The organism is Propionivibrio sp. (genome assembly GCF_049316945.1).
Classification (GTDB): domain Bacteria; phylum Pseudomonadota; class Gammaproteobacteria; order Burkholderiales; family Rhodocyclaceae; genus Propionivibrio.
The window spans coordinates 1-44,286 of record NZ_JBMOJE010000030.1 but is presented as its reverse complement, the minus strand read 5'-3'; the positions used below and the strand labels follow the sequence as shown (position 1 = coordinate 44,286).

38 protein-coding genes and 2 pseudogenes are annotated in these 44,286 nt (G+C 55.3%); 32 read left to right on the top strand and 8 right to left on the bottom strand.

Features of this window, described 5'->3' with window-relative positions:
• Positions 1-152 precede the first annotated feature (152 nt).
• Genes ACOYNV_RS09180 through ACOYNV_RS09125 form a run of 12 tightly spaced genes read left to right on the top strand, consistent with a single transcriptional unit; the run spans position 153 to position 10,662 of the window.
• Positions 153-533 carry a lytic transglycosylase domain-containing protein gene (locus tag ACOYNV_RS09180; RefSeq protein WP_422899463.1) on the top strand — a complete coding sequence of 127 codons (381 nt, stop codon included), beginning with the start codon at positions 153-155 and terminating at the stop codon, positions 531-533.
• Between the two features lie 54 nt (positions 534-587).
• On the top strand, positions 588-1,079 hold the full coding sequence (gene gspG, locus ACOYNV_RS09175; protein ID WP_422899462.1) for a type II secretion system major pseudopilin GspG: 492 nt from the start codon (positions 588-590) through the stop codon (positions 1,077-1,079).
• 19 nt (positions 1,080-1,098) lie between these two features.
• Entirely contained in the window at positions 1,099-2,295 is a 1,197-nt protein-coding gene (locus ACOYNV_RS09170) for a type II secretion system F family protein (protein WP_422899461.1), read from the top strand.
• On the top strand, positions 2,292-3,995 hold the full coding sequence (locus ACOYNV_RS09165; protein WP_422899460.1) for a GspE/PulE family protein: 1,704 nt from the start codon (positions 2,292-2,294) through the stop codon (positions 3,993-3,995). Before ACOYNV_RS09170 ends, ACOYNV_RS09165 begins: the two co-directional genes overlap by 4 nt.
• Complete coding sequence (locus tag ACOYNV_RS09160; protein ID WP_422899459.1) at positions 3,946-4,821, top strand: hypothetical protein; 876 nt, start codon at positions 3,946-3,948, stop codon at positions 4,819-4,821. Before ACOYNV_RS09165 ends, ACOYNV_RS09160 begins: the two co-directional genes overlap by 50 nt.
• A complete protein-coding gene (locus tag ACOYNV_RS09155) occupies positions 4,818-5,411 on the top strand; it encodes a hypothetical protein (protein WP_422899458.1) in 594 nt (197 codons plus the stop codon). Before ACOYNV_RS09160 ends, ACOYNV_RS09155 begins: the two co-directional genes overlap by 4 nt.
• Positions 5,408-6,034, top strand: coding sequence for a hypothetical protein (locus ACOYNV_RS09150; protein ID WP_422899457.1), 627 nt, complete (start codon positions 5,408-5,410; stop codon positions 6,032-6,034). Before ACOYNV_RS09155 ends, ACOYNV_RS09150 begins: the two co-directional genes overlap by 4 nt.
• Positions 6,031-6,603, top strand: a complete 573-nt coding sequence (locus ACOYNV_RS09145; RefSeq protein WP_422899456.1) for a hypothetical protein — start codon at positions 6,031-6,033, stop codon at positions 6,601-6,603. The genes ACOYNV_RS09150 and ACOYNV_RS09145 overlap by 4 nt, the downstream gene beginning before the upstream one ends.
• Positions 6,603-9,062: a secretin N-terminal domain-containing protein gene (locus ACOYNV_RS09140; RefSeq protein WP_422899455.1), complete on the top strand. Its 2,460-nt coding sequence runs from the start codon at positions 6,603-6,605 to the stop codon at positions 9,060-9,062. The genes ACOYNV_RS09145 and ACOYNV_RS09140 overlap by 1 nt, the downstream gene beginning before the upstream one ends.
• Before the next feature lie 3 nt (positions 9,063-9,065).
• On the top strand, positions 9,066-9,599 hold the full coding sequence (locus ACOYNV_RS09135; protein WP_422899454.1) for a type IV pilin protein: 534 nt from the start codon (positions 9,066-9,068) through the stop codon (positions 9,597-9,599).
• On the top strand, positions 9,599-10,048 hold the full coding sequence (locus tag ACOYNV_RS09130) for a type II secretion system protein (RefSeq protein WP_422899453.1): 450 nt from the start codon (positions 9,599-9,601) through the stop codon (positions 10,046-10,048). The genes ACOYNV_RS09135 and ACOYNV_RS09130 overlap by 1 nt, the downstream gene beginning before the upstream one ends.
• Before the next feature lie 2 nt (positions 10,049-10,050).
• Positions 10,051-10,662, top strand: coding sequence for a type II secretion system protein (locus ACOYNV_RS09125; RefSeq protein ID WP_422899452.1), 612 nt, complete (start codon positions 10,051-10,053; stop codon positions 10,660-10,662).
• Between the two features lie 223 nt (positions 10,663-10,885).
• Here the strand turns inward: ACOYNV_RS09125 and ACOYNV_RS09120 are convergent, their stop codons facing one another.
• Entirely contained in the window at positions 10,886-11,188 is a 303-nt protein-coding gene (locus ACOYNV_RS09120) for a hypothetical protein (protein WP_422899451.1), read from the bottom strand.
• 651 nt (positions 11,189-11,839) lie between these two features.
• Between ACOYNV_RS09120 and ACOYNV_RS09115 the strand changes: the two genes are divergently transcribed.
• The 5 genes from ACOYNV_RS09115 (at position 11,840) to ACOYNV_RS09095 (ending at position 17,320) form a co-directional block, all read left to right on the top strand.
• Positions 11,840-12,934 (top strand): Gfo/Idh/MocA family protein, encoded by a 1,095-nt coding sequence (locus ACOYNV_RS09115; protein ID WP_422899450.1) that lies wholly within the window; start codon positions 11,840-11,842, stop codon positions 12,932-12,934.
• Positions 12,935-12,967: 33 nt separating this feature from the next.
• The gene (locus ACOYNV_RS09110) at positions 12,968-14,080 is read left to right on the top strand and encodes a DegT/DnrJ/EryC1/StrS family aminotransferase (RefSeq protein WP_422899449.1); all 1,113 of its coding nucleotides are present in this window, start codon (positions 12,968-12,970) and stop codon (positions 14,078-14,080) included.
• 35 nt (positions 14,081-14,115) lie between these two features.
• Positions 14,116-14,748 carry a hypothetical protein gene (locus ACOYNV_RS09105; protein ID WP_422899448.1) on the top strand — a complete coding sequence of 211 codons (633 nt, stop codon included), beginning with the start codon at positions 14,116-14,118 and terminating at the stop codon, positions 14,746-14,748.
• 452 nt (positions 14,749-15,200) lie between these two features.
• A complete protein-coding gene (locus tag ACOYNV_RS09100) occupies positions 15,201-16,178 on the top strand; it encodes an NAD-dependent epimerase/dehydratase family protein (RefSeq protein ID WP_422899447.1) in 978 nt (325 codons plus the stop codon).
• Positions 16,175-17,320, top strand: coding sequence for a DegT/DnrJ/EryC1/StrS family aminotransferase (locus ACOYNV_RS09095; protein ID WP_422899446.1), 1,146 nt, complete (start codon positions 16,175-16,177; stop codon positions 17,318-17,320). Before ACOYNV_RS09100 ends, ACOYNV_RS09095 begins: the two co-directional genes overlap by 4 nt.
• 173 nt (positions 17,321-17,493) lie before the next feature.
• Here the strand turns inward: ACOYNV_RS09095 and ACOYNV_RS09090 are convergent.
• Positions 17,494-18,335 (bottom strand): annotated as a pseudogene (locus tag ACOYNV_RS09090) (IS1595 family transposase); the annotation flags it as partial.
• 210 nt (positions 18,336-18,545) lie between these two features.
• Between ACOYNV_RS09090 and ACOYNV_RS09085 the strand changes: the two are divergent.
• The 14 genes from ACOYNV_RS09085 (at position 18,546) to ACOYNV_RS09020 (ending at position 32,601) form a co-directional block, all read left to right on the top strand.
• On the top strand, positions 18,546-19,997 hold the full coding sequence (locus ACOYNV_RS09085; protein ID WP_422899445.1) for an undecaprenyl-phosphate glucose phosphotransferase: 1,452 nt from the start codon (positions 18,546-18,548) through the stop codon (positions 19,995-19,997).
• Positions 19,998-20,047: 50 nt separating this feature from the next.
• Complete coding sequence (locus tag ACOYNV_RS09080; RefSeq protein WP_422899464.1) at positions 20,048-20,281, top strand: ISAzo13-like element transposase-related protein; 234 nt, start codon at positions 20,048-20,050, stop codon at positions 20,279-20,281.
• A gap of 123 nt (positions 20,282-20,404) precedes the next feature.
• Complete coding sequence (locus ACOYNV_RS09075; protein ID WP_422899444.1) at positions 20,405-20,890, top strand: hypothetical protein; 486 nt, start codon at positions 20,405-20,407, stop codon at positions 20,888-20,890.
• Positions 20,887-21,378 carry a glycosyltransferase gene (locus ACOYNV_RS09070; RefSeq protein ID WP_422899443.1) on the top strand — a complete coding sequence of 164 codons (492 nt, stop codon included), beginning with the start codon at positions 20,887-20,889 and terminating at the stop codon, positions 21,376-21,378. The genes ACOYNV_RS09075 and ACOYNV_RS09070 overlap by 4 nt, the downstream gene beginning before the upstream one ends.
• A gap of 8 nt (positions 21,379-21,386) precedes the next feature.
• A complete protein-coding gene (locus ACOYNV_RS09065; protein ID WP_422899442.1) occupies positions 21,387-22,298 on the top strand; it encodes a glycosyltransferase in 912 nt (303 codons plus the stop codon).
• Positions 22,295-22,465, top strand: a complete 171-nt coding sequence (locus ACOYNV_RS09060; RefSeq protein WP_422899441.1) for a hypothetical protein — start codon at positions 22,295-22,297, stop codon at positions 22,463-22,465. Before ACOYNV_RS09065 ends, ACOYNV_RS09060 begins: the two co-directional genes overlap by 4 nt.
• Complete coding sequence (locus tag ACOYNV_RS09055) at positions 22,462-24,243, top strand: glycosyltransferase family protein (protein WP_422899440.1); 1,782 nt, start codon at positions 22,462-22,464, stop codon at positions 24,241-24,243. Before ACOYNV_RS09060 ends, ACOYNV_RS09055 begins: the two co-directional genes overlap by 4 nt.
• Entirely contained in the window at positions 24,240-24,695 is a 456-nt protein-coding gene (locus ACOYNV_RS09050; RefSeq protein WP_422899439.1) for a hypothetical protein, read from the top strand. The genes ACOYNV_RS09055 and ACOYNV_RS09050 overlap by 4 nt, the downstream gene beginning before the upstream one ends.
• Before the next feature lie 10 nt (positions 24,696-24,705).
• Entirely contained in the window at positions 24,706-26,541 is a 1,836-nt protein-coding gene (locus ACOYNV_RS09045; protein ID WP_422899438.1) for a glycosyltransferase, read from the top strand.
• A 224-nt stretch (positions 26,542-26,765) separates the two neighbouring features.
• The gene (locus ACOYNV_RS09040; RefSeq protein ID WP_422899437.1) at positions 26,766-27,863 is read left to right on the top strand and encodes a glycosyltransferase family 2 protein; all 1,098 of its coding nucleotides are present in this window, start codon (positions 26,766-26,768) and stop codon (positions 27,861-27,863) included.
• A 104-nt stretch (positions 27,864-27,967) separates the two neighbouring features.
• Positions 27,968-28,693 carry a class I SAM-dependent methyltransferase gene (locus tag ACOYNV_RS09035; protein ID WP_422899436.1) on the top strand — a complete coding sequence of 242 codons (726 nt, stop codon included), beginning with the start codon at positions 27,968-27,970 and terminating at the stop codon, positions 28,691-28,693.
• A gap of 411 nt (positions 28,694-29,104) precedes the next feature.
• A complete protein-coding gene (locus ACOYNV_RS09030) occupies positions 29,105-30,265 on the top strand; it encodes a glycosyltransferase family 4 protein (RefSeq protein ID WP_422899435.1) in 1,161 nt (386 codons plus the stop codon).
• Positions 30,262-31,020 carry a polysaccharide deacetylase family protein gene (locus ACOYNV_RS09025; RefSeq protein WP_422899434.1) on the top strand — a complete coding sequence of 253 codons (759 nt, stop codon included), beginning with the start codon at positions 30,262-30,264 and terminating at the stop codon, positions 31,018-31,020. The genes ACOYNV_RS09030 and ACOYNV_RS09025 overlap by 4 nt, the downstream gene beginning before the upstream one ends.
• 186 nt (positions 31,021-31,206) lie before the next feature.
• Positions 31,207-32,601: a hypothetical protein gene (locus ACOYNV_RS09020; RefSeq protein WP_422899433.1), complete on the top strand. Its 1,395-nt coding sequence runs from the start codon at positions 31,207-31,209 to the stop codon at positions 32,599-32,601.
• A gap of 992 nt (positions 32,602-33,593) precedes the next feature.
• Here ACOYNV_RS09020 and ACOYNV_RS09015 read toward each other — a convergent pair.
• From ACOYNV_RS09015 to ACOYNV_RS09000, 4 genes are all read right to left on the bottom strand, one after another.
• Positions 33,594-36,569, bottom strand: coding sequence for a PKD domain-containing protein (locus tag ACOYNV_RS09015; RefSeq protein WP_422899432.1), 2,976 nt, complete (start codon positions 36,567-36,569; stop codon positions 33,594-33,596).
• A gap of 1,274 nt (positions 36,570-37,843) precedes the next feature.
• Entirely contained in the window at positions 37,844-38,872 is a 1,029-nt protein-coding gene (locus ACOYNV_RS09010; RefSeq protein WP_422899431.1) for an ExeA family protein, read from the bottom strand.
• 75 nt (positions 38,873-38,947) lie between these two features.
• On the bottom strand, positions 38,948-39,775 hold the full coding sequence (locus ACOYNV_RS09005; RefSeq protein WP_422899430.1) for a CpsD/CapB family tyrosine-protein kinase: 828 nt from the start codon (positions 39,773-39,775) through the stop codon (positions 38,948-38,950).
• 13 nt (positions 39,776-39,788) lie between these two features.
• Complete coding sequence (locus tag ACOYNV_RS09000) at positions 39,789-41,414, bottom strand: GumC family protein (RefSeq protein ID WP_422899429.1); 1,626 nt, start codon at positions 41,412-41,414, stop codon at positions 39,789-39,791.
• A gap of 596 nt (positions 41,415-42,010) precedes the next feature.
• Here ACOYNV_RS09000 and ACOYNV_RS08995 point away from each other — a divergent pair.
• A complete protein-coding gene (locus ACOYNV_RS08995) occupies positions 42,011-43,678 on the top strand; it encodes an O-antigen translocase (RefSeq protein ID WP_422899428.1) in 1,668 nt (555 codons plus the stop codon).
• On the opposite strand, the pseudogene ACOYNV_RS08990 reads toward ACOYNV_RS08995, so the two are convergent.
• Both ACOYNV_RS08990 and ACOYNV_RS08985 read right to left on the bottom strand, forming a co-directional pair.
• Positions 43,658-43,828: pseudogene (locus ACOYNV_RS08990) on the bottom strand (Tn3 family transposase); the annotation flags it as partial. The gene ACOYNV_RS08995 and the pseudogene ACOYNV_RS08990 sit on opposite strands and share 21 nt — an antisense overlap.
• 60 nt (positions 43,829-43,888) lie before the next feature.
• Positions 43,889-44,245, bottom strand: coding sequence for a DUF6788 family protein (locus ACOYNV_RS08985; RefSeq protein ID WP_422899427.1), 357 nt, complete (start codon positions 44,243-44,245; stop codon positions 43,889-43,891).
• Between the last annotated feature and the right edge of the window lie 41 nt (positions 44,246-44,286).

The following is a 44,286-nucleotide window of genomic DNA, read 5'->3' as shown; positions in this document are numbered from 1 at the left end:
TCCCATCCTCATCCAGCTCGGGTTTGTTTGTCTGGATTTGAGCGGGCCATAACAGCGTGCCAATCTACGCCAGTCAGCGCTTTGATGCAAACTACAGGATATTCATCCGCGTCGAGACTTTTCCCGAGGTTCGTAGCAAGGTTTCACGGAAAATGGCAATCGAGAGATACCAGCAAGGCAAGCTACAACTGACTCCGCTGATCGAACACTACGCGCGCATCAATGACGTGTCACCTGCCCTCGTCGCGGTGGCGATAGGCGTGGAGTACGGTTTCAACGCAAGAGCAGTTTCGCCAAAGGGCGCATCGGGCGCCATGCAATTGATGCCGGCCACTTCAGCTCGTTACGTAGTCACCAATCCCGACGATCCGGCGCAGAACATCGATGCCGGTGTGCGTCACCTCAAGAAACTGCTCGATAAGCATCGGGGCAACGTCGCGCTGGCGCTGGCGGCTTACAACGCTGGCCAGGGAACGTTCGTCAGTTATGGCAGTCAAATGCTTCCTTATCTTGAAACGATGCACTATGCTTAAATCGATGCACTATGTACCGGCGGTACTTGCCGCCGCATCACGATGAAACAGACAGTGATTAGATACCCATCGACCGTTTGCTACCACTTGCTTGGCCGCTTTACGTGCGCCGCAGCAGTCCGACGGCGCTGTAGAGTTCCTTGTGCAGCGGCAGGTTTTACGCTGCTCGAACTACTGGTGGTGGTGGCGATCATCGGCTTGCTGGCAGCCTACGTTGGCCCAAAGTATTTCTCGCAGGTGAGCAAAACAGAGCATGGGGTTGCCAAGGCGCAGATCGAGGCCTTCGCACGCGCGCTCGATACCTATCGGCTCGACGTCGGGCAGTATCCGACCACCGAAGAGGGACTCAACGCCTTATTGACCAGGCCGAACAACGTAGCTAAGTGGAACGGCCCCTATCTCCAGAAGATGGTGCCGCTCGACCCTTGGGGGCGACCCTATACTTACCGTGCTCCTGGCGTCGCCGGCGACTTCGACATCATCTCCCTTGGCAAGGATGGCCAGCCAGGCGGAACCGGTGACGCAGCCGACGTCACTAACCAATAAGGATTGTAGCGAAGCTAGCATGCGTTTTACTGTTCGTTCCTTATCTCCGGACAATCTGATCGAGACGCACACCGTAGACGCCGCGGATACCGGGGAGGTCAGCAGACTACTCCAGCAGAGGCGACTGCAACCCCTGTCGATCGAAGCTGCCAGTGGGTCAGGCGTGGGCTATTCCTCATTGCCGGGTCGCACCCCGTTCTCGCTTCTGCTGTTCAGCGCCGAACTGCTGGCTTTGCTTGAGGCCGGGCTGAGTCTGGTCGAGTCATTCGAAGCCCTGCTCGAAAAGGAAGCTTCGCCGATAGCGCGTGCAGTGCTCGAGCGGCTGATGGAAGACCTGCGCGAAGGGTTGCGTTTTTCCGCTGCCTTGGCTCGCCAGTCGGATGTTTTTCCCCCGCTGTATGTTGGTATCGTCACGGCTGCCGAGGGAACCAGTGACCTGCCGCAGGCGCTATCACGCTACATCGACTATCAAACGCGGCTGGACACGGTTCGCAACCGGATGGTCAGTGCGGCCATCTACCCTGCCATCCTGCTGGTCGTCGGCGGCGGCGTGACCTTCTTCCTGATGGGCTACGTCGTGCCTCGCTTCGCGGGAGTGTACCAGGGAACTGGCCGTGCGCTGCCCTGGTTGTCGCAACTACTCCTCGACTGGGGACAATTTGTCGGACAGCACTCTGGTACCGTATTCGGTTGCCTGCTGGCCCTGATGCTCGTTGCTGGCTACTGGCTGCGCCGTTTTGTTCACAGCGGACGCTGGATCGTTTTCATGACCCGTCTGCCCGGGATCGGCGAACGCGTCCGGATCATCGAGTTGTCGCGGCTCTATCTGACCACCGGCATGCTGCTCGAAGGCGGCATTCCGATACTGTCGGCACTCGACATCGTCAGTAATGTGGTTTCGCCGATGACACGAGCGGCGCTGCTGGTCGCCCGCAGCATCATCTCCGATGGCGGAACGCTGTCGCAGGCTTTCGACAGCAGCCGGCTGACGACACCGATCGCCCTGCGCATGCTGCGTGTCGGTGAGCGGTCAGGGCAGATGGGGGCCATGCTGACGCGTTCGGCGCTGTTCTACGAAGGCGAAAGCGCACGCTGGATAGAGCGGTTCACCAAGGTCTTCGAGCCGGTGCTGATGACCGTCATTGGCCTGCTCGTCGGGCTGATCGTCATCCTGCTTTACATGCCCATTTTCGACCTGGCCGGGACGCTGAAATGAATGCCCCCGCATGGAACGCTGGTGATGACCTTGGTGATGATATCCTGCAGCAGGCACGTAGCCTCGCTCAGGCTTCAGGGCGGTCGCTAGTGACGGAAATCGAGGAGCTAACCGGCACTGAGCCGCGGCAGATTGTCGATCAACTGGCTCGTCGGTTTCACCTGGCGGTCATGGAGACTACCGAGATGCTGGTCTCTGCCCCGGCGTTCGACCTCCTGCCGCTGGCCAGAGCTCAGCGGCGCTGCTGTGTTCTGCTGCGTACGCCGCAAGAGCTTGCCGGTAGCCGGATCATCGGCGTCACCCAGGATCCATTTGATAGTGACTGCATGGTCTGGCTGAGCAGCTTGGCCGGCACACCGGTCCACTTCTGCCTTGCCCTGGCGGCCGACATCCAGGCCTATCTGTCGAAACACGAGGAGTCCGTGAATGCGGTACATTCGCTGCTCGACGATACTGGCAGGACACCGGAGCGCTACCGGTCTGCCGAGGTTCTGAGTTTCGCCTCGGTCAGCGAAGCGGCCAGCCCTGCCGTCAAGCTCGTCAACTCGACCGTTTATGACGCGGTAAAGACGGGGGCGAGCGACATTCATCTCGAGAGCACACCGACCGGCATCACCATCAAGTACCGTATCGACGGCGTCCTAGATGCGGTCGCCCAGATCAGCGGCGTGGCGCTGGCAGAGCAGGTTATCTCGCGACTGAAGGTAATGGCCGAGCTTGACATTGCTGAGCGGCGAACTCCCCAGGATGGCAGTTTTCGTGTCGAAGTCGCTGGCCGCGACATCGATCTGCGGGTGTCGATCATGCCGTGCATCCATGGTGAGGACGCCGTCGTGCGTGTTCTCGACAAGCGCGGCGTCCTCGAGGCGCATGGTTCGCTGACACTGGGTTCGCTGGGCTTTGACGAGATGTCGCTGAAGGCGCTACGTCGTCTGGTCGAGGAACCCTACGGCATGCTGCTGGTGACCGGGCCAACGGGTTCGGGCAAGACCACGACGTTGTACGGCGCGATCTCCGAGATCAACAACGGTCGCGATAAAATCATTACCATCGAAGACCCGGTCGAATACCAGTTGCCCGGCGTACTGCAGATTCCGGTCAATGACAAGAAAGGGCTGACCTTCGCTCGCGGTCTGCGTTCGATCCTTCGGCACGACCCGGACAAGATCATGGTCGGCGAAATCCGCGACCGCGAAACCGCAGAAATTGCCGTGCAGTCGGCGCTGACCGGGCATCTGGTGCTGACCACGGTACACGCCAACAATGTCTTCGATGTCTTCGGTCGCTTCACGCACATGGGCATCGACCCCTACGCTTTCGCCTCGGCGCTGAACGGCATTTGGGCACAGCGACTGCTGCGGGTGAACTGTCCACGCTGCAGCGAGTCCTATGCACCAAGCGAAGCAGAACTTGAGCGCTTTGCGATCGCGACCGATGATCTGGCGCGTTTTGACTTCCGGCGTGGCAATGGCTGCGGAGATTGTCGGGGTACGGGTTATCGTGGGCGCAAAGCGGTTGCTGAGATACTCAATCTGAACGACGAGTTGCGCGAACTGATCATCGAGAAGCGGCCGATTCGGCAACTCAAGGAGGCGGCGTACCGAAACGGCACGCGCAGCCTGACGGAAGCCGCACTTCGCCTGGTGGCCAATGGTGAAACAACGCTCGAAGACCTACGCCGTGTCACGCTTTCAGCATAAGCACCTGCTACTCGGCTGCACCGCCGACAGCGCCACGCTGCTTGCAGTACAGGCATCGACCGCCGTTGAAGTGCTAGCATGGGTCGCTGTTGATGCACTGCAGCACGGCTCCGTTACAGCATTGTGTGGCGCACTGCCGGATCTGAAGCCGGAGAACCCCGTCGCCACGCCAGCGTCGTTACGCGTTACCGTGGATGACAGTCTGGCGCGCAGCTTTGTTGTCACCCCACCGCGTGGCGCGCAAAGTCTGCGCGAACTGCGGGCCAGCGCGGCAGCACGCTTTGCGGCGCTGTACGGCGATCCGACCGAGCAGTGGCTGCTGGCTGCTGACTGGCAGGTAACTGTTCCCTTCATCGTCTGCGCGCTGCCGCGGCAACTCTTTCAGGCGCTTGAGAGCCTGGACCGGACGAATGACTGGCGCCTGGACTCGGTAAAGCCGGCCTTGGTTCGCGCCTGGAACTGCCTGCATGCCTCGATCCCGGCTAACGGCTGGCTGGTCGTCGGTTTCGGACAGACCCTGACCCTCGTCCATACCCGCAACGAGCAGGCCGCCGGCCTACGCACATTGCGCCTGCCCGGCGCTCCGGATTTGTCCGAACTGGCAACGCTGATCGAGCAGGAGCGTCTGCGGATGCCGGTTCCGGCCGAGGCAGGCGATCGGCAATCGCTGTTGTGGACGGGTGCCGCCGACTGGTTGCCGGCAGCGCCGACAATCGCTGGGCTGGCTTCGCGCGTAGAGCATCTGCGCGCCCCCGCGGTGCCGACGGCCGAGTTGACGGAACCCTGCCAGATCGCTTGTCACTTGGCGTTCGCTGGACGTCGATGATGAAACAGCTGAACATCAATTTTGTCGACCGTCCACTATGGCGTATGCCGGTCGCCGTGCGCCAGCGTCAGGCCTTGATCGGCCTCGGAGTGGCGACAGCCCTCGCCGGTATGGCCATCGTCTGGCAGTGGCAGCAACTCGATCAGCAGCTAGATGAAATGACGCAGTCGATCACACTGGCCCGCCAGAAGCTGGTCGAACGCACCCCCCCGGCGACAGCCCCTCTGCTCCTCTTCGAGCAACAGATCGTCTCTATTAACAGCGCCATCGATCAGCTCAATACGCCCTGGCCAGCACTGCTGGACGGTTTCGAGCGCGTCGCCAGCGCCGATATCGCCCTGCTGCAGATCGAACCGGACCATCGTCGACGCTTGGTTAAAGGCGTTGCCGAAGCAAAGAATCATCAGCAGATGCTTGACTACCTGAAGTTGCTCGGCTCGGTCGCGCCCTTTTCAGGCGCGATGGTGATCAGACAGGAGGTGAATGAAAAGGATCCTAACCGACCGCTTCGTTTCATGTTCGAGGCGCTGCTCGACGATTCGCTAGCGGTCGTCGAAACGTCGGGCGAGCAGGCACGGGACGCCGAATGAACCAGCTCAAACTAGTCGCTGACCGCCTGCGGCTGGCCGCTGACCTTTGGCTTCACCGGCACGGCCCGTGGTGTCTGCTGTTCGTCGGCATGCTCGGCGTGTTGCTGGGCTTCGCCTTGATCGTCATGCCGCAGCTAAACGCCGAACTGGCAACGAAACAAGCGACGCTGAAAAACTTGCAGGTGCTTGTGGCGTCTAGCCAGGAGCGGTCCGTCCCAGCCGTGGATTCCGCTGCCAAGTCCGCCCTCCACTACCAGGCATTCCGGGAAAATCTGGCCGACGATGAGCAGGTTTTGCCAAGCATTAAGGCCATACTCGACTCGGCAGAGAGGCATCATCTGGTCAGCAGTCGCGCCGAGTATCTGCGTGCTGGCGATGACCACGCGCAGACGGAGATGCTGCAGATGACGGTGCCGGTTAAGGGGCGTTACAGCGACATCCGGCGCTGGATTGAAGATATTTTGGGCACGCAGGCCTTTGTGGCAGTGAATGAGCTCGCCTTCAAGCGTGAAGAAATTAGCGAGAACCAGGTCGAAGCCAAGATTCGTTTTACTATCTGGCACCACCCGGCCAGTCCAGCCAAGCGCGCCGGACGAATCCGTGCGAGCGAAGTGGCCCCATGAACGGACGTCGCCTTCTATTGATATCGCTGTTGATCGTAGCCGCGTACCTCGCCTTATTTGGCGACAAGACGCCGACCGACAGGCCTGCTGCCGATGTCGTCCAGGCCTCGCCGACAAGGGTGCAGGCCATTTCCAGCACTGCCGAAGCGGCGCGGGTACCGGCCGATAGCCGGCCGGCTGTGTCGCGACTTTCTGCCCGCAAGGCCACGTCGACCCTTGAAGTTGCGGCCTTGATCCCGCGTGACAAACTGATTCCGATAGCTGGCGACTACCAGGCAGATCGTGATCTTTTCCCCTCGCTGAGCTGGACGCCACCACCTCCACAACCCCCCCCGGCAAAGCCAACCGCGCCGATGGCTCCGCCAGTCCCATTCGAGTATCTTGGCAAGAAATTCGAAGGCGGGCACTGGGAAGCATACCTTGGAAGCGGGGAAGAAGTGCGCATCGTGCGCGAGGGCATGTCGCTGGACGGTATCTACCAGGTCATGAGCATTAAACCGCCGACGCTGACGCTGATGTATGTACCGCTGAAGCAATCGCAAACCATCTCGATCGGAGGGTCGCAATAGTGAGCAAGGCCAACACCGGCCAGACCGGATCTGCAGGCGGCTGGCGACGCTGCTGCCTGAGCCTGCTGGCAGCGTTGTTGCTGGCGGGATGTGCTGCCCAGAACGCTTATCGCGATGCGCAAACGCTTCTGGCTGAAGAAAAGGTCGACGTCGGGCTGGCGAAAATGCAGGAAGCGATGGCCCTCGACCCAACTTCCGCCGAGTATCGCATTGCCTATTTTCGCGCCCTTGACCGCTATCTCAATGCCAGCCTCACCAAGGCTGAACGCGCTTTAACCGAGGCGCGTTACGAAGAAGCCGAAGGGGCTTACCGCCGTGCACTAGTGCTTAAGCCAGGCAATGAGCGTGCTGTCGCCGGGTTGCGCCTGATAGAAAGCGCACGCCGGAATGAAATCCTGTTCCAGGAAGCAGAGCTTGCCTGGAACAGGAAAGATGCGGAGCTGGCTCTGGACCGCTTGCGGACGATCCTCGCCGTATCCCCGAAACATGAGCGCGCGCGTGCCTTGCTACGAGCGATCGAAGAGAAGACTACCAAGATAACCAGGGAGTCGGTGTTGACGGCAGCGTTCAGAAACCCGATCACCATCGAATTCAAGGACATGCCGCTGAAGTTGATTTTTGAAGTGTTGTCGAGGGCTTCAGGTCTCAATTTCGTCTTCGACAAGGATCTCCACGCCGACCAGAAAACAACCATTTTTCTGCGCAACAGCACCATCGAGGCGGCGTTAAACGTCCTGCTGCTCACCAACCAGCTTGAGCAGCGTGTCCTCGATGGCAACTCGATCCTGATCTACCCGAATACTCCAGCTAAGCAGAAGGAATACCAGACCTTGGTAGTCAAGACCTATTATCTGGCGAATTCAGATGCCAAGACCGTCGCTAACACCTTGAAGACGATCCTCAAGACCCGGGATATCGTCGTCGACGAGAAGCTGAACTTGCTGGTAATCCGTGACAGCCCGGAAGCGATTCGCCTGGCGGATAGACTAGTGAACTTGCAGGATATTCCAGAGCCCGAGGTTCTCCTGGAGGTGGAAATTCTCGAGGTCAAGCGCTCGCGGCTGCTCGACCTGGGGGTGAAATGGCCGGAAACGATGGCTCTGAGACCTTTGCCCTCAACCACGAATGGCACGCTGACGTTGAATGACCTGAGGAATATTAACTCGACGACGACGGGCGTGACTGTCGGTCCGGTGGTGATCAGCGCCAACCAGCTTGATGGCGACGTCAATCTGCTGGCCAACCCGCGGATCCGCGCGCGTAACCGTGAGAAGGCCAAGATCCTGATCGGCGACCGTTTGCCGAATATCACTTCGACGATCACGGCGACCGGCTTCTCATCCGAGTCGATCACCTACATTGATGTCGGTCTGAAGCTTGATGTCGAACCGACAATCTATCTCGACAACGAGGTGGCGATGAAAATTACCCTCGAAGTCAGCAATGTTGTCAACAAGGTCGAGACCAAATCCGGCACGGTGGCCTACCAGATCGGCACGCGCACGGCGACCAGCGTCCTGCGCCTCAAGGACGGCGAGAACCAGCTGCTGGCTGGCCTGATCAGCGACGAGGACCGGCGTACCGCCAGCAAGTTGCCGTTCATCGGCGACATTCCCATTCTCGGCCGGCTGTTCGGGAGTCACTCCGACGAGGGGATCAAAACCGAGATCGTGCTGTCTATCACGCCACGTATTTTGCGCAACATTCAGCGTCCGGAAGCCAACTTGGCCGAGTTTGACGGCGGTACCGAAACCAGTTTCCGCTCACGGCCGGAGAGCGGGGGCGGTGGCCAGTCGTTCGGCATCGGGGCGCCTGGTGAACGACCTGCCCGCGAGGGCACAGCGGCGGCAAGCTCAGCCGCTGCGGGTGTGGCCGCGCCCGGCGTGCAGAGCGGTTCCCCTTACTCTTTGGCTGACGGTTCGCTGCAGCCGGGAACAGGGGGGGGTACGCAGGCAAATCCTCTGCTGTCCTCGGCGGATGGTACCGTCGCTCAGCCAGGATCGATGTTTTCGAGTGGCGGCGGCCTGCCTACCGTTGCGTCCTCCGGAACGGCACAACCGCTCTGGCAAGGCCCGGCACAACTCCAGGTCGGCCAGACGGCCGCGCTGCCACTGGTGCTACAGTCCGATCAGCCAGTAGTCAGCGTGCCGTTAGCCATCGCCTTTGATCCGCGCCTGCTGCAAGTTGCTGATGTTAGCGAAGGCGCCTTCCTAAAACAGGGTGGCGCAACGACTACCTTCACCTATCGGGTGGACCCCAGCGGGCAGGTGTTGCTGACTGCGACACGATCTGGCTCTGGCGGCGCCACTACTCGTGAAGTCTTGGCCACGGTGACATTTCGAGCCCTGGCGGCCGGTACCACAAAGGTTGACCTTATCACGATGGCGCCAGTCGGCTCGGGAGGCACAACGATCAACACCATCCTGCCAGCAGCACATGCCTTGACCATCACACCCTGATCCATGACAGACCAGACTACATCACTGCAGCGCCTGCTGGCGCTCCCCTGTCGTCAACCACGCACCAGCCCGATACGCGGCTTTTCGTTGATCGAACTGATGATCACCCTTGCCATAGTGGCCGTTCTGGCCAGTATCGTCGTGCCGGTTGCGCAGACGTCGATACAGCACAGCAAGGAGCAGGACCTCAGGCTCGCCCTGCGCGATCTGCGCGCTGCCATCGACCAGTACAAGAAGGCTCATGACGAGGGACGCATTCGTAAATCACTAGGTGACACCGGTTATCCAAAGAAACTGACCTCCCTTGTTGAGGGCGAGGAGGACGCGCGTGACCCGAAGCACCGTAAAATTTACTTCCTGCGGCAGATTCCACGCGACCCGATGCAGCCGGATGCCGACGTAGCCGCGGAAGACACCTGGAGCACCCGGGCCTACGCCAGCGAACCTGATAATCCACAAGCCGGCGAAGATATTTATGACGTCCATTCGAAGTCCGCCGGCATCGGTCTTAACGGCGTGCCCTACCGCCAATGGTGATGGACAACAATCCGCAGTGCTTTGAACAACCACGGCGTGGCTGCGCCGCGGCCCTGCACAATCGCCGCGAACGACTGATTGGTGGGGGTTTTACACTGATCGAGCTACTCGTCGTCCTGTCGATCATCGCCTTGCTGCTTACCTTGGCCATGCCAAGGTATTTCAACAGCATTGACACGGCGAAGGAAGCGGTACTGAGCGAGAATCTGCATCTCGTACGAGAAACGATCGACAAGTTTTACGCCGACAAGGGGCGTTATCCCGAGAGTCTCGAGGAACTTGTCAGCGAAAAGTATCTGCGCTCACTGCCTCATGACCCGGTCACCGGCAGTGCCAGCACGTGGATAATCATTGCGCCCGAGACACCCGGCGCCAAGGGAAACGTGTACGACATCAAGAGCGGTGCGTCCGGTACTACCCGGGACGGCAAGTCCCTTGGAGACCTTTAGCGATGCGGCGAGATTCCCCGCCTGGCACACGTCCGGGCTACCTTGAGGCCGGCTTCACCTATCTGGGGCTGCTGATCCTGGTCGCTATTCTCGCCTTGGCGACGAGCGCCACGCTGACGCTGGGCAGCATTGTCCAGCGGCGTGAGGCCGAGCAGAGACTGCTCGATGTCGGTGCCGCCTATCGTCAGGCGATCGCCAGCTATGTGCGTACCAGCAGCCCGGCGGGACCCCGCCGCTACCCGCAATCGCTCGCCGAGTTGCTTAAGGATCCCCGTTATCCCGGTGTGCGTCGGCACCTGCGACAACTTTATCCCGACCCGATAACCGGCAAGGCCGAGTGGGGTCTCGTTCTGGCACCCGGCGGCGGAATCATGGGAATACATAGTCTCTCCAATGCACGGCCAATCAAGATTGGCGAGTTTGAGGCAGAGAATCAGTTGTTCGAAGGGAAGTCGAGTTATTCCGAATGGGTCTTTGTGCTAATAACTGGCACGCCAGTTATTAGCACAGTTCCCTCCGCACGCACCGGACCAGACCAGGGAATGGTCCCACCGATACTCCCCTCCATCTCATCAGGACAGCACTCATTGTTTCCAATGGGCGTTGTTGAATAATTACTGGTTGCGTGGTTTTTTCCCCCTGCCATTTTGTCTGGAAGCCACGGTAGGCGGCGAATGCGGACCCGTCATGCGAAGTAGCTATCCGGTCTTTATACGCACTTTGTTCACCCAATCGCTGAAAGCCGCTCAAGGCAAGGGGTTGGTTGATTTTTTTATTTCATATGTAGTGCTTGTCAGAAAACCCCATTTTTGAAAAATTCGCCGGGGTTCGGCCTATTTATATGGCATAGTCGTTCTGCGCCCGGCCGTCTATTACAATTGTATATTCAAACCATTCATTGCACAGGATGGACGTATCGCCTGGCAGCGCAAAACGGGCTGCAACCTGCGCAGTCATGTAGAGTTGGCTATACAACGGTACAGGCTCATTTTCGGTAATTTCATGAAAGCGCGAGCGTTGCCTCAGCAAAAGACCGAGGCATGGATCAATGCGTCTGTGCTCAACAGAATGACCAATCTGGGCATGCCGATGTCCGTCAAAATCTAAAAAAATGACCAGGAACGGGGATACCTTCGCCATTTCTCGATTTATGCAACACGCCCCATCTCCATGTGCAGTTCGGATATGTCGCTCAAGGTTGCTACAGCTACAGCACCTTTCGCTGAACTTTACCGCTGAGGTTTGACGCAACTACCGTAGTTGGTTTCACACCATGAATCTGGCGCTATCTCCCTCAGAGCTTATTGTCGCAAACGTCTTGCGGGCAGCCATCCCAGCATTTTTCTTGTTTCCACAATTGGATCCCAATCTCAAGAAAATCACGGGCAAATTCGCACGCCATGATCTGGACTCAGCTACCAGCCAATTGGCCTCGTGAAGGATAACGGAAAAGTCAACACTGTTCAGATTTATTCAACAACGCCCCAAAATACATGTAACCGTGTATCCATTTCTAATAGTTATGGGTATTTGTATAGCATCAATAGCAAATTATGCTGAATCCAGATGCATATTAAGGATAAATATCTTCCGTGCGAAGAGAAGCCTGTTATGCGTTACGGTTATTTTTTCTGAGAATTTCAACGCCAACTTGCTGCAGTGGACTGATTCAAGAAGGCTTACTGACTTTTAATATTTATTCCAGATGTTGCCTCTTGACCTGGAATAACGTGCTTAACGATAACGCTAATCCGGATTGATAATTGTATCCATCATATTGGAGGATGTGAAATGGTGATAAACATAGGTGTCGTCGGCTACGGCTATTGGGGCCCGAATCTCGTTCGAAATTTTGCTGAAACGCCCGGAGCCAACCTCGTGGCTGTAGTGGACCTCGACATGGAGAAGCTCAATGTCGTCAAGAAACGGTTTCCGGCAGTGACGGTTACAACGCGTTTCCAGGATCTGCTGGATAACCCATCGATCCACGCCATTGCGATCGCCACTCCGGTCAACACACATTTTGACCTCGGCATGGCAGCACTAAGGGCTGGCAAACATCTCTGGCTCGAGAAGCCTATGACGGAAACATCCGCGGAGGCACGTGCGCTGGTCGATGAGGCGGAGAAGCGGGGTCTTGTGCTACTGGTTGACCACACCTTCATCTACACTGGCGCCGTGCGCAAGATGGCCGAGATCATTCGCTCCGGTGATCTTGGCGAGGTTTACTATTTCGACTCGACCCGTGTGAATCTGGGCTTGTTCCAGCGTGACGTCAGCGTGATCTCGGACCTGGCGGTACACGACTTTGCCATCCTCGATTACCTGCTCGGCGAGCACCCGACGGCGATTACGGCAAGCGGCACGAATCACTTCCCAGGCTCCCCGGAGAATCTCGCCTACATCACGCTGTTTTACGAGTCCGGTACGATCGCTCACACCAACGTCAGTTGGCTCGCCCCGGTCAAGGTGCGGCAAATTCTTGTCGGCGGCAGCAAGAAAATGATCACTTACGACGACCTGGAACCTAGCGAGAAGATCAAAGTGTACGACAAGGGTGTGAACTTCACCGACGACCCGGCGCAGATCAAGGAGATGCGAATTGGGTACCGAATGGGCGATATGTGGGCTCCCAAGATCTCGGGCACCGAGGCGCTCAGGCTGGAGGGTGAGCACTTCGTCGATTGCATCTTGAATAGCAAGGTTCCCGAAACCGACGGCAAGCTGGGACTCCGGGTTGTCGAACTCATCGAAGCCGCAACCAGTTCGATGCGCGGAAAGGGAGAAACCGTCTACCTCAATCGGCAACATGGGGACCGGCGGCTGCTTGGCGCTTCTCGTCGCCAGTCGAATGAAGGCCGCCTGTCCGTTGTTCGGCCAGGGTGAGATTATTTTCGTGAAATATCAGGGGAAATTAAAGTGATTCCATTCGTAGACCTGAAGGCCCAATACACGAGCATCAAGACAGAAATCAATGCCGCGATCCAGGGAGTTCTTGATTCCTGCCAGTTCACCCTCGGCAGCGAGGTTGCCAAGTTCGAGGAGGAGTTCGCCGCCTATTCCGGAGCAAAAATCGGCATAGGAGTGAACACTGGCACCAGTGCATTGCATCTGGCGCTGCTCGCTGCGGACATTGGTCCCGGTGACGAGGTCATCACCGTGCCATTCACCTTCGTCGCGACGGTGGCGGCAATTTACTACACCGGGGCCAAGCCCGTGTTCGTCGATATTGACCCGCGTACATTCACGATGGATCCGGCCGGCTTGGCAGCGGCGATCACACCGCGCACGAAGGCAATTATTCCGGTGCATCTTTACGGGCAGTCGGCGGATATGGACCCGATCCTTGCGATTGCCAGCAAGCATAATCTCATCGTCATCGAAGACGCGGCGCAGGCGCACGGTGCAGAATACAAGGGCCGCCGAGCTGGCAGCATGGGCGACATGGGGTGCTTCAGTTTCTACCCAGGCAAGAATCTCGGCGCCTACGGCGAAGGTGGCATGGTCGTCACGGATAATGCCGACTACGCACGCACGATCAGGATGTTGCGGGACTGGGGCGCCGAGAAAAAATATCAGCATGTCCTCAAAGGCTACAATTATCGCCTTGAGGGCATACAGGGCGCGGTGTTACGCGTGAAACTGAGGCACCTCGAAGCCTGGACCGAAGGGCGGCGGGCCGCTGCCGCGCGCTACGACCTGGCCTTTTCAGGCAGCGACGTGCGGACGCCCGAGGCATTGTCCCATAACCGCCATGTATATCACATCTATGCGATCCGCACCGCGCATCGTCAAGCCTGGATAGACGCGCTGTCGGCCGACGGCATCCAGACCGGCATTCACTACCCGATTCCAGTGCACCTGCTGCCTGCTTATGAGGATCTTGGCTACAAGGCCGGACAGTTCCCTCATTCGGAGCAGGCTGGCAACGAGGTGCTATCCCTGCCGATGTTTCCGGAACTGACGGTTGAGCAGACTGCAGCTGTCAGCGCGGCGGTTTGTAATCTTGTCGCCGAAGAAGTCGCCGCATAATGCCCAACCAGCAGCCCTGAAGAGGAACTGACGGCATGGCACATAAGCCACCGACACCCCTGCTCATCTTCCCGTGCAATGGGAATGCCGTTGAGGCGCTCGACTGTCTCGGCGACGAGTACCTAATGATCGGGTTCGTGGACGATACGCCAGATAAGCAGGGGACAAGTCGCTTCGGATTTCCGGTTCTTCCAAGGGCGGCCCTGCTGGAACATCCCTCGGCACAAGTGCTCGCTGTTCCGGGAAGTCCGATGTCTTACCGCGGACGGCAGAGCGTTATCGACGGTCTCGGGATTGATGCGGACCGGTTCGCCAGGGTGATCCATCCGATGGCGCGAGTCTCGGGGCTCGCCCGAATCGGACATAACGTGCTGATCATGGCAGGGGTCGTAATCACCAGCAATGCTGTCATAGGTGACCACGTTTGCCTCCTGCCGAACACAGTTATTCACCACGACGTTATGATCGGTGACTGGACGCTAGTCGGGTCCAATGTATCCATAGCCGGCAATGTGAGGGTTGCCAGCAACTGCTACGTGGGAAGTGGGGCACGCATCATTAATGGAATTGACATTGGCAAACGCGCACTTTTGGGTCTGGGCAGCAATGTGCTGCACAGTGTACTGCCCGATACCACTGTGGTGGGAAATCCCGCCTACCAGTTGTGAAGGCCTGTTGGTCAGCCTCGCACAGAAGCACAAGCAATCTGATCGCGCAATATCATGAAAACGATTCATCTGAAGTGAAAGGTGTTTTCCAAGTGGTTCGAATATTTATAACTGTACTTGGGTTCGGGCGAGGATTCCATGGCTATAAGAGCATGGCAGCGCTGCCACCCTGCAAGCCGCGCTCGATGAGTTCGAAAGTACATGAAAGTGTCAAAGTAAGTGCGTTATGAACCTGATCAACGGCAAGTACAAAGGCATCTACCCTAATGATGAGGAGCAACCCATTTTGCAGAAAAATTCTGATTCGCGAGTGCCGCGGAATGTGTGTCTTTCACGAAATACTCAAGCTTGGCCTGCGGAACGCCTCTATGGGTTCGTTGTCGCTCTGCCTCAACATCCCTCCCAGGACCGTCGCGAGCGAGGGAAAATTCAGAAGAGGAGCAAGTAAACGCATGAAAATCGACGGTGCGAATATCCTGGTTACAGGTGGCTGCGGCCTGATCGGTTCTACGACGATCGATATCCTGCTTCGTGACCATCACCCGGCGCGAATTGTGATTCTTGATAACATGGTCCGCGGCACGCTGGCCAATGTTTCTCATGTACTGAATGACCCCCGTGTCACCTTGGTACGCGGCGACATCCGGGATCCGGACACGGTTTATGGAGTGACCGAGGGAATGGATGCAGTCATTCACATGGCGGCGCTACGCATTACGGCGTGTGCTGAGCACCCACGCGAAGCCATGGAGGTCATGTGCGATGGCGCCTTCAACGTCGTTGATGCCGCACGTATGGCCGGTGTGAAAAAAGTTATCGCCGCCTCTTCTGCGTCGATCTACGGACTCGCAGACATTTTCCCGACAACTGAGGAGCATCACCCCTACAACAACCATACATTATACGGTGCCAGCAAGATCATGCTCGAGGGCCTGCTGCGTTCGTACCATGCGATGCACAAACTGCCTTACGTAGCCCTGCGTTACTTCAATGTCTACGGGCCGCGCATGGACCTGCACGGGAAATACACCGAGGTGCTGATTCGCTGGATGGACCGGATCAAAGCGGGACTGCCGCCGTTGATCCTTGGCGACGGGCATCAGACAATGGACTTCGTGTACATTGAAGACGTGGCTCGCGCCAATGTCTTGGCACTCGCCTCCGATGTCACCAACGAAGTTTTCAACGTCGCCAGCGGTAGCGAAACAAGCTTGCGCGAACTTGCAGACGCGCTACTCAAGGTCATGGGCTCGAACTTTCGCCCCGAATTTGGTCCCGAACGTAATGTGAACCCGGTATCAAGGCGCCTGGCCGCCGTCTCCAAGGCCGAGTTAATGCTGGGCTTCAAGGCTACGGTAGGTCTGGAGGAGGGGCTCGCCCGGCTCGATCGGTGGTGGCAGGAGAATCGAGCGGTGCTCGTCTTATCATGATTCCAATAGCCAAGCCATGGATGGGTGATGCCGAGGCGGACGCCGCACGTCGCGTGATCCTTAGCGGCTGGATCACGCAGGGTCCGGAGGTCGCGGCATTTGAGAACGACTTCGCCGCCCTCGTGGGCTCAAACCACGCCTGCGCGGTATCCAACTGCACGACGGCTCTTCATCTGGCGTTGTTGGCAGCCGGCGTCAGTCGTGGTGACGAAGTCATCACCGTCAGCCACTCATACATCGCAACAGCCAACAGCATATATTATTGCGGCGCGACGCCGGTTTTCATCGACATCGACCCGCGGACCTTCAACATGGACCCGGGATTGATCAGCGCGGCAATCACTAGCAAGACGCGCGCAATCCTGTGCGTGCACCAGATCGGCATGCCGTGCGACCTACAAGGAATCCTCGAAGTCGCTCGCGTGCATTCGATTCCTGTCATCGAGGATGCGGCATGTGCCATCGGCAGCGAAATTCTCTGGGACGGACAATGGGAGAAGATTGGACGTCCGCATGCCGACGTCGCGTGCTTCTCATTCCATCCGCGCAAGGTGGTCAGTACGGGCGATGGTGGCATGATCACCACCAACCATGCCGACTGGGACGCCAAATTCCGTTTGCTGCGCCAGCATGCCATGAGCGTTCCCGACACGATACGGCATAAGTCAAGCCAGGTCATTTTCGAGTCATATCCGGTGGTTGGCTACAACTATCGCATGACCGACATACAAGCGGCGGTTGGCCGGGAGCAGCTCCGAAGGCTGCCAGAGATTGTCAGGGAACGTCGCCTGCTCGCAGATGGATATAACGCGCTGCTTGCCGATACCTTGGGATTGGTGTTACCCCATGAGCCGGAATGGGCACGTTCTAACTGGCAGAGCTATTGTGTTCGTTTGCCCATTGGCTGTGACCAGCGAAGTGTGATGCAAGCCATGCTTGATGCCGGAATCAGCACCCGCCGGGGAATTATGTGCAGTCACCGGGAGCCGGCCTACCAGAGCAGCCCGTTGCGTTATCCGCTGCCGCACTCTGAGCACGCCCAGGACGAGTGCATCCTGTTGCCACTGTTTCCGTCCATGACAAGTGTGGAGCAAAGCCAAGTTGTTACTGCGCTTCAGGCGGCTTGCAATGTACGGCCGTAGCAAATTTTTCCTGAAATCGGCTACGGAGCCTTTGCCTTCTGTTTGGACTGGGTGAGAACTGAGAATCCGGAGAATTGAAGCAACAATGTATCAATATCAATAAGTATGCATCTCGACGACATTGTATTCCCTGTTAATGACAGGCGAACGACAATGACATGGCAATTGAGTAAGCAGGCAATTCCGGAGCGTCGGGACGCCAGCCTGAGATTGAATCGGCGGTTGAATCGGTAAGTGAAAGTCGCGAGGTACTGAACGTCATATTTTAGAAGGGAAGCGCGTGATAGCAACCCGAAAGGCCGGTCTTGAGATTGCCCAAGTCCGTGTTGACCCACTTGAACTCCGGCAAGTCCTTGGGCTTTCGCCCGGCGACGACGGTCGGCTGATGAACACAGCCGGTGTCGGTGACAGCGTTGAAGCAAGCAAGACCATCCAACAGCACCGTCGATCCAGGTGCAAGATGGCTCTTGGCCCACTGGGCAATTGCCTTCAGGGTAAAGCCGAGAACCCGCGTGAGTTTTGCACGCAAAAGGTGGCTCTTCTCGCTGAACGAGACCGCTGTCACGAACGGGAACATGTTCTCCGAACCCCGCCCCGCCTTGCCGCTTGTACGTTTGCCGCCCAAGTAAGCGTCGTCGACCTCAACCTGGCCGCCGAGAACATAGAACTCTTCGCGCCGTTCCATCGACCGCATCAGCGTCAGCGCCGACAGACCCATCGTGGCCTGGCTGATGAGGTAGATCGCCAGGAACCATACGGTCAGCAGCAACTTGGCGCACTGAAACACCGTCCCGGCGATCAGCGAGGTTTGCTGCCGACAGACGTTGCACTGAAACACCTCGCACTATCCCCCGCTCAGAACACAGTGAGCGTGCTCACCGCAGAACGGACAGGAAAACCTGTTCGGCCACCGCGCCGCCTCCGAGGCTGCTGCGCACTGCGACTCGCTTCCAAAGCGCTCGGTGAACTCCGGCATCGACAAACCGGGTTGAAACTGGATTCGATTCATGGTCAAGGCGGCGTACTCCCTGTGGTGACAGAGTCCAGGGAAAGCCTCGTCGGGCTCACCCGATGCGCCCTGCTGACAATCATTGCTAATCAGGAAGGAACAACTGGGGGGCCAGGCCGCAAACGACCTATCTCGGCTCTCGGCATATCAATCGCTACCGTAATAGTGCACCACCACCCCGAGAACGCGCTTTTCTAACCGACCCTAATCACCAATATGTATCCCAACGAAGACACGAGCCACACTCTGAATCGCCAGAGGTTCTCGTTCACTGATCCCACCGTAGACACGAACCACACTCTGAATCGCCAGCGGTTCTCGTTCACTGCGGCGCTCGAAGCGTTTCTGGATCCAGTGGTGGCGGGATTGTGCCTGTTTGGCGCGCTGCTATTCCATGGGCATGATATCGAGCAAGTTCACGTGATATTGGCGCTGATCGTCTTTTCGCTGATGTTTCCTGGCGATGCTTACTTCCACGAACGAACCCGGCGAGTGATACGAAAAAAGGTAACCGGTTGGGTGTTTTTTTCTGTCACTCTTTGCTCTCTGGGATATATCACTGGATACGCTAGTCATTTTGCACTAGATGTCATTTGGACTTGGGTTGTCACCACACCCGTGGCACTGATCGCCTGCCATATGGCGGGATGCCAGATTGTGGCGCGTGTCCTTGCGACCGAAAACAACCGGACCAGTGCCGTCGTCGTCGGCTGCAATGAAACGGGTCTGCGGCTCGCCCGTTCCTTTGTCGACAACTGTTACCTCGGTGTAACGTTCTGCGGATTTTTTGACGAGCGCGATCGCAGACCCCTTGGCTTGATAGGTGACATGCCTTTGCTCGGTAAAGTCTCGCATCTTGGCGACTATGTCAGACAGCGGAGCATAGACCGGATCTACCTGGCGTTGCCAATGGCATCTCAGCCCCGCATCCTCAGGGTGCTGGACGACTTGAAAGACACCACCGCGTCGATCTTCTTCGCGCCAGACATCTTTCTCACCGACCTCATCCAGGGCCGTCTGAATGATGTCGGTGGAATCCCGGTGGTAGCAGTCTGTGAGACTCCGTTCTTGGGTTTCAATGGCGCCATCAAGAGACTTTCTGACATCGTCTTGAGCGTGCTGACCCTCATTGTTTTTTCCCCGGTCTTTCTGGCGATTGCCGTTGGCGTGAAGACGAGTTCGCCCGGACCGGTCATTTTCAAGCAGCGCCGCTACGGACTCGATGGTAAGGAGATTCTCGTCTACAAGTTCCGCTCGATGACGGTATGCGAGGATAGCGGCGCCATTGCCCAAGCACGTAAGAATGATCCCCGGGTAACCCCTTTCGGCGGATTTCTCCGGCGCACTTCGCTCGATGAACTGCCACAGTTCATCAATGTCCTGCAGGGGCGTATGAGCATCGTCGGCCCGCGTCCGCACGCGGTCTCCCACAACGAGACGTATCGCAAAGTCATCAAGAGCTACATGGTGCGGCACAAGGTCAAGCCCGGGATCACCGGCTGGGCACAGGTCAATGGCTGCCGTGGCGAGACAGAGACGGTCGAGAAAATGCAGAAGCGCATTGAATGGGATCTGGAGTATCTGCGAACATGGTCGCTCGGTCTGGACATGTGGATCATTATCAAAACTGTATGGGTAGTACTGCGAGGTGACGACAATGCCTACTGAGCCTCATGCAAAACTCGCACTGCAGGGCTGTTTTTTAGCGTTGCTGGGGAATCCTGGAACAGCACTGGAACGGCGCCAAGGTGACCGATACCCAAACGATGTTGGAGTGGGCCAAGAGCATGACCTGGAAAGGCGTTCATCCCATTGTCGAACTGAGCCGCACGGTCTATGGAAAAAGAGTCACCGTTGCCAGGGATGCCATGCAAGCCGTCGAGTCAAGGCTGGAACGAAACCCGCTTCTTCCCAAACGGGACATCTTGATTCGACCGGCCTGCACGCTATGAATACTCGTAGAAATCACCTTAGCGATTTTTGCTTCTTTGAATATGGCGCAGTCTACTATGCTAGTGGATTGTGGAATCCCTGCTCTGCAGGTTACCTTTCTATATAGCGTGCAAGGATACACAATGGTCGTCAAACATTTAGCAGATGCTGATAGTATTTCGCAACGACGAATTCTTGCTGTTGCGTCTTCAGGAGGTCATTGGGTGCAACTCCAGCGGCTCCGCCCCGCCCTCAATGGACACGATATTGCATTTGTGACGACGAATGACGGATATCGGAGCGAAACGCTTCCCCAACGATTCTACGCAGTAAATGACGCGTCGAGGTGGAATAAGCTTCGGCTACTTCAGATGGCCTTGCGCATCATTGTGATCATGCTGCGTGAGCGACCGGATGTAGTGATCTCGACCGGCGCCGCCTGTGGATATTTTTCGATTCGTCTAGGAAAGTTGATGGGTGCCCGGACCATCTGGATTGATTCGATCGCCAACATCGATGGGGTTTCGATGTCCGGCCAGTTGGTGAGGCCATATGCGGATCTTTGGCTTACTCAGTGGCCCCATCTGGCACAGCCGGATGGTCCCCACTATGCCGGAGCCGTGTTGTGATATTCGTTACCGTTGGAACGCAGCTACCGTTCGATCGCCTGATTCGCACTGTCGATGCCTGGGCTGGGCGCACGGGTCGGCGCGACATCCTGGCGCAGATCGGGCCGAGTGAACTGCATCCCCAATTTATTGAATACCACCCGTTCCTCTCACCCCCGGAGTTCACTCGTCACTTCTCCAACGCTGAACTGGTGATCGCTCATGCGGGTATGGGATCGATCCTTAGTGCAATGAGCCTAGGCAAACCCATTCTAGTGATACCACGGCGCGCTGGTCTGAATGAGCATCGCAACGACCACCAGTTCGCCACCGCGCGGTGTTTCAAGGAAACGGGGAACATTTTGGTGGCGTTGGACGAACAAGAACTGGGTGCGCAGCTTAGTCGACTGGAGAGCATTCCAGCGGCGTCGCGGATTGGACTTTACGCCTCGCCTGAACTGCTAGCCGCGGTCAGGGCCTTCCTCTCGAACGATGAAAGAATTTCCTGATCCGAAACATGAATCATCAAAACGACTATGTCCTGGTAACCCCGGTACGCGACGAGGAGGCCACCATCGGTCGGACCATCGCTTCTGTGATTGTCCAAACCGTGCGTCCGCGCGAGTGGGTGATCGTCAGCGACGGTTCCACCGACCGCACCGACGAGGTCATCCGCGCCGCCGCCGCGGAGCATTCCTGGATCCGATTGTTGCCGCTCACTCCCCGGCCGGGCAGGAGTTTCGCAGCGGTGGTTCTCAACACCGAAAAAGGCATCCGCCATCTGGAGTATGGGGATTACGCGTTCCTCGGTCTGCTGGATTCGGACGTCGAGTTTCAGGCGAATTACTTCGAGGAGATGATCCGCCGCTTTCATGCGGAGCCCGCGCTCGGGCTGGCCGGCGGAGTGGTGATCGACGTGGGGTTGCCGCGAGACCGTTTACCGCGCAACCGGATCGATGTGCCGGGAGCGGTCCAGTTCTACCGCCGCGAGTGCTTTGAGGCGATCGGCGGACTGGTTCCGGTTCCCGAGGGTGGATGGGATGGCCTGACCTGCGCGATTGCCCGAATGAAGGGCTACCGCACTCGACTGTTTACGGATTTGGTGGTGGATCACCTCAAGCCGCGCAACATTTCCGAAGGGGGGGTGGTGCGGCGCAAATGGCAGATGGGTGTTCGGGACTATGTGCTGGGCTACCACCCGCTGTTCGAACTCGTGAAATGCGTGAGCCGCCTCCGTGAGCCGCCGCTGGTGATTGGCGCGGCGGCATGGTGGGTGGGTTACGTCGGCTCCGCGCTTTCGCGGCGGCCTCGCTTAATCCCGCCCGAGGTGGTGGCCCACATCCGGCACGAGCAGATGGAACGTGTCCGGTCGATGTTCGGCGGACGTGGCGATACGGTCTGGACGGAACACTCCAGGGAGATTCGATGAAACTCTCAATTGTCATCGTGACGCATGCCTGCAAAAATATTGACAGCGCACACGGCGTCACTGTGCTCCCCAAAAAACCATTGGATTCCCTATCTTTTATGAGCACTCCACGTACCGTGGTCAGCGTAGGCAAATTGCCCGCGAAAGCGGATTATCTTTATGTATGATGAGTTCTGACGTGCATCAACTCGCCAAGCCCAAGCTCCTGTTTTTTCGGCCCAAGTATGGGCGGGCAATACCTACGTTTCTGGTGACGCATCGCGACGAACATGCTCAATGCCTATCTCAATTTTTTGACCTGAAAATTATTGAGGAAGACTGCGACTGTCGAGAGGCGTGCGACAGGCACGAACCAGTCGCTTGTCTTTTCGAGATCGGACTGCAGCGCGGAGATGCGCGACAGCCGCGCATCGTCAACGTTGAGCGCATGAACGATGTGCCGAAAATCGCTTTAATTAATGCTGATGTTTGGGGTTACACGAGATCACGGATTCTGGCCGAAGTACAGGCTTTCGACTTCGATGCCGTGTTTGCGATCTGCACGACTGCAGGAGAGCACTTCGAGGAGTTGAGAGATCGGCTTTACTACTGGCCCAACTTTATAGACGAAGACACTTTTCAAATACGCCAGCAGAATAAGACGGAGATCTTGTTTCTTACTGGAAACATGGGGGACGAGTACCCATGGCGGAAACGAATCAGGAATTCGCTACTTCATGCATTTCCTGTTAAACAGTCGTATCATGCTGGTTATTATGGACGTCAGTTGACAAGCAGGATGCCTATTGGGATCAACTACGCGAGCCTGATTGGGGCGGCGTGGTTTGCTCCGACCTGCGGCACGATGGCAAACGAACTCGTTCGAAAACACCTTGAGATTCCGTCCGTGGGGTCGTGCCTGATCACGGAACGCAGCGCAACATTGGACGTGGCGGGATTCTCGGACATGCGTAACGTCGTCTTCGCCGACGAGCATGATGTCGTCGACAAGGTGAACTACCTTATGCACAACGTGGACACCTTGCGCTGCATCATAAAGAATGGGCACGACCTCGTGCACACGATGCATACGATGCGTGCCCGGTCACAAATCTATGACTGGCTGTCACTTTACAGACAGGCCCCTCCTGGCGCACGCATCGTCCAGCCCAATCCCTTCGCCCGACTAGTTCTGCAGCAGAAGGATCAACAGGATTTGCAGACCCTGCACGTGGAAGGCGGCGGTCGTTATCTGCGCTTGCTTAGCGAAGCGGGCAGTCATATTAACGCGGGTCGGCTAGAACTTGCTATCCCTCTCATTGAAGAGTGCAAGCGAATCGCGCCCTGTATGCCGGACATAGATTTTTTTGAAGCCTATTGTAACCTCCAGGGAGGCAAGCCTGCGCAGGCGCTCCAGGATCTGGTCCGTATGCTCAAAGCTTCGCTTGGCTCGAGCGAAACGACGCCCCCTGACCCTATCGAGTGGGCGTACCTGATCGTCGCACTTCTCGCGATGGGTCGGACTCGGACTGCATTTCGCTATGCGAGGCAGTTCCTGGAGGTCTCGCATCCGGAACTGGACAAAGCCCGCGCCGCAGCGTTCTTGTTACAGAAGTCGGTTCCGCTGGCGTTTCAATCCAAGAAGGTGGTGTCCATACATCGCCTCCAGGACAAACCGTTAACCGCGTGGATGAATTCGCTGGCGATCATGCTAGAGCGCTCCGGTCAGCCAAGTGCGGCCCTGCGGCTGATTAGTTTCCCGTGGAACTCCGTCCGAAGCGACGCAGATCTATACGACTTTATGCATAGGAGCGGATACGCACCGCGCCACGTGCCTCCCTTGGTGTCCGGTCGGTTGCGCCGCTGGGACAGTCCGCTAGTCGTCGCAGCAATACTGCGACGAGTTCGGCATTTGCTTCCGACGATGCCGCGTCTGGTGCCTAGGAAGGAGTTGAACTTATCTTGAGTTCCTACTGGAACAGTTTGTCGGTGATGCCCATGGTGCCGGGTGTGCTGCCGCTAGTCATGGAGACGAAAGCGTTGGCCGAGGAGGCCCGGGCCACGCATCGCGGTCCAGTGTACGTAATGGAGCCGCCGATAGATATCGAGGGCGACAACACTGCAAACGACGGTACGGGCTTTCGGGCGAAGCATGGTGTTGCTCCGAGCGAATCGCTCGTGGTCAAAGTGTCTCGCCTCTCCATCGATCTGAAGCTCTACGCCCTGGTAAACGCGGTCGAAGCTGCCAACCAACTTGCTGACTCCTGGCCGGCGCGGCTTATCATAGCGGGCGACGGTCAGGCTGCGCCCCAGTTGCGTGCTCGCGCGGCTACGGTGAACCGACGTCAAAACTGTGAGGCTGCCGGCAAACGGGTCAGGACAAGTGAGTCCGTGCCTTGGTGCTCTTCACAATACTAAGAATATACTCGTGAATTCGGAACGTTCTTCTCAATATCAGATAGTCGTAGCGGTGAACAACGACAAGATTCTTGCTGATAATCTGGCCAGATCAACGGCTTACTCAAAATTGGAAGTCCAGATCCTGCGCGGGTGTCAATCAGCATCGATCGCCTTCAACGAGGTGTTAGATAGCACAAGATGCCGATACTTCATTTTTGTTCACCAGGATGTGTATTTGCCTGAGTCTTGGCTTACCAGAATGGACGACCTAATTGACAGGATTCAATCCTCAATTGGGGAAAACTGGGCGGTCATTGGAGTAACCGGCGTCAGTCCTTCCGGCAGGGTAGTCGGCAAGCTATGGTCGGAGGGGACGAGGGAGGAAATCGACGATGGCGAGGAGATTGAAGAAGCGGTTTCACTGGACGAAGTGCTTCTGGTGGTGAATGCGCAATCGGGTGTCAGATTCGATGCGCATCTACCTGGTTTTCATCTTTATGGGACGGATATTGTTCAAAATTCTTTGAAAATGGGGAAGAAATGTTTTGTAGCCAAGAATCCTATTGTCCACAACGACAGAACCAAATACTTCCTGGATTCTGGGTACAGAAAGGCGTTTAGGTACATGTCTGCCAAGTGGCGCAATGTATTGCCTATCCCTACAACCGTGACCCTGCTGGATGAAAAATGCTGGCCGATAACATGGCGGAATTTTCGGCAGTTGAAAAGATATTTTTTGAGAGGTGAATTCAGAAAAATTGATTCCCGGCTGATTGCGGTGCAACTTGGATATGAATCGCTGGCTGACATTAATTCGGATAAATGCATTCCTAATTCCATGGACAACCTGAAAAACACTATGGAAACAAAAGAGGTTCCGCGCGTCTCGGTCGTCATTCCCACCTACAATAGGGTCAAATGGATTTCAAAAGCCATTGACAGTGCTTTACTGCAAACCTACACAAACTTAGAAATTATTGTGGTGGATGACGGCTCTACTGATCAGACAAGGCAGTTAATCGGAAATTACGGCGACCAAGTGCGTTATGTTTATCAAACAAACGCTGGTGTCAGCGCGGCCCGAAATAGGGGCATTCTGGAAGCCCGTGGGGAATGGATTGCGTTTCTCGATTCAGACGACGAATGGCTACCTGAGAAGCTCCAATCACAACTGGATCTTGCTGACCGCTATCCTCAGATTGTCATGGTGGCATCCGATGTGTACATCGATGATGGGACAAACAAATTATCCTTTTTGGATATCAGGGAACAAATATTTAAAGATGAAACCGAGCGGGTGATATACAACCCCCTACTAATTGTATGTAAATTAAATTTTTTCCCCTCATCATTACTCATAAAAAAGAGTGCCCTGTCACGAGTGGGCATGTTCGATGAAAATTTGACGCTCTCTGAAGATCGAGACCTTGCATGCAGGGTCGCTCTGCTCGGCCCTTTGGGGGTTCTAGCCAGGCCCCTAGCAAGTATCCTCAGCCGGGGCGAAGGCGATGTCAGCCTGTCAGCCTCACAAGAGAGCGATCCGCGCAACGGATACAAATCCGGGATTGTCACCTATGGAAAACTTTTGGGCAGGTATGAGCTAACCTCGTTGGAAAGGTCCTTCGTGGAACGGCGCCTGGCAGGCGCATGTTTTTACTGTGGCATGGAAGAATTCAGGCGCGACAATAAAAAGACGGGTCTATCCTTAATGTGGCGATCCTGCAAGGACTACCGATCAATAACTTCTATTGTCCGTTTATTACTTTTTTTTATTATTGGGTATTCAGGGCTCATGCGCATTCAAACGCTCAAGAATGGCAATAGTTACAAGCGATCCGAGAGTTATCTCGGCAAACAAAGGTGAATCTTTGTGCTTATAAGACGCTGACATCCTTATGTCAAGACCCTAACATTATTTAAATCGCAATGGATGACAAAGGAAAAATAGTCTCGCCGAACGCCATATATACCATCCTGATTGCCCTGTCTTGAGGAAAATGGCAACCTGTCTGGGTTGCTGTGAACCATGGGCACGCCGCCGATTTAATTTGCAATATTTCACGTACCCGCATGGAAGGAGCGACCCTGGTGACACAACTCACACTGACATCATCGTACACATTAGAGCTGAGGAACACGCCTGCTATCGTCACCCTCCTTGTTAACTGGAATGGGTCCGACGACACGATCGATTGCCTTGAGAGCTTGTTCGCCAGCGACTATTGCAATCAGTTTGTTGTGGTTGTGGATAATGGATCGAAGGATAATTCGTTGTCCAAGCTGGCTGCGTGGGCGGAGGGGCACTTCTCGATGCCTCCGAAAACAGATGTCTTCCGCCAATGCGTTCCCATTGCGTATGGTAGGCCTATTCCGTTCGTCAGGTTGAATCTGGATGACGCCGCCTGCGGACGGGGATGGGATTCAGGCGTTAATCTGTTCTTCATCGACGCTGCAAGGAACCACGGTTTTGCCGGGGGAGTGAATATTGGTATTCGGTTTGCGCTCGCGAACAGTGCCATTCGTTACGTGTGGATACTTAACAACGATACGGTTGTCGCTCCGGATTGCCTGTCAAGAATGGAAAGACGTCTGCGCGACGAGAAGGAGGCGGGAATGTGCGGTTCGCGTATACTTTTTTACTGGCAGCCGGACAGGATTCAAGTTTTGGGAGGCGGTCGGTTCTCCCGCTGGACTGGCACAAGCCGCCTCATCGGCAATAATCAGTCCGTCTTGTCTGCCGTTGATGCTCGGGCGATAGAGGGTAGCCTTGACCACCTGAGCGGAGCATCAATGCTAGTGTCGCGCAACTTCATTGAGAAGGCAGGGTTGATGGACGAGGGGTATTTTCTTTATTATGAAGAGTTGGATTGGGTTATGCGAGGCAAGAATCAGTATCGATTGGTATACGCGGACGACGCGGTCGTCTACCACAAGGAGGGCGCCTCGATCGGTTCGAGCCACCGTCGCACAAACAGAAGCCCTTTATCTTGTTTCTTTCTGGTTCGCAGCCGACTCCGCTTCACCCGGAAATTTTTCCCTTGGGCGTTGCCATCGGTCTTCCTTTATTCAGTCTTGGTGAGTTTGCGGGCCCTCTCACAGGGGCGTTATGAACAAGCGCATGCTGCGTACGGCGCATTGCGAGGCTTGAATGCCAAAGAAGTGCTTGGCTGGACCCCGGATGGATAAATCCAAGCATTCGATGCGGCAATTTTTTCACACTGACGAACAAAACTTGTGGGTACTGAGTGTTCTTAAAGATGATAACGACAAGCGAATATAAAGGAGGGGGGATGAGAAATTTCCTCACAGCCAAGACCAAGATAGTCGATTACCCATTCCGGTGGCTGAGAGCAATTTATTACGTCTACCTCTTTGGACGGACGTTTCCTTTCAAAGGACAAATAGAGAAGACGGTCCATCAATGGGAAATGCAGCAAATGAAAGGGGATGTCCCAAAGGCCCGCGAGGAATGGGACACTCAATTCAGAAATCGCCAGTGGGTGTACATGGAGCACCTCGATGAATTCTCGCGATACGCAGTCATCGCAGGCTATATCGCTTATCTCAAACCGTGGCGCGCGGTGCTTGACGTAGGATGTGGCGAGGGCGTTTTGTTCGAACGCTATCGGCCCTACGGCTACACCAGATATGTAGGCATAGACATTTCCCAAGTTGCCATTGCGAAGCTAATGCCGCAACAGAACACGCAGACAGCATTTCTTCAAATCGACGCGGAGGCCTACCAACCCGAGGAAGTTTTTGACGCGATCGTCTTCAACGAGGTTCATTACTACTTCCATGACCCGCTCAACACGATAGCGCGATACTGTCAGGCCCTGAATGTGGGAGGGGTTCTCATCTTATCTACGTATACTGCTTCTCGACGAGCTTTGGCGATCCTACGTTATCTCAAGGCGCATTATGTTGTCGTGGACGAGACGATGATCACTCAGGGCGCGAAGTCCTGGTTTTGCACAATACTGAAGCCGAGTAGCGCGCCGGCGTCAACTATTTAGGTTTCCGAAGGCGTTTAACTCGCTCGAGTGATTCGGAATTTTCGTGACCAATAACAATCGGCGCCGCATGCCGTGTTTACTCTAAAGATTGCAAGCAATGCTCACCCGTAATGCTCAACAATTTTTCCTTGCGTGGGTTCCTTTTCAGAGACGGCATATATCGCTGCCTCCGCTCTTCGGATTCGAGTCCGTTTTTCTGCCCATTCGGCAGACTCTTATGACGCTACGAGCCTTTCAATACCTGGCGAACGCCCTAAAAACACCATCGTTGCTGAAGGCAAAGCGACCGAGGATGACTATCCTTCGCCTTCTGGAGAGTCCGAAAGCTATTGATCAGTTGGAAGTGACGACCGGCAACGGGCACGTTGGCAGTAGCTGCTTAGGACTGGCACGCGTGTGGAACCCCAATCGATGAAGCGCCTGGTCGCCGTAGCACCCAACGAACCGCTCGCACGTCGCACGTTCAGCGGTCTGTCGTTTAACCTATTCACCGAAATCCAGCGCCAAGGTATTTCGATCGATAACATCGCGACCCGAGACCTGCGCTGGCACGATGTGCTACGTGGTGCGATCCGCTGGCGTTCCCTCGGTCGACCGGCGAGCCGTTGGAACTCGCGTATCGACCCTGACTGGTATTGGTCGCGGCGCACACACGAGCAGATGACCCGTCGCTTTCTCAAGAGGCTATATGCGCTTCCGGATGCCTCTTACGTACTGCAAATTGGCACACATGTGCAAGCAGCCGGCTCTGGCCGCCGCGTGTTCTGTCTCACCGATCTTACCGTCGTGCAGGCCATCGAGACGGGAGGAAACTATCAGGTCGCTAGCGCCTCGGCCAGGGTGCGCGCTGAAGCAATTGAGTGGCAACGTGAAGTATTCAATTCTTGCGAGCGTGTTTTTGTGCTTTCGGACTGGACCGGACGCAGTGTCATTGAGCGCTACGATCAGCCTCCGGCGAAGGTAATCACGGTTGGTGCCGGCGCCAACTTGCCATTAGTGCTCCCGCCACGCTCCCCCGACCCCTTCGCACCGGCGATCCTCTTCGTCGGACTTGACTGGGAGCAGAAAGGGGGGGCGCTGTTGCTAGATGCATTTCGCCGCGTTAAGGCAGCCGTATCGGGTGCGCGACTAATTGTGGTGGGATGCCGTCCGCCCGAGCTTGATGGCGAACCTGGTATCGATGTGCTGGGGCTGCTTGATCGGTCCAAGCCGGAGGAGGAAGCGCGCTTGCTTGCAGCCTACGCGACGGCTACATGTTTCTGCATCGCGCCCGTCGTCGATGCGTTTCCAAATGTATTGCTCGAAGCTTCGGCTTTTGGGTTGCCAGTCGTTTCAACCGACGAAGGAAGCCGCTCCGAGGTCGTACTGGACGGCGTGACCGGTCGCCTCGTCCCGCCACATGATCCTGCCAGTTTAGCCGCCGCATTGATACAGTTGCTGAGTGAGCCGCAACTCGCTGCGCAACTGGGCCAAGCAGGGGCACGACGAGTTCGTGAACACTTCAACTGGCCCGCCGTGACGCGAAATATTTTGGCGCACATGGGACTCGTTAGCGCCCGTTCGGCACAATGACTCGTTTAGACCTGATGTGGCGACTTCGGACGCAACTGTCGGGCGAAGCCCGACGCCGCATCCGAAAATTCACCGATCCGCTTGTTGGGCCTTTTGGTTCGATCCGCGGTGCGCTAACCAGCGAGCCACTGGTCGCGCTGACTTTCGACGACGGCCCCGACCGCGCTCACACGCCCTGTATACTCGATGTACTCGCCAAGCACCGCATGCGAGCAACGTGGTTTGTCCTTGTTAACCAGGCCGAGGCATGTCCGAATCTGATTCGGCGCATGCTAGCCGAGGGTCACGATGTCGGATTGCACGGCCCCGACCACCGGCGCCTGACTCGGCTCGATCCACGGTTGCTGCGATCGCATATTGGCGACGCAGCGAAACGATTAGCCGCTGTGACAGGCCGACCTCCCCGCTGGTTCCGGCCGCCCTATGGATCACAAAGCTTATGGAGTTATATAGCCGCCCGTCGCTGTGGCATGCGAGTCGTGGTGTGGAGCGCCGACTGTCAGGACTGGACGCAACAGCCGGAGCATCTGATAGCCCAGCGCGCGGTAGAAACCGTGGTGCCCGGAGCAGTGTTGCTTCTACACGATTCGCTGGCTGCGGATCCGGAAGTCCCGGCACCGAATCCCGATCTGGACCGGGCGAGGATCGTCGATCTCGTGCTGACCGGACTCGACGCTCGCCAACTTCAAGGGGTTTCGGTGTCGGAGTTACTAACCGGACGCCGACCGCATCTCACAGCTTGGTATAGGCCATGATCCAGGCCTTTGACCCCGCCGCAGGCATCGTCGGTTGTCAGACCGTTGGCTGACTTAATACTACGAATTGGTTAATTACATGTTTGCCAAGGCGATAGCGCTATCTGCGTTTATTGATAATTGCATAAGTTGAGTTTTTTTTCCAGGTTGTGATCGTCAACCAGGTGAGGCGCGGACTGTGTAGTCATGACACCGATTACTTATGTATTTCTGATCATCAGTTGCACAACCGTGCTCTTTGCGCCGCGACGATGGGCCCTGCTTGCGGTGATTGCCACCTTGATGTACCTCTCGCAGAGGGGCGGAGTGGATGTATTTGGTCTGAGGATGTACCCGTTCAGATTCGTAGAGATTGCGGGGTTCCTTCGAGTAGTCTCGAAGCATGAATTCAAATGGCGCGAACTCAACCGCCTTGATCGGATAGTGCTCGCGGCCTATGCATACGTCACGATCGTTTTTGTTCTGCGGTCGGCACTGGGGTTTGGTACCTCGGTAAATATTACGATGACCACACCGCTGTCGAAGATTGGAGAATTTGTCGACGTGCTGTTGGCCTACACGATGTTTCGCGGTCTCATGCGAAACGAACAGGATATCAGGTGGCTACTCCAGCGCTCAGTGATGCTGTTGATACCATTTGTCGGAGTGGTTGGCATGGAGCGATGGACCGGACAGAATCCCTTGGCGATATTTGGTGGGGTTCCGACAGTCTGGATTGATGCCGAGGAGGGTCGGATTCGCTGTTTTGGTAGCTTCTCACATCCGGCATTGCTTGGTACGTTCGGTGCCAGTTTCGCTCTCATGTATGTCGGGCTTGCATTGGCCAGTACGCGCCAGGTGCTGGGCTGGGTTGGCGTAGTGCTCTGCGTGGCGATCGTTGTCCTGGCGGCCTCGGGCGGGCCTTTGACAATGCTGATGGTTGGTCTCCTCGGATGGCTCTGCTGGCCGATAAGAACAAGGATGAAGATGTTGCGGATTGGAATCGCCATGGCTCTGCTGCTACTCGCGGTAGTCATGCGGGATCCCATTTGGTACTTGCCTAGCAAGATGAGTCTGCTATTCGGCGGGAGCGGCTGGCATCGCTCGTATCTGATGAATCAAGCGATCCGGAACATTGACCACTGGTGGCTGGCCGGGATGCCGTTGGAGCAGACATCGGGCTGGTTCCCGTATCTCATCCATGGCGCGGCGGATTTGACCAACTTGTATGTAGCCTTTGGTGCCGACGGTGGGCTCATCGCCATCCTGCTGTTGATCCGTGTACTTGTCTGCGCCTTTGGTAATGTCGGTCGCGCCTTGAAGGCGCTCGGCCAATTATTTCCACCACGAAAAAACGAGCAGTTGTTGACGTGGGGTCTTGGAGCAGCTGTCGCCGGTCATATGGCGAACTTCATCAGCATCACCTATTTTGACCAAACGAATTCGCTTTGGCTATTTCAGTTGGCCGCCATTTCGACGATTTCCGCTATGCAGGATAGACTGGCCAGCGATTATGGGAGAGCGGGCAGTAAAAGTATGCGTTGGGTCCCATATACAGCGCCAATCGGTCGAAGGACGGGTCGAACGGGGTATAGGCGGTAGTCCAAGCGGTGGCACCAGTGAGAAGACGGAAACACCACGTGTTTTGGGCGCCGCAGTACGATGTGCCCGGTGCCGCGTCATCGACTGGGCGGTACGATGACGCGTGCTTCCTGTGCCTGATTCCTGAGCAGTTGCACGGGAGAAAAACAGGCCGCTAAGGTCGAGGGATTTGGGCGCCGGGAACCAGTTGCCCATTCACAATTGTTGCCCAACGAACGTTTTCCCACTTGAGAATGGGTACGTCAATCAGGAACGCACTATACAAAAAAGAGCCCTGAACAAAATATACGTTCTTAAGGGAGGCACTTGTTCCCCCATCGACATTTATACGGAGTCCAAAAGGGCCTCCCCAAAATAGCACGTCCTCAAAGTTGTGCGATCCCTTCCAATCATCTGCCGAAAAGTATGCTGCTGTTGCATCATGATTGTAAGCGCGAAAGGTTGTATTCTTAATCGTATTGACTCCGGTGCTGCCAGGGCTATAGCACTGTAACCCATCGGCATGATCTCCGCTGACCCCTTGCGCCTCAACCCAGACCCAGTTCAAATTTAAATTACCACTTGTGCAGCGGACGCCTTCTTGTGAGGATATTCGAATATTGTTGAGGGTACACGAGCCATTGCATTGAACAGATGCTTGAGGCCCAGTTGCCGTAATTGAGAGGTTGCTTCGAATGGAGCCACTGCTCAAGGTAAGCGCGCCTGAGTTTGTCACGCTGGCGAAGGCTGGGTCCCCCCAGCTCAGCGGCACTGCCACAGTACTTACTAGCCGTAGGTTTCCAGGAGGATTCAATGTTTGTGCCAGAGCAATGCTTCCTGAACATTGTATTAAAAAAAGCACCTTAAGGAAAATCAGTCCTAAACGTTTCATGAAACAGTCCTCTCAAGTTAGGCCAACAAAAAGGCGCGCTACGCGCCTTTTGTCAGCGATCAATTAACAACCAAATAACCCATGAAATCCCCCGCATCTGGGGGTGCGGGTCCGATCGCTATCAATACCCCGCTGCATACCCCGACAGCGGGCCACCGGAAGAACTGGTGCCTGTCGTCCAACTGCTCGGTAGCGTGGTAAGGGTGGTACTCGCACTCATTTCGCCAAGCCCCGCTGTGCTGCCCATCTTGCCACGGAACTTGAGCGACCCATTCGGGCTCAGGATCGCGATCCAGTAACGCGTACCCGCCGTAACCGCCGTGGCCGGCATACGAACCTTGTTCCAACTTCCCGCCACTGGCGAACTCAATGTCCCCTTGGCCACCAGAGCACCTGGATGTCCGTTGCTGTCCCTGTAAATACCGGCGACCAACTTCGTGGAACCCGAACCCGTATCCACGTACACGCGCAGGCTGGTGACTTGGCCTGTGACCGAAGCACTGGTCTGGAACGCGGCCGCCTTGCCTTGCGGTAGGGAGTCAGCCACTGCTACATCAAGAGTCTGGTTACCCAACAAGAGTTTGGGAGGCGAAGAGGTCTCGACTGCCGTATTGATGTCGGTCTGGATTTCCGTTGCGCTCAAGGCGCGATTGTAGATCCGGACCTCATCAATGCGGCCCTTGAAGTACTCACCCCAGATACTGTTGCCTCCGATGCGCAATGGGGCACCGGAAACGCCCATGCTTCCCGCTTGCGCCTTTGTACCCACCTGTTGGCCGTTGACATAAAGCCGCTCGGTGACGCCGTCATAGGTGACTGTTACATGCGACCACGCACTACTAGCCAGCCTCGAGACTCCATGCACAAACTGATACTGGCCGCCGTAAACTCCACCACCCAAAGGGGTATTGTTGCTGTCGTCGGACGTGTTGGCATAGAGGTAATAGACGGAGTTACCCGGCGCATTTTCCTTGATCAGCACGGAGCGGTTACCGGTGTTGGTGGTCGGATACACCCACGCCTCCAACGTCATGCCGGTGGTCAGATCCAGAGTGGCCGAGTCGTTGACCGTCACCCAGTTGCTAGTGCCATTCAAGGACAGATCATTCCCGAACTTGCCCGACGTGGTCCGCGTGGCGCCAGAGATGATGCCATGATTGCCTTTGCCGGAGGCATCAACCACCGTCGTGCCACTGGCTTCTTCGAAGTTGTAGGCAGCGACTAGCCCACTCCCGGCACTGGCTGCGGAGACGGTGATATAACCGGTTAACGTCTTCGTGTTCTTCGTGCTATTGGAATCGGTCACGGTCAGGCTCACCGCGTAGGTACCCAGGGTCGCATAGGTATGCGCTGGATTTTGGGCTGTGCTGGTACCTCCGTCGCCGAAAGTCCAGACATAGGTGAGGGGGCCGGTTCCTGTGGAACTGTTTGCGAAGGTCACCGCCAAGGGTGCCGGTCCCGTTGTGGGCGTCGCGCTGAAACTGGAAACGGGAGCCGCCGGGGCGGTCACTGTGATGTAGCCCGTCTTGGTCACGCTGTTGCTGCCGCCCGAACCGGTCACCGTGAGCTGGACGGTATAGGTGCCCGCCGCGGTATAGGTTTTGGTGGGGTTTTGGGCGGTGCTGCTGGTGCCATCGCCGAAATTCCAGGATCGACTGGTAACGGTGCCGGTCGAACTGTCGGTGAAGGTCACTGCCAGTGGCGCGTTGCCCGTCGTGGGCGTCGCGCTGAAACTGGAGACGGGGGCGGGGGCCGCGGCGGTCACCGTGATGTAGCCGGTCTTGGTCATGCTGTTGCTGCCACCCGAACCGGTCACCGTGAGTTGGACGGTATAGGTGCCCGCCGCGGTATAGGTTTTGGTGGGATTTTGGGCGGTGCTGATAGTGCCATCGCCGAAATTCCAGGATCGACTGGTGACGGAGCCGGTTGAACTGTCAGTGAAGGCCACTGCCAGTGGCGCGTTGCCCGTCGTGGGCGTTGCGCTGAAACTGGAGACGGGGGCCGGGGCGGTCACCGTGATGTAGCCGGTCTTGGTCACGCTGTTGCTGCCACCCGAACCGGTCACCGTGAGCTGGACGGTATAGGTGCCCGCCGCGGTATAGGTTTTGGTGGGGTTTTGGGCGGTGCTGCTGGTGCCATCGCCGAAATTCCAGGATCGACTGGTAACGGTGCCGGTCGAACTGTCGGTGAAGGTCACTGCCAGTGGCGCGTTTCCCGTCGTGGGCGTTGCGCTGAAACTGGAGACGGGGGCCGGGGCGGTCACCGTGATGTAGCCGGTCTTGGTCACGCTGTTGCTGCCACCCGAACCGGTCACCGTGAGCTGGACGGTATAGGTGCCCGCCGCGGTATAGGTTTTGGTGGGGTTTTGGGCGGTGCTGCTGGTGCCATCGCCGAAATTCCAGGATCGACTGGTAACGGTGCCGGTCGAACTGTCGGTGAAGGTCACTGCCAGTGGCGCGTTGCCCGTCGTGGGCGTCGCGCTGAAACTGGAGACGGGGGCGGGGGCCGCGGCGGTCACCGTGATGTAGCCGGTCTTGGTCATGCTGTTGCTGCCACCCGAACCGGTCACCGTGAGTTGGACGGTATAAATACCCGCCGCAGTATAGGTTTTGGTGGGATTTTGGGCCGTACTGGTGGTGCCATCACCAAACGCCCAGGATCGACCGGTAACGGTGCCGGTCGAAGTGTCGTTAAAGGTCACTGCCAGTGGTGCGGCGCCCGCCGTGGGCGTCGCGCTGAAACTGGCGACAGGGACCGCGATGGGAAGCGTTGTAGTGACTTCGTTGGAAGTCGCGCTTTCTAATGTCTTGGTGGTGTCATACGCAGTGACACCGAAGTAATAGGTTGCACCATCTGAAAGATTGGTTACCGTATAGCTGGTCTTGTTACCAATATCGACATTGGCAGTATAGCTACGGCTGATTTGTCCATAGTAAAGACGATATCCGCCCAGATTAGCTTCCGTATTTGCATCCCAAGTCAGGCTGGCCTGACCCCCATAGGCGCTAACCATCGAGAGAGACAAGATGACCAGCCATATCGCCAGAGAATACACGGTTTGGGCAAGGTAGAACGGCTTCATAATTATTCTGAACATTGGGTAGCTCCAGTGAGCCATACGATAAACAAAGAAACGATAAGAAATATAAGTTTCAACAGTACTGCCGAGAAGGCCTCAGCATGCTTATGCAGGTTGGGGGATGATGGTGGACCAAGACGCGAGCTTGAGTTAACTGCCACTCATAGTCCCGTGAGAGGACTCCGTCGCCCATTTGCTTAAACCGGTACCTCATGTTCTCGGCAACACCACCGCGTTGAGGGCGGCCCATAAATAAGGGCACCAACACACGGACACTTCTGAGATGCGGGACGGGACAGGAAACAAGGGGGATGGCATGGCGGGTTTTTTGTGGTTCATTTCCGCTAAGGACGCGGGGAGTGTTAAACATGGAATATTCTTCTCAGACTTTCAGGGCATCGACTGACGAAAGTAAAATAAGGATCGCTGCCACGGATTTATTACCTATGTTAATCATATAGTTAGGTTAATAACAACAATTTGCCAGTCAAATGGCGCACTAAAGGTGGCGATATAGTTAGTTTTTGCTTTTGATATGCATCTCTCGATCCAGTTGATCGTCGGATAGCAACTATTACTTTAGTAATATGCGCCTTCATCACTAAAGTAAATAAATTGACTAAAGTCAACTTTTTTTACTTCTGATTTCTACCAAGAACCTATAAGCACTTTTCATACCAGTCAAAAATCAACCGCTACAAGCTACAAATATGGTGTTTTCTTAAACACCGAAGAGATTGAGCAAACGCTTGAATTTGTCTTCCCAGGGCCCCTCTCGAAGGTGTTCAACCGCTCTTAAAAAATGGCCGGATCGAATAGCGGTTTGCGACCATGCTTGGGGGGTTTTCTGCCAAGTGGATTCTGTATGACTGGTCTGCATTCCCCGCCTGCAGAGGCTTCCAAGATAAGAGCTCAGAAAAAAAACCCGCAACCAGTAGCAGGTAAAGAACAGAGTTCTATGCGCTGCTTGTCGTCAGAACACGACGCTATGGGGAAGCGCCATAGTCAAAAAGCCTAAGCTGACGCCGGAAAAATGGTTCCAGGTCATGTATTTTCTAATCCAGGAGAAGAACAGAGTGCTATGCGCTTTTTGTCGTCTGAACACGACGCTATGGGGACGCGCCATAGTCCAAAAGCCTAAGCTGACTCAGGAAAAATGGTTCCAGGTCATGTATTTTCTAATCCAGGTGAAGAACAGAGTCCTACACGCTGCCTGTCGTTAGAACACGACACTAGCGGCGCCATCTGAAAACCGTCCTCCATTTATTCAACAACGCGCATTTTGAGGCGGTTCAGTCAGGTGTGAAAACCCCGTATTCGATCTTGTCCCGGACCACTTCATCTATGAGGTCTAGGTCGATAATCTCTGCTTCCGCTGAGAATCCATAGACCATTGCGGTTTCACACAGCGTGTTGATACAGCGTGGAATGCCTCGGCTTATGAGTGCGATTTTTTCGCATGCTTTTGGTGTGAAAAGAAGGGCGTTTCGACCGGCGACGGCAAGGCGATGTTTGATGTAGTCCTCCACCTCGGTACTCGCCAAGGGCGTGATATGGAAATCGACCGAGACCCTCTGGGCGAACTGTCGCAAATCGGCTTGCCTGAGCAGATCCTTCAACTGTGGTTGGCCCACTAGAATCATTTGCAGCAACAGATGCTTTTCCGCATTAATGTTGGAAAGCATGCGTAACCCTTCGAGGGAACTAGTATTCAAATTCTGGGCTTCATCAATGATTAATACGACTTGCCGCCCAGTGCGGTATTCCGCGATCAGAAATTGCTGGAATGCATCAAACAGTGCAACACGTGAGAGACCGGCGTATGGCTGTCCGAACGCCAACATGATCCAATCCAGCAGGTCATTACTGTCTTTGTGGGTATTGGTGACCAAGCCAACGGTATGGTTCCGCCCAATATTGTTGAGCAGATGTCGTATCAGCGTGGTCTTACCACACCCGATTTCACCGCTAATCACCGTGAATTGAGCCTGGCTTTGGATGCCATACTCTAGCATCGCATAAGCTAGCGTGTGCCGCAGCCCGAGGAAAATGAAATCCGGATCGGTCTGAATAGAAAACGGCCTTTCCTTCAAACCATAGTATGCACAATAAATGTTTGAGGCCGCATCTGCTGAGGGGCTAACTGAGGCCTTGGTGAAGACGCCGGATTGCCGCTCAAAATGTGATGTCGCCTGGGGAGTAACACTGGCAGCCGGGACGAAAGGCGTTTGCCTACCGTTGTCCCCGGCTGAACAAGGAATAGTTACACCCGCTTTGCCTAGTTGCTCCAGACGGATTACCGCTTGTTCAATGAGGCTCATCGTATTTTTCGATTTGTACCGATTTTGAAAACCATCGAAGTATTATTTCAGACCAAAGGGACGGCTAATTGGCTTTCAGTAATATGGATATCCATACGGGTTAATTGGCACATCCGCCTTATTCAGGACCGTGCCAAGGAGATTGGCTCTTTGCATCAGATTCATACTCTCCTCGATATCCAACTTGTTATCCCACCCGTCTGCCACTACCAATAGGTAACAATCGATTTGGGGCAGAATAGCGATGGCATCGTCCGCAGACAAGATTGGCGGCAAGTCGAAAATAACCACTCTCGAGTCATAACGGCTGCGAAGCTCGGCCACCAGTTCGATGACTCTGCGGGAAGTAAGTTGCTCCGATGATTTCAAGACCGGGCGGTGTGTCGGCAGGACTAGCAAGCGGGGGATACCCGGATTAACCAACACCTCGGGAAGGCTCGCCTCGTTAGTCAACAATTCATTCAACGATTTGCCAGAAGTTATTCCCAAATAGGTGCCGACCTTTGGTCGTCGCAAATCAAAATCTACCAGCAAGGCACTTGTTTCAGTATGCTGTGCGATGCTTATCGCCAGATTGATGGCGACTACTGTCTTGCCGGCGCCGGGGGTGGGCGAAGTGATGGCAAGAGTTCGCCATTTATTCTCTTTCATGCGTCGCAAAACCTGCGTGCGCAGCAGGTCGAAGCTGCTCGCTACGGGGTCGCCCTTGTTGTAGGCCATCACCACCCGGTGTTTTTCAAGGTGGGCGGGGTCGAGTTCGACCACCCTGCTATGCGTATAGTTGATGTTTTCAAGAGCGGACACTTGGAGAGGCAGGCTTTCCGGCATACGTTCCAACGCGACAGGAACACTGCCCTTTTCAAATTGTCTGATTTTGTCCAGGGCCTGCTTGATTCGTTCCATTACATAATGCTCACTAAAATTTGGAAATAATTTTCAGGATCAGCCTATCCAGCGACATGTAAAAGAAATGCACAGCAAACAGAGCTAGCACCGAACTGACCATGGTTGCCTGAACGAAAGTTCTAATGTTTTGTTGTTTCCTTGCCTTGTCCGCTTCGGTGAACATGTAGGGGATCACCGCCAATGGTCTGTGGCGGAGAACTGCCACAAGCTCCGCTGACCCACGGATCCTGGGATGAAGCATCTCCAACAAAAACGCAAGGCCAGTGGAGCCTCCCAGCGCCGCAAAAAAACCGATTAGAATAATCTTGCCACGATTGGGCTTGATTGGCTTTTCTGGCAACAGCGGCGGTTCCAGTAGAGAAAAGCGCTCTGCTTTCTGCTCCCCTTCCAGGTTTTCGGCCGTCTTGGCGCTCAACTCCTTCGATCGCAGCTCCTCATATTTTTTATGTGCACTTTCGTGGTCTCGCATAAGTGTCGCAATACCCCGCTCAATTTGAGGCGATTCGATGATCTGTTTTTCCAATGAATTGCGATCGGCTCTCAGTTCCTTTTCTTGCTGACTCAGGGACTTTAGACGATTGTTCGCGGTGGCCATTTTTGCTTGCACCTTGGCAATGGCCAGTTCCATCGAGGAGCCAACTGAGGCAACCGTAGTGGTGCCATCTTTTCCCAAGTTGCCGTTGAGTTCCTCCATCTTGCGTTTCATGGCGCGCAGATCGGGGTGGGATTCAGTGTAGGACGAACTTAACTTGGCATAGTCAACTTTCAGTTTTTCCAACTCCTGCACCGGGCTAAGATGCACTTCCTGGCTCAGCGGCGTACCCACTCCCAATTTGACGGCGGAAAGCTCGAGATCGAGAAACCTCAACTCATCCTGAGTTGCACTGTATTCGCGCTCCATATTGCGAAGATCTGCCTCGACACGGGCGAGCATGCTCACACGCAATCCTTGGTGCTCCGGCAGGCTATTTCCATTTACGCGTTTGTAGGCGGCAATTTGCTGCTCAATAGTTTCCAGATCCACCTTGAGCCGGTCCGCTTCCCTGGAGAGAAATTCCGTGGTCTCCGTGGCCCGCTCGGTGCGGGTTCTGACGTTTTCGTTCAGAAACAGGGTTACCAGTCCGTCAGTGACCTGGTGTGCCGTAAAGGGCGAACTGTCCTCAAAGGAGAGATTGAAAGTGATAGTGGACCTGCCCCTGCGCGCTCCCACAATGTCAGCACCGACGATTTCGAGCTTGATCCGTTTGCGTAAACGGTCGACGAGTTCGGGTGCGCTCAAAACTTCTCTGTCTTGTTGAAACACCTTGTACTTATCGATAATCTTGAGGAGGTTCTCCCGGGTCATTACCCGCTGACTGATTACGTCGATTGTCTCCTCGGCAAACCCTGTCACTGTTGTCTGCACCAACTCGTTCGGGATCTGCTGTGCTTCAATCAGAATGGTACCGGTGGACTGGAAAACAGGTGGCCAGACAAAGGCAATTACCAGCGCACCAATGAATATGACAGAAGAAGTCACGGTTAGCAGTACAGCACGACGACGAATAATGGACAGATAGTCGCGCAGGGATGGTTGGTAGTTGGCTGCCATTACGTATTGGTGCTTTGGTTGATGCTTTTTGGATTGAATAAGCATTTATTGACCTGATTGGCGTCAACGTTTAGCACATCATTCCATCGTCAAAAGACGACAGGTGGGATCAATAAAAACTGTCAAGAATATTTAGTGAAACGCCGAAGTTATTGGTCACCGAATGCTGATTGAAAGATTGTGATCAGGTACGATTGTTACTTTCTGCAAAAGTTCAGACTGCATAAAAAATATCTGAAAGAGCAAGACCAGCCACCGTGTGCCAGCAAGGAAAAATTTATTCCAGTAGCAACCAACTGGGGCCAGTTGTGGTCGAACAGACAAATATGGACAAGTGACCGAAGCGAGATTCCAGCCGTCTATCAGAGGCGCCTCGCATCAAATTCAAGGTTGACCGCCCTTGTCAGGGAATATTTTTTCTATGATGCCATTGGAAATCTATCCTTGGCCGAGGATATCTACTTCGACCTCAAAAAGTACGTTTTGGAGTTTCTTTCGCCCCATGCCTATTTATTGTCTCCACCGACGCTTCAATCATAAAAGATGTCCCGAGTGCCTTCTTGTAAAAGCAGTAGCGACTCCTTCCAAAGCCTATATTGAGCTTCGTTGGACTGAAACAGCATGATGATCAGGGGCTGGTGATGGCTGAGAAGAATACCTATGGCCAGATTTTGAAGTCTTCAGCAATGATCGGTGGCTCTTCGGTCATTAATATTGCGATTAGCATCGTTCGTGCCAAGGCAATGGCGGTTATGCTCGGGCCGGCCGGAATTGGATTGATGGGTTTGTATCAAGCGATTGCAGACCTTGTGACTAGCGTGGCTGGAATGGGTATTAATAACAGTGGTGTGCGGCAGATTGCCGAGGCCGTTGGTACGAGAGACATCGAGAGGATTGCGCGAACCGCCACAGTGCTGCGACGAATATCGATTTTCCTCGGTGTTCTGGGTGCTGCTTTACTGGCCGTATTTTCAGGGCCGCTGTCGGCCTTCACTTTTGGCAACGACCAACACACTCTGGCCGTAGCGTTTCTGTCAATGGCTATATTTTTTAATCTAGTGTCTGCCGGTCAGGGAGCCTTGATTAATGGGATGCGCCGCATCTCTGACATGGCCAAGATGGGAGTATTGGGTACTGTCTTTGGCACACTCATTAGCATAACTGCAGTTTATTTCCTTGGCGAAAATGGATTGGTACTATCGCTAGTGCTTTTTTCCGTAATGGGTACCCTTTTGTCATGGTTGTACAGCCGGAAAATACATATAAAGCCCATTGTGATAGATGCCTATGTGGTGAGGAAAGAAGTTGCCGCTTTGGTGAAACTTGGTTTCGCCTTCATGGTGAGTGCGCTGTTGATGTCAGGGGCAGCCTATGCTGTGCGCATGTTAGTGGTTCGCGAAGCCGGTTTGGACGCCGGCGGCTTGTACCAGGCTGCTTGGACACTTGGAGGGCTATACATCGGTTTTATCTTGCAGTCTATGGGAACAGATTTTTATCCTCGGCTAACTGCGGTCGCCCATGACAATAGCGAATGCAACCGTATGGTGAATGAACAGGCCTATATCAGTTTGTTGTTAGCAGGGCCTGGTGTGATTGCAACCCTGACTTTCGCACCGCTGGTCATTTTGTTTTTCTACACGCCAAAATTCGAAGGTGCGGTTGAAATTTTGCGCTGGCTGTGTCTAGGAATGACCCTTCGGGTGATTTCGTGGCCGATGGGCTTCATTATCGTAGCCAAAGGCGTGCAAAATCTTCTTATATTTTCAGAGTTGGCTTGGACTGTTGTCTACCTTGGTCTCGCGTGGTTATTTGTGAGTTATTTCAAGTTGAAGGGTGCAGGGATCGCTTTTTTTGGATCCTACATTTTTCATGTGTTCATGATTTATCTTATGGTTCGGCGTCTAAGCGGCTTTCGCTGGTCCTCTGCGAACATTCAAACAGGTTTACTCTTTCTTTCCCTGATCGCAGTGACCTTCTGCAGTTTCTATTCATTGCCACCGTTGTTGGCGATGGGCGTTGGTATTCTGGCCATTTTTCTAAGTGGCGCTTACTCTATTCAAGTTCTCCTGAATCTCATCTCCATGGACCGGATTCCGGCTCCCGTGTTAAAAATATTGAGGTTGTTCCGACTAGTTCCTTCCAGTTCCAACGAATGTTGTAAATTTCGACCTATGGTTGCATTGAAAGCAGGCGACACATTGGATCAGAATTGGACAAAAGTAGACTTGAAATGGCTAATATTTGCATTGATGATTTGTATTGGCTTTTTCATGTGCTTTGAATGGTATGGAGGGGCTTTTGAAGGCTAGTGACCCGAACATGTTTACGTGCTGCCACGCCACCGGCGACATGCCCTGGATGAACTCGATGGCGTCCAGATCCCCGGCGGCCACCTTCTGTTCATACTCCTTGGACAGCAATGCCGTGTTGTAGTAAATGACCGCGTTGGCAATCAGCCGGACTTACATTCCGCAGGTCGCTGAACGAATATCGGCGTAATTTCCCTGGAGAAATTTTGTTCAGGTTTCGCGTGGCGCTTCAGCGTCAATCAGGCGTTCGGTTTGCACCTCCCACTCGCGGAGAAGTTTCTGCACACGGCGGTAATTGTCGATGGCCTGCTGCATCAAGACCGCCTGCGGCGGCGAGAGCATTCGATGGACGAGTTTTCCGCCTTGCATATGACCCCACTCGTAATAAGGCCCATGGCGTGCGCTGACGTCCTGAGCGCAACGGCAACCGGCTTTGCCGCACACCTTCGTGCGTTTCAGTAACGTTCCTGAACACAGATAATCGACCTCGCTCAGGGATTCCTGAAGGCGTGCGATTTGTTGTCGGGCCTGCTTGTGGTCCGTCAGTCGGCCGTACGGGTAAGGCATCAGGTTCTACCGGCGGTAGACGAAGCGTATCTGGCGCCGGA

What these genes read in the sequence shown, in the direction of transcription:
- ACOYNV_RS09065 (WP_422899442.1), top strand. Translation starts at nt 21,387, where the DNA reads ATGAATCATCAAAACGACTATGTCCTGGTAACCCCGGTACGCGACGAG.
- ACOYNV_RS09105 (WP_422899448.1), top strand. Translation starts at nt 14,116, where the DNA reads ATGGCACATAAGCCACCGACACCCCTGCTCATCTTCCCGTGCAATGGG.
- ACOYNV_RS09025 (WP_422899434.1), top strand. Translation starts at nt 30,262, where the DNA reads ATGACTCGTTTAGACCTGATGTGGCGACTTCGGACGCAACTGTCGGGC.
- ACOYNV_RS09015 (WP_422899432.1), bottom strand. Translation starts at nt 36,569, where the DNA reads ATGTTCAGAATAATTATGAAGCCGTTCTACCTTGCCCAAACCGTGTAT.
- ACOYNV_RS09120 (WP_422899451.1), bottom strand. Translation starts at nt 11,188, where the DNA reads ATGGCGAAGGTATCCCCGTTCCTGGTCATTTTTTTAGATTTTGACGGA.
- ACOYNV_RS09060 (WP_422899441.1), top strand. Translation starts at nt 22,295, where the DNA reads ATGAAACTCTCAATTGTCATCGTGACGCATGCCTGCAAAAATATTGAC.
- ACOYNV_RS09095 (WP_422899446.1), top strand. Translation starts at nt 16,175, where the DNA reads ATGATTCCAATAGCCAAGCCATGGATGGGTGATGCCGAGGCGGACGCC.
- ACOYNV_RS09055 (WP_422899440.1), top strand. Translation starts at nt 22,462, where the DNA reads ATGATGAGTTCTGACGTGCATCAACTCGCCAAGCCCAAGCTCCTGTTT.
- ACOYNV_RS09085 (WP_422899445.1), top strand. Translation starts at nt 18,546, where the DNA reads ATGTATCCCAACGAAGACACGAGCCACACTCTGAATCGCCAGAGGTTC.
- ACOYNV_RS09160 (WP_422899459.1), top strand. Translation starts at nt 3,946, where the DNA reads ATGGTGAAACAACGCTCGAAGACCTACGCCGTGTCACGCTTTCAGCAT.
- ACOYNV_RS09125 (WP_422899452.1), top strand. Translation starts at nt 10,051, where the DNA reads ATGCGGCGAGATTCCCCGCCTGGCACACGTCCGGGCTACCTTGAGGCC.
- ACOYNV_RS09155 (WP_422899458.1), top strand. Translation starts at nt 4,818, where the DNA reads ATGATGAAACAGCTGAACATCAATTTTGTCGACCGTCCACTATGGCGT.
- ACOYNV_RS08985 (WP_422899427.1), bottom strand. Translation starts at nt 44,245, where the DNA reads ATGCCTTACCCGTACGGCCGACTGACGGACCACAAGCAGGCCCGACAA.
- ACOYNV_RS09100 (WP_422899447.1), top strand. Translation starts at nt 15,201, where the DNA reads ATGAAAATCGACGGTGCGAATATCCTGGTTACAGGTGGCTGCGGCCTG.
- ACOYNV_RS09010 (WP_422899431.1), bottom strand. Translation starts at nt 38,872, where the DNA reads ATGAGCCTCATTGAACAAGCGGTAATCCGTCTGGAGCAACTAGGCAAA.
- ACOYNV_RS09115 (WP_422899450.1), top strand. Translation starts at nt 11,840, where the DNA reads ATGGTGATAAACATAGGTGTCGTCGGCTACGGCTATTGGGGCCCGAAT.
- ACOYNV_RS09035 (WP_422899436.1), top strand. Translation starts at nt 27,968, where the DNA reads ATGAGAAATTTCCTCACAGCCAAGACCAAGATAGTCGATTACCCATTC.
- ACOYNV_RS09150 (WP_422899457.1), top strand. Translation starts at nt 5,408, where the DNA reads ATGAACCAGCTCAAACTAGTCGCTGACCGCCTGCGGCTGGCCGCTGAC.
- ACOYNV_RS08995 (WP_422899428.1), top strand. Translation starts at nt 42,011, where the DNA reads ATGGCTGAGAAGAATACCTATGGCCAGATTTTGAAGTCTTCAGCAATG.
- ACOYNV_RS09180 (WP_422899463.1), top strand. Translation starts at nt 153, where the DNA reads ATGGCAATCGAGAGATACCAGCAAGGCAAGCTACAACTGACTCCGCTG.
- ACOYNV_RS09170 (WP_422899461.1), top strand. Translation starts at nt 1,099, where the DNA reads ATGCGTTTTACTGTTCGTTCCTTATCTCCGGACAATCTGATCGAGACG.
- ACOYNV_RS09030 (WP_422899435.1), top strand. Translation starts at nt 29,105, where the DNA reads ATGAAGCGCCTGGTCGCCGTAGCACCCAACGAACCGCTCGCACGTCGC.
- ACOYNV_RS09075 (WP_422899444.1), top strand. Translation starts at nt 20,405, where the DNA reads ATGGTCGTCAAACATTTAGCAGATGCTGATAGTATTTCGCAACGACGA.
- ACOYNV_RS09020 (WP_422899433.1), top strand. Translation starts at nt 31,207, where the DNA reads ATGACACCGATTACTTATGTATTTCTGATCATCAGTTGCACAACCGTG.
- ACOYNV_RS09130 (WP_422899453.1), top strand. Translation starts at nt 9,599, where the DNA reads ATGGACAACAATCCGCAGTGCTTTGAACAACCACGGCGTGGCTGCGCC.
- ACOYNV_RS09005 (WP_422899430.1), bottom strand. Translation starts at nt 39,775, where the DNA reads ATGGAACGAATCAAGCAGGCCCTGGACAAAATCAGACAATTTGAAAAG.
- ACOYNV_RS09000 (WP_422899429.1), bottom strand. Translation starts at nt 41,414, where the DNA reads ATGCTTATTCAATCCAAAAAGCATCAACCAAAGCACCAATACGTAATG.
- ACOYNV_RS09145 (WP_422899456.1), top strand. Translation starts at nt 6,031, where the DNA reads ATGAACGGACGTCGCCTTCTATTGATATCGCTGTTGATCGTAGCCGCG.
- ACOYNV_RS09165 (WP_422899460.1), top strand. Translation starts at nt 2,292, where the DNA reads ATGAATGCCCCCGCATGGAACGCTGGTGATGACCTTGGTGATGATATC.
- ACOYNV_RS09135 (WP_422899454.1), top strand. Translation starts at nt 9,066, where the DNA reads ATGACAGACCAGACTACATCACTGCAGCGCCTGCTGGCGCTCCCCTGT.